Here is a 51,019-nt window from a genome sequence, read left to right as displayed (position 1 = left end):
GCGAGGTCAGCGAATGCTGCCTCCAGGGTCCAACGGCCTCCCCGGTAACTGTTTTTAACTCTATCAGTTCATCTCGCTTCAACATACAAGGGTCCATTTCAATGGACCACCCCGACTACGGCGCCATGATTTGGTCGACTGAAGTCGACCCTACCCTTGGGGGGAGCGCCAACAAAAAGGCCAGTCCGCGGACTGGCCTTTATTGTTTGGCTAAAGCGGGCTCAGAAGCTCAGCGGGCGATCGCCCTGCTCGTCCTTGATCCGGGTCGGCAGACCCATGGCGTCGAGCAGCTTGAGGAAGGGCTTGGGATCCAGCTCTTCCACGTTGGCCATGTGCTTCACGTCCCACTCGCCGGTGGCGATCAGCAGGGCGGCGGCCACCGGCGGCACGCCGGCGGTGTAGGAAATGCCCTGGCTGCCCACTTCGGCGTAGGCCTCGGCGTGGTCGGCCACGTTGTAGATGAACACTTCCTTGTCCTGGCCATCCTTCTTGCCCTTGACCTGGTCACCGATGCAGGTCTTGCCGTTATAGGTGGGCGCCAGGGAGGCGGGATCCGGCAGCACGGCCTTGACCACCTTGAGCGGCACCACTTCCAGGCCTTCGGCGGTCTTCACCGGCTGCTCGGACAGCAGGCCCAGGTTCTTGAGGATGGTGAACACATTGATGTAGTGCTCGCCGAAGCCCATCCAGAAGCGCACGTTGGGCACGCCCAGGGTCTGGGACAGGGAGTGCACCTCGTCGTGGCCGGTCATGTAGCTGGTCTGGCTGCCCACCACCGGCAGCTCGTCGGTGCGCTTCACCTCGAACATCCGGTTTTGCACCCACTCGCTGTTCTGCCAGGACCATACCCGGCCGGTGAACTCGCGGAAGTTGATTTCCGGATCGAAGTTGGTGGCAAAGTAGCGGCCGTGGCTGCCGGCGTTGATGTCGATGATGTCGATGGAGTCGACGCTGTCGAAATACTCCTTCACCGCCAGGGCGGCATAGGCGTTGACCACGCCCGGATCGAAGCCCACGCCCAGGATGGCGGTGATGCCCTTGTCGGCACAGATGGCTTTGCGTTTCCACTCGTAGTTGGCGTACCAGGGCGGATTTTCGCAGATCTTGGCCGGATCTTCATGGATGGCGGTGTCGAGGTAGGCGGCGCCGGTCTCGATACAGGCCTGCAGCACCGACATGTTGACGAAAGCCGATCCGACATTGATCACCAGTTGCGACTGTGTTTTGTCAATCAATGCCTTGGTGGCTTCGATATCGAGCGCATCCAGGGCATGGGCTTGCAATTCACCGGCAACCTTGAGGCTGCCCTTTTCCCGCACGCTGTCGACGATTTTCTGGCATTTCTCGACAGTACGCGAAGCGATATGGATGTTCCCCAGCACGTCATTATGCTGCGCACACTTGTGCGCGACCACCTGGGCGACACCTCCGGCACCAATAATCAGAACGTTTTTCTTCATTTTTTTCCTCTAACCGCCTCCTTGAAAGGCTTTGTTGTGGTTACTCCATGCCTCAGGAGAGGCTGTTTACAAAATCGTCGAAACCGAATTCACGCACCAGCTCCACGCTGCCGTCGAGCTGGCGCACGGCAATGGCGGGCATGTTCACGCCATTGAACCAGTTTTTCTTTACCATTGTGTAACCGGCGGCGTCGATGAACGACAGCCGGTCGCCTACCTTCAACTCATGGTCGAACCTGAACTCGCCGAAGATGTCCCCGGCCAGGCAGGACTTGCCGCACACCATGTATTCATGGGGGCCGTCGCAGGGTTCCATTTTGGCGTTCTGGCGGTAGATCAGCAGGTCGAGCATGTGTGCCTCGATGGAGCTGTCCACTATCGCCAGCTGCTTGCCGTTGTACAGGGTGTCGAGCACCGTCACCTCGAGCGAAGTGCTGAGGGTAATGGCCGCCTCGCCGGGCTCCAGGTAGAGCTGCACTCCGTAACGTTCGGCAAAGGCCTTGAGCCGGGCACAGAACCGGTCGAGCGGATAGCCGTCGCCGGTGAAGTGGATGCCGCCGCCCAGGCTGACCCAGCTGATCTGGGGTTGCGCCAACAGGGTGCCGAACTTCTCCTCGATCTGGCTCAGCATCTGGTCGAACAGGGCGAAGTCGCTGTTCTCGCAGTTGTTGTGGATCATAAAGCCGGAGATGCGGTCGAGCACCCGTTCGACCTTGGCCGCGTCCCATTCGCCCAAGCGGCTGAAGGGGCGGGAGGGGTCGGCGATCAGGAACTCGGAGCTGGACACGCCCGGGTTGAGGCGCAGGCCGCGCACCTGATTGGCGGAAGCCGCCTCGAAGCGCTCGAGCTGGCCGATGGAGTTGAAGATGATCTTGTCGGAGTGGGCCAGCACTTCCTCTATTTCGTCGTCGGCATAGGCCACGCTGTAGGCGTGGGTTTCACCGCCGAACTTGAGCTTGCCGAGCTTGACTTCGTTGAGGGAGGAGGAGGTGGTGCCGTCCATATACTGGCTCATCAGGTCGAATACCGACCAGGTGGCGAAGCATTTCAGGGCCAGCAGCGCCTTGGCGCCGGAGTGTTCGCGCACATAGGCAATCTTTTCCATGTTGCGCAGCAGTTTGCTTTTGTCGATGAGATAGTACGGTGTCTTGATCACCTCAGTCATACCCCCTTAGAGCCTGTCAAGCACCCGGCGGCGGGCCGGGAAATTTCAAAGCGCGTGATTATAGAGGAAAGGGGGGGGCGCTTCGAGCAAAAAGTGTAGCCGCCTCTCCTTTGGCCTGGCCAGATTGTGAGCTGGATCCGGATAAATGGCCGGCTGGCCCTTGCCGGGCGGGGGCTGGGCACGAAAAAGGGCCCTGTGGAGAGGGCCCTTGAAGCGATGCGGTTACCTGCCGGTGGGGCTCAGCCCACCCATTGGGTGACCTGGGCGAAGATCAGGAAGCCCATGGCGATGGCGATCCAGGTGCAGAACAGGGGCAGGAAGAACTTGACCCACTTGTTCCAGGCTACGCCGGCCAGGGCCAGGGTGGCCATAAAGTAGCCGGAGGTGGGGTAGAGGATGTTGCCCAGGCCGTCGCCCAGCTGGTAGGCCAGTACCGCGGTCTGGCGGGTGACACCGACCAGGTCGGACAGGGGCGCCATGATCGGCATGGTCACCAGGGCTTGGCCGCTGCCCGACGGGATCACGAAGTTGAAGCCGAGCTGGGCGAAGAACATGCCGATGGCCGAGAAAATGGCCGGGAAGCCGCCCACCAGGTTGCCCAGGCCGTACACCAGGGTATCCATGATCTGGCCTTCTTCCAGCACCACCGCCACGGCGCGGGCGATGCCGCAGATCATGGCGCCCACCAGCACGTCGCGGAAGCCTTCGTTGAAGCCTTCGCAGATCTCCTCGGTCTTGAGGCCGGCGATCAGGCCGACCACCACGCCCATGATCACGAACAGCCCGGCCATTTCCATCATGAACCAGCCCTGGGTCAGCACACCCCACACCAGGGTGGCGAAGAAGGCGAAGGTGGCGAAGGCGGCCCACTTCTGGCGCGGGGTGGCGGTCAGCACGCCTTCGTCGTTGCCGTGCTGGTAGCGGCGGCGCTTGTCCTCTTCCTTGGCGTCGCCGTCCATCAGGCTCAGGGCCGGGTTGTTGCGCACCTTGAGCGCGTAACGGGTGACGTAGAAGATGCCGGCCAGCAGGATGGCGGCGAAGGCCAGCACCCGCAGCAGCAGGCCGGAGTAGACCGGCAAATCGGCCAGCTGCTGGCCCAGGCCGGTGTTGATGGGGTTGAGCACCCCGGCGGTAAAGCCGGCGGTGGTGGCGCACAGGGCCACGGCGGCGGCGGTGACCGAGTCGAAGCGCAGGGCGATCATCAGCGGCAGTATCACCGGCACATAGACCAGGGCCAGCTCCTGGGTGCCGATCAGGGTGGCGATCACCGCGAAGGTGGTCATCAACACCGGGATGATGACGATGCTGTTGTGGGCGAAGCGGCGGGTCAGCTTGTCGACCCCGATCTCGATGATGCCGGTCCGGCGCAGCACCATGAACATGCCGCCGATGATAAAGGTGAAGAACACCACGGCGCCCGCATCCATCAGCCCTCTGGGGATGGCGAGCATAAAGTCGACCGGGCCGACCGGGTTGGATTCGATCACCTGGTAGGAGTTGGGATCTATGGTGGTGCGGCCGTTGGGGCCGGGCACCCGGTCATACTGGCCGGCGGGCACTATATAGGTGAGTACGGCGGCGATGGCGCTGAACACGAACAAGATGACGTAGATATGCGGCATCTCGAACGATTTCTTTTTCTTTTCCGCGGTGTCGGCGGAAAACTGATTGGCTTTAGACATGGGCTCCATGACCTCTCCCTTCATTACATCAACTGAGTTAAGTCCATTTACGCTGAGCGGCGTAGTTTTTTAACAGGTCGCCGTCCCCGTTTTGCATATAAAACGAGAGCGGTTGTGTATTAACGGTTGACCCTGTCGATATTAATAACCCTTTATTAACACCGGATCAACATATTTTGGAAGTTATTTCCGCTTTATGGAATTGTTGCTTTGGCAATGGATAATCACTGGTACCGGCGATGTTGTCGACGCCGGCAAGACTGAAAGTAGGGCTCTATCTATATGTTTTTAAATAAAAATTTATATAATTTCATGATTTAAATGGTTTTTTATTGTTTGTTTTTAATTTAAATGATTATTGTACTTTTAATTGTATCAAGTCAATCGATCTATATTGCTATAAATTGTTTATTATTATTTTTGTTATTGTATTTAATTAATGGCTTTCCTATTTATTATAAATAATCTCTTCTTTTGGAAGTAAAGTGACCGGCAGCTATATATATTTTTATGTGAAAGTTTAACGGTCTTTTTTTCCGCATAAAAAAACCCGCCGATGGGCGGGTTCAGTCGAGTGCCGGGGGGGCGCCTCAGTCCAGCATCACTTCGAGCAGGCCGGGCTGCAGGTGGTGCAGGTCGCAGTTATCGCCCTGGCCGATACGGTCGACGATAATGAAACGCTGTTTGTCCTGGAGGGAGACGACGGGGTGGTGCCAGGTATCGGTGTGGTAGTTCACGCCCTGGCGGCCGTTGGAGACAAAGGCCCGGATGGCCTCCGGCGCCGGCGCCGGACCCCGCGGCGCCACCAGGATCAGGAAAGGCTGGCCGTCGAGCGGGATAAAGGCCTGGGAGCCCCTGGGGTGCTTCTCCATCAGGGTCACCGCCAGGGGCAGGGCGTAGGGCTCCACGTCCACCAGGCTGATGGCGATCCGGGCGTCGTCGCCCAGGGCCTCGGCCCGGGCGATATCGTGGTAGCGCAGGGCCTTGCCGTCGTTGATATGGAACTGGTGCTGATGCTCCGCCTCAATCACCTCGCCGAAGGGGGCGAAGGCGGCGGCGGTCAGCGGCTGGGCTCGGAGTTGCAGGGTCATGGGCGCCTCCCTGCCGGCAGGGCCCGGGGCGGAATAACGGCAAGGCGAAGCTCGCCGGCCGGGCCTGGGCGCCGGCTGGATATCTGCGTGATGGTCATGTTGTTTTCTCTTTTTGGTCGGTGAGGGTGGCCACCGGCACAGGGGCCGGTGGCGGGTTTGCTTATTGTTGTTATCGGGTGCGGGTTATTCCGGCAGCACCAGAATGGCCCGGAAGTCGTTGACGTTGGTGCGGGTGGGGCCGGTTTCGACCAGGGTATCCAGCTGGGAGAAGAAACCGTAGCTGTCGTTGTTGGCCAGGTAGTCTTCCGCCTTGAGGCCGGCCGCCTCGGCCTGGGCGTACAGCCCGGGGGTGATGTAGGCGCCGGCGTTGTCTTCCACCCCGTCGATACCGTCGGTGTCGGCGGCCAGGGCATAGACGCCCTTCAGACCCTTCAGCTCGTTGAACAGGCTCAGCATAAACTCGCTGTTGCGGCCGCCGCGGCCGTTGCCCTTGATGGTGACCGTGGTTTCGCCGCCGGACAGGATCACGCAGGGCGCCGAGATCGGCTGGCCGCACTTGACTATCTGCTTGGCGATGGCGGCGTGCACCTTGGCCACTTCCCGGGACTCGCCCTCGATGCAGTCACCCAGCACCAGGGGGGTGATGTCGTGGGACATGGCCACGTCGGCGGCCGCGTCCAGCGCATCCTGGGGGGTGGCGATCATATGGAACTCGGCCCGGCTCAGGCGCTCGTCGCCCGGTTTGACGGTCTCGGACTCGGGGCTCTGCAGCCAGGCGCGCACATGGGGCGCCACCTCGATGCCGTAGCTGTCGAGGATGGCCAGGGCCTGGGCCGAGGTGGTAGGGTCCGCCACCGTCGGGCCGGAGGCGATAACGGTGGGCTCGTCGCCGGGCACGTCGGAGATGCCGAGGGCGATCAGCCGGGCCGGGTAGGTGGCGGCGGCCAGGCGGCCACCCTTGATGGCGGACAGGTGCTTGCGCACGCAGTTCATCTCGTCGATGGCCGCGCCGGACTTGAGCAGGGCCTTGTTGACGGCCTGCTTGTCGGACAGGGTCAGGCCCGGGGCCGGCAGGCTCAGCAGCGAGGAGCCGCCGCCGGACAGCAGGCAGATCACCAGGTCGTTTTCGCCCAGGCCGGACACCAGCTCCAGCATGCGGCGACCGACCCGTTCGCCGGCGTCATCCGGCACCGGGTGGGCGGCCTCGATGATTTCGATGCGCTCGCAGGGGGCGCCGTGATCGTAGCGGGTCACCACCAGGCCGGACAGTTCCCCTTCCCAGATGGCGTCCAGCTCGGCGGCCATGGAGGCGGCGGCCTTGCCGGCACCGATCACAACGGCTTTTTGACGAGTATCCTTGGGCAGGTATTCGGCCAGGTTACCCTTGGGCAGGGCGGCGGCCACGGCGCTGTCGAACAACTGCTGTAACAACTCCTTGGGTTGGATATCCATTGCAAATACTCCTCGAAAAACGGCTGTCTTTACATTCTTATAAGTGTCGGGGTGGGGCGAAACGACGGCAACCAGGATCTAACACAAAGCCCCCTGAGTGAAAGTCTGTGCTTGCCGACGCCCGCCCCGGTTTTGACCGGACCGCGACCGAAGCCAAAAGGCCGCGGTCCGGTAAAAGGGTTACTCGCCCCGGATATTATGGTTGGCCAGGTGCTCCAGCGCCTTGACCAGACCGGAGTGATCCCAGCCGGAACCGCCCAGGGCGGCACAGGTGTTGAACAGCTCCTGAGTACCGGCGGTGTTGGGCAGGGACACGCCCAGCTCGCGGGCGCCGTCCAGGGCCAGGTTCAGGTCTTTCTGGTGCAGGGAGATACGGAAGCCCGGGTTGAAGGTGCCCTTGACCATGCGCTCGCCGTGCACTTCCAGGATCTTGGAAGAGGCGAAACCGCCCATCAGCGCCTCGCGCACCTTGGCCGGGTTGGCGCCGGCCTTGGAAGCGAATACCAGGGCCTCGGCCACCGCCTCGATGTTCAGCGCCACTATGATCTGGTTGGCCACCTTACAGGTCTGGCCGTCGCCGTTGCCGCCCACCAGGGTGATGTTTTTGCCCATCACTTCGAACAGCGGCTTGACGCGCTCGAAGGTGGCTTCGTCGCCGCCGACCATGATGCTCAGGGTGGCGTTGATGGCGCCGACTTCACCGCCGGACACCGGGGCATCCAGGTACTGGGCGCCGGTTTCGTTGACGCGCTTGGCGAAGCCCTTGGTGGCCATGGGGGAGATGGAGGACATGTCCACCACTACCTTGCCGGCGGAGAGGCCGTCGGTCACGCCGTTGGCGTCGAACAGCACGGATTCCACCTGGGGGGTATCGGGCACCATGATGATGATGACTTCGGCCGCTTCGGCCACCGCCTTGGGGTTGGCCAGGGCGATGCCGTTGTCACCCAGCAGATCGGCCGGGGCGGGCATGAAGTGCTCGGAGAAGTACAGGGTGTGACCCGCTTTTTGCAGGTTCTGGGCCATGGGCTTGCCCATGATGCCGGTACCGATAAAACCTATTTTCATGTTCGTTTCCTCTTGGCTTGGGGCGCCGGCCTGGCCGGCGTTGGGAGAAATCAGTTCAGGGAGTACTCAGGCAACGCCGTGGGTCTTCAGCCAGCCCAGGCCCGCTTCGGTGGTGGTGGCCGGCTTGTACTCGGCGCCCACCCAACCCTGGTAGCCCACCTTGTCCAGGAAGGCGAAGATGTTGTGATAGTTCAGCTCGCCGGTGCCCGGCTCGTGACGACCCGGATTGTCGGCCAGCTGGATATGGTTGATGATGCTCAGGTTTTTCTCGATGGTCGGGATAATGTCCCCTTCCATGATCTGCATGTGGTAAATGTCGTACTGGAACGCCAGGTTGTCGGAGCCGACCTGCTCGATGATGTCCAGCGCCTGCTTGCTGTTGTTGAGGAAGAAGCCCGGGATGTCGCGGGTGTTGATCGCCTCGGCAATCAGCTTGATACCGGCGCCCTTCAGCTTCTCGGCCGCGTACTTCAGGTTGGCGACGAAGGTGGCCTCGGCCTGCTCGGCGGACACGCCGGCGGGCGGAATGCCGGCCAGGCAGTTGACCTGTTTGTTGCCCAGCACTTTGGCGTAGGCGATGGCCTGGTCCACACCGGCCTTGAACTCCTCAACCCGGCTCGGATCGACGGCGATGCCACGGCTGCCCGCGGCCCAGTCGCCGGCCGGCAGGTTGAACAACACCTGCTCCAGGCCGTTCTGCTCCAGCCTGGCCTTGATGTCCTCGGCCGGGAAGTCGTAGGGGAACAGGTATTCCACGCCCTTGAAGCCGGCCTTGGCGGCGGCGGCGAAGCGGTCCAGGAAGTCCACTTCGGTAAACAGCATCGACAGGTTGGCAGCTAATTTCGGCATTGCGATGTCCTTATGTTCTTGGGGGCAAATTCAGTAAGGGCCCGGCCCCGGGCCGGGCCCTTACCGTCAGTCGAGCAGGGAGATGGCGGTAGGGGCGTCGGCACCCTTTTCGGCCAGCTCTTCGAACTCGTTGATGGCGTCGATTTCCACGCCCATGGCGATGTTGGTCACCCGCTCCAGGATGACTTCCACCACCACCGGTACCTGGTGCTCGGCCATCAGCGCCTTGGCCTGTTCGAGGGCGGGGGCGATTTCTTCCGGCTTGAACACCCGGATGGCCTTACAGCCCAGACCTTCCACCACGGCCTTGTGATCCACACCGTACTCGCCCAGTTCCGGCGCGTTGATGTTTTCGAACGACAGCTGGACGCAGTAGTCCATGTCGAAACCGCGCTGGGACTGGCGGATCAGGCCCAGGTAGGAGTTGTTCACCAGCACGTGGATGTAGGGCAGCTTGAACTGGGCACCCACCGCCAGCTCTTCGATCATGAACTGGAAGTCGTAGTCACCGGACAGGGCAACCACCTGACGGCCCGGCTCGGCGGCGCACACACCCAGGGCGGCGGGGATGGTCCAGCCCAGGGGGCCGGCCTGGCCGCAGTTGATCCAGTTGCGCGCCTTGTACACGTGCAGGAACTGGGCGGCGGCGATCTGCGACAGACCGATGGTGGACACATAGGTGGTGTCGCGGCCGAAGGCCTTGTTCATCTCTTCGTACACGCGCTGCGGCTTGACCGGGGTGTTGTCGAAGTGGGTCTTGCGCTGCAGGGTGCGCTTGCGCTCCTGGCACTCGGAAACCCAGGCGCTGCGATCTTTCAGCTTGCCGGCGGCTTTCCATTCCTTGGCCACTTCCACGAACAGCTTCAGCGCTTCGCCGGCGTCGGAGACGATGCCGAGATCCGGGCCGAACACCCGGCCGATCTGGGTCGGCTCTATGTCCACGTGCACAAACTTGCGGCCCTTGGTGTAGACGTCGACGGAACCGGTGTGGCGGTTGGCCCAGCGGTTGCCGATGCCGATCACGAAGTCGGAGGCCAGCAGGTTGGCGTTGCCGTAGCGGTGCGAGGTCTGCAGGCCGCACATGCCGGCCATCAGCTCGTGGTCGTCCGGAATGGTGCCCCAGCCCATCAGGGTCGGGATCACCGGCACGCCCAGCACTTCGGCGAATTCGGTCAGCAGGGCATCGGCATTGGCGTTGATCACGCCGCCACCGGAGACGATCAGCGGCTTGTCGGCGGCGTTCAGCATGGTCAGGGCTTTTTCAACCTGGATGCGGGTGGCGGCCGGCTTGTACGGGGTCATCGGCTGGTAGGCTTCCGGATCGAACTCGATCTCGGCCATCTGCACGTCGAAGGGCAGATCGATCAGCACCGGGCCGGGACGGCCGGAGCGCATGATGTGGAAGGCCTGCTGGAAGGTACCGGGCACCTGGGCCGGCTCCATCACGGTGACCGCCCACTTGGCGACCGGCTTGGCGATGGACTCGATGTCCACGGCCTGGAAGTCTTCCTTGTGCATGCGGGCACGCGGCGCCTGGCCGGTGATGCACAGGATCGGAATGGAGTCGGCGGAAGCCGAGTACAGGCCGGTGATCATGTCGGTGCCGGCGGGGCCGGAGGTACCGATACAAACCCCGATGTTGCCCGGGTTGGCACGGGTGTAGCCTTCGGCCATGTGGGAGGCACCCTCGACGTGACGGGCCAGCACGTGGCTGATGGAGCCGAGACCCCGCAGCGCGGCGTAGAAGGGGTTGATGGCGGCGCCGGGAACACCAAAGGCTTTGGTCACACCTTCCAGTTCCAGGATTTTAGCGGCTGCTTCGATTGCTTTCATTTTAGCCATAGTCGGTATCCATTCATCTGAGGTGCGCTCGGCACCGTTGTTGGTTATCCATGGGGGCTGTTTCGCAGATTCGCCTAGTGAGGGCGGTTAACATCTGCGCAACCCATAGGCTGATAATACAAAAAAAAATGTGACGATCAACATATTTTTGGAAATCATTTTTGCATTGTGGAAAATGCATCCTGACCCCGAGCCGTTGTATCGCCACGTTTCATGTATTTAATCTTTTGTTTATTATGGTTTTTTATGTTTTTGTTCGATGCGCCGTAAAATGCTCGCCACATATCGGTAAAAATGGAAGTTGTTTCCTTTTATTGGTATGGGCGTTGCCCGTCGCTCCCGAGGAGGCGGTGGCCGGCGCTGGACGATAACAATAGTATTACGAAAGTCGTGTTGGATACAATATTTTGAGCAACATTGTGAACAATTTGGTGGGGTGTGGCGCCCGGTTTCAGCCGCAGCGGGAGTCGCCGCAATTCAGGCAGGTGAGGCAGCCGTCGACCAGCACGGCCGCCCGGGTCAGGCATTTGCGGCACAGCCGGGCGCCGGCGGGAAAACCGGTCGTGTCCCCGGTGTGCTCCGTTGCCGGGGTGATGGCGGCCAGGTGGCGCTCGATGACATCGGCGATCTCGGCCACCAGGGAGGGCATGTAGCGTCCGCCCGGCCTGAAGTAGCCGCCCTGGGGAGCGAACACGGCGCGCAGCTCATCCACGATAAAGCGGATGTCGCCGCCCCGGCGGAACACCGCCGAGATCAGCAGGGTCAGCGCCACCACCCACTGGTAGTGCTCCATGTTGCGGGAGTTGATAAAGATCTCGTAGGGGCGGCGTCGGCCGCCGTTTTCGTCCGGCACCAGATCGTTGATGGTGACGTAGAGGGCGTGCTCGAGCTGGGGCGTCTTGATCTTGTAGGTGGTGCCCCACAGCGCCTCGGGCCGGGCCGCCGGCTCGGGCAGGGGGCCGTCCCGGGAGGGACTGGGCGTTATTACCTCGCAGCCGACGATCTTCCGCTCTATCTTGCGCATGGGTCACCCGTTCACAGCTTGCCGTAGTAGCCTTCCTTGAGGGCGTCGTACAGGTTGGCGGCGCTGTGCACCTCGCCCTCGTACTCCACCGGTTCATCGCCCTGCGCCTCGACCGTGCTGCCGTCGTCCAGCAGGAAGCGATAGCGGGTGGCGGCCAGATCCCGGTCCCGCACCAGCACCCCCTGGAAGGCGGAGGGGTTGAAGCGGAAGCTGGTACAGCCCTTGAGCCCCTGGCGGCAGGCCTGGAGGTAGAGATCCTCGAATCGCTCGAAGGGGTAGTCGGTGGGCACGTTGACGGTCTTGGAAATGGAGGCGTCGACCCAGCGCTGGGCGGCGGCCTGCATCGCCACGTGCTGCTCGGGGCTGACGTCGTCGGCGGTGACGAAATGGTCGGGCAGCGCCCGGGCCGGATCCGGGCTGCCGGGCAGGGCATCCGGATTGACCAGCCGGCGGTAGGCCAGCAGCTCGAAGGAGAACACCTCCACCCGCTCCTTGCTCTTGCGGCCGGGGCGGATGAGGTTGCGGCTGTAGTGGTGGGCGAAGCTCGGCTCTATGCCGCTGCTGGCGTTGTTGGCCAGCGACAGGGAGAGGGTGCCGGTGGGCGCGATGGAGCTATGGTGGGTAAAGCGCGCCCCGGTGCGGGCCAGGGCCGCCACCAGTTCCGGTTCCTGCTCCGCCAGCCGCTGCAGGTAGCGGCTGTAGCGGGCGTGCAGTATCCGCCCCGGCACCTTGTCGCCGGGGTGGTGGCCGTCGTCCAGCAGCTCGGGGCGCAGCCGCAGCAGCGCCGGGGTGAGCTCGAAGTCCCGCAGCAGCAGGGGCGCCGCGCCCTTCTCCCGGGCCAGCTCCAGCCCGGTGTGCCAGCCGGTGAGGGCCAGCTCCCGGGTCACCCGCTCGGTGAAGACGACGGCCTCGGCCGAGCCGTAGCGCAGCCCCAGCAGGGCGAGGGCGGAGCCCAGGCCCAGGTAACCCATGCCGTGGCGGCGCTTGTCGGCCAGTTCCCGGCGCTGCTCGGCCAGAGGCAGGCCGCTGATCTCCACCACGTTGTCCAGCAAGCGGGTAAAGACCGCCACCACCCGGCGGAAGCGATCCCAGCCGAAGCGGGCCGCCGGGGTGAAGGGTGCCTCCACGAAACGGGTGAGGTCGACCGAGCCCAGCAGGCAGCTGCCATAGGGGGGCAGGGGCTGTTCGCCGCAGGGGTTGGTCGCGCGTATGGTTTCGCAGAACCAGTTGTTGTTCAGCTCGTTGACCCTGTCGATCAGGATAAAGCCCGGCTCGGCATGGTCGTAGGTGGCGCGCATGACCTGCTGCCACAGGGCGCGCGCCTCGATGTGCCGGTAGATCCGGTGGGCCACCCGCTGCCGGTCGTCCTCCAGGTAGCCCTGGCCGAGCGGGCCGGCCTTCCAGCGGATCTGCCCCGGGTCGCCGGGGTCCAGCCACTCCCGCGCCACCTCGGCCGGGGTGACCGGGAACAGCAGCGGCCAGTCCTCGCCTTGTTGCACCGCGTTGAGGAAGTCTTCGCCGATCAGCAGGGACAGGTTGAACTGGCGCAGCCGGCCGGGCTCGCGCTTGGCGTGGATAAAGTCGAGCACGTCCGGGTGGGCGATATCGAAGGTGGCCATTTGTGCGCCGCGTCGTCCGCCGGCGGAGGAGATGGTGAAGCACATTTTGTCGTAGATATCCATGAACGACAGCGGCCCCGAGGTGCTGGCCCCGGCGCCGGCCACGGGGGCGTGGCGCGGGCGCAGGGTGGAAAACTCGTAGCCGATGCCGCAGCCGGCCTTGAGGGTGAGCCCGGCCTGGTGCAGCTTGCCCAGGATGTCGTCCATCGTATCGGCGATGGGGCCGGAGGCGGTGCAGTTGATGGTGGCGGTGCCCGGCCGGTAGGCCCCGGCGCCGGCATTGGCCAGGATGCGCCCGGCGGGCAGGGCGCCCTGCTCCATCGCCCACAGGAAGCGCTTGTACCAGGCTTTGCGCAGGGCCGGCGTGGCCTCGCCATCGGCCAGGGCCCGGGCGACCCGGTGGAAGGTGGCGTGCATATCCTGGTCTACCGGTTCGCCCCCGTCGTCCTTCAGCCGGTATTTGCCGTCCCAGATATCGAGGGCGGCGGGCTGGTAGTCGACCAGGGGACCCCGGGGGGCGGCGGTGCTCATGGGTGGCGGCTCCGTCATACGGGGATCACATTTATTCAGTATTGATCCATTTTGCCGCTGCGGCCCCGGTTGATACGGGGAAGCGCCGGAAGAAGCATCCCGGCCGCAGGAAATTGTGCGCCGCACAAAAAAGATCTTGTAAATGTTTTTTGTGCGGTGCAATAATGACCATGCGCGCCGAAAACCTTAGTGTGATGATGATTTCTTTGTTGGCGTGCAGGGCTGATGCCTTCCCATTTTTCAGGAGACGCTAACTATGTCATTGTTCAATTTCGAAAAACTGCAAAGTGCCCAACAAGCCAACCTGGCCCAGGTACAGGGCCTGACCGGCAGCCTGTTCGCCAGCGTGGAAAAGCTGGGCCAACTGCAGTCCAAAGCCGTTGCCGAACTGGGCGCGGCCCAGTTCGACTATGTCAGCAAGCTGCTGGCAGTACGGGATCCCAAGGCCTTCTTCGAGCTGCAAACCGCCTTCTTCAGCCCCACCGCCCTGCTGGACCGCCAACTGGCCTTCAACAAAGAGCTGTTTGCCCTGGTGACCGGTGCCCAGCAGGAAGTGACCAAGTTTGGCGAGCAGCAGATTGCCGCCGGCAGCAAGCAGGTGGACGAGTGGGTCGAGCAGTTCGCCAGCAGCGTGCCTGCGGCCGCCGAGCCGGCTGTGACCGCCCTGAAAACCGCGGTCAGCAGCGCCAACGAGGCCTATGAAAGCGCCCAGAAAGCCGCCAAGGACGCCGCCGACATCGCCGACAAGGCCCTGCAGCAAGCGGCAGAAAGCTCCGAGAAGGCCGCCAAGCAAGTGGCTGAAGCCGCAGAGAAAGGCATCAATGCCGTGGCCGCCGCCGCCGCCAATACCGCGACCGCTGCCGCCAAGACCACCCGCACTGCCAAGGCTAACTAAATAACAATCAACAACTCGTTGTTATCTTGTTTGAGGCGATAAGGATTACTCCTTATCGCCTTTTTTTGGATCGCTGGGGCCGGAACCGCCGCCCGGAAAGCCGCTGAACAGGCCGAACATGTTCTGGGTGTTGAGATAGAGGTTGCGGGACTGTTCCACGTACTGGCGCATCAGCTCCTGCATCATGGGCACCTGGCTGTGCATATACTCGGCCCAGGCCTTGGAAGACTGCATGCCGGCCTGGGCCTGGATGTCGATCACCGACTGGATGCTCTCTTCCAGGTAGCTGCCCAGCACCCCCTGGAAGGGGCCATAGAAGCGGATGATGTTCTTGAGCATGTCGCTGGAGAAGATGGGGTCGCCGTCGCTTTCCGCCTCCTGGATGATCTGCAGCAGTATGCTGCGGGTCAGGTCTTCGCCGGTTTTGGCGTCCACCACCTGGAAGGGCTCCTCTTCCTGCACCAACCGGCGGATGTCCGCCAGGGTGACGTGGCTGCTGGTATGGCTGTCGTATAGGCGGCGATTGGGGTATTTCTTGATAATGCGAACACTATCCTGCGGTTTGGACATGCGGCACTGGCTCTCGGCTGGCTTGGGGTTCAGGGCAGTGTATCCCAATCACCGGCCGTGCTCAATTTGGCGGCGGGGCAGGGATAATACCGGGTCGGCTGGCATGGGGGCTGATGGGGTTGCCCCCTATATCTGCCCGTGGGCTGGTGGTGCGAATCTCCGGTGCCATGGGGAGGCGGAGCAGGCCCGGGCCGTTTCCGGGCGGGCCTGAAGCCATGGCTTATTGGCGCGGATCGTCGGCCGGATTGACGTAGTGCAGTTGCCAGGGGCCGACCGAGGTCAGTTGGACCACCGTCTCACCCTCGGCCAGGGCGTAGTGGCGCATGCCCGGGGGCATGGCGGTGTAGCTGCCGGTTTCCAGGCGATGTGCGTTTTCCTTGGCGAGGCTGTCATCCATGCCCAGGTAGAAGGTACCGCTGACCACAGTGACCCTTTCCACGCCGGGGTGCCAGTGGAGAGGAATCTGGTAGCCGTCGGGCATTTTCAGGCGCAGGGTAAAGATCCCGGCTTCGGCCGGGTTGCCTTCCAGCACCGCGAACTGGGCGCCGGCGGGCACCGAGGCCGGGCCGGGCTGCCATTCGATCTGCTCGGGTGGGTACAGCAGGTGCTGCTCGGGGCCCTTGTCCTGGAGGTTGGCGGCCAGTGCAGGCAGGGCGATGCCAAGCAGCAGGTAGCTCCATCTTGGTTGTTTCTTCATAATGTTATCCTCCCTTTTCGGGCTTGGTCAGACGGCCGCGCCCTGTCTTAAGCCTAAACCACACCTCCCACTTAGTGACCGCCTTCAAGCGCCGCCTTTACCGGCTTCTTTGGCCGCAGCCCCAAGTCGGTGGCCGGGGAGGGGTAAAGACAGGGACACCGGGTTGCCCCCTTGGGCGCTTGTATCTGCTATGATGCCGCTTCGGCCAGAGGCTCAACTTACATTAGGACGACAGATGCAAATTACCGACAACACCGTAGTGCAGCTGTACTGCACCCTGAAAGACGAACACGGCGAGGTGCTGGAAAGCGGCGTCGGGCGTGCGCCCATGGCCTACCTGCACGGCCACCGCAACATGATACCAGGGGTGGAACAGGCCCTGGCGGGCAGGGAAGCCGGCGAGCGGTTGAGCGTGACCCTGCCGGCCGCCGAAACCTACGGCGAGCGCAAGGACGGCCTGACCCAGCGGGTGCCGGTCAAGCACCTCACCGGCGCCACCCGCTGGCGGCCGGGCATGACCGCGGTGGTGCACACCGATCAGGGCCACCGCCAGGTGACGGTGCTCAAGGTGGGCAAGTTCATGGCCGAGGTGGATCTCAACCATCCCCTGGCCGGCCGCACCCTGACCTTTGAACTGGAAGTGGTGGCGGTGCGCCCCGCCAGCGAGGAAGAAATCGCCCACGGCCACGCCCACGGCGAGGGTGGCCACCACCACTGAGCAGTAGGCTTGTTTGGTGTGCGTAAAGAGGCATCAGGGCGGCCTCTTCCATCCGTAGGGAACTGCCGGTGGGAAATCCCAACAAAAAGGCCGAGCACATGCTCGGCCTTTTTGTTGGGTGCGGCACGCCTGGGCTAGCCCCCAATCTCCCGAGGCTGGACCAGTCTAAGGTAGTCTTTCATGGGCAAGCTGAACAGTTCACGGTAACTGCCGGCGCTGAAGACGATCTCTTCCTGGCGTGCGAGTTCGGTGTCTATATACACCGGTATTTCATACAGATTGCCAAAGGGGGGCAGGGCGCCGACTTCGCAGTCGGGAAACTGCTCGCGAAAGTCGGGTTCATGCAGAAAGGTCACCTCCTGCGCCGACAGGGAGCGGGCGAGGCTGTCGGGATGGATCATCCTGGGGGCGGGTACCACTATCATTGCCATCTGGCCATCCAGCGTCATCATCACCACCTTGGCCATCACCCGGCCCGGTACATGGGCGGCTTCGGCCACCTCCTGGGCGGTAAAAGCCGGCGAGTGGGAAATGACCCTGTATTTGACCCCCTGTTGATCCAGGTATTGCTGCAATCGTTGGGCCGGCATGGTAAGTCCTCCTCGACAAATGCTGAACGATGATTGAAGTATAGGCCATGGGGAGGCTGCTGTTCAGGGGCCGATCCAGGGCCGCCCCGGCCTCATACCCAGTTCAGCACCAGGCCGTCCCGTACCGCGAAGCGGTCGAAATGGGACTTCACGGTGTCGGCCACCGCCGCCAGTTCGGCCGGGGTTGCCGCCGTGCAGCGCACCTCCAGGTGCCCGGCACCGGCCTTCAGCTCGCAGCGGCCCATGGCGAACTGTACCCAGCCTTGCCGGTCCCGCCAGTCGGCCTCGACCTTGTGGCGGAAGTGAATGCAGAGTTTCTTGAGGTAGCCTTCTCCGTCCGGAGTGGCGATTAGAGCCTGGCAGTCAGCCATGGGGTTCTCCTTGTCAGGGTTGATAAGCGGGCATGGCGCTGTCGCACAGCACCATGGGCAGGCCAAGGGAGCAGCGCTCTACCCGGGCTTCCACGCCGTAGGCGGTGCGCAGCACGGCCGGGGTCAGCAGGTCCCGGGCCGGGCCCTGGGCGAGCAGGCCGCCCCCGGCCAGTACCCAGAGTTCATCGCAAAAACGCAGCGCCAGGTTGATGTCGTGAATGGCCACCAGCGAAAGGGTGCCCAGCTCGCGGCTGAATTGTTGCACGCATTGCAGCACATTCAGCTGCCAGTGCAAATCCAGGGCGCTGGTGGGCTCGTCCAGCAGCAGCAGTCGCGGCTGGCGCACCAGCACCTGGGCCAGGCCAATCATCTGGCGCTGGCCGCCCGAGAGCTGATCCAGCCGGCGCAGGGCCAGCTCGCGAATGCCCAGCCTGCTGAACACGCTTTCCATGTTTTGCTCCAGCTGCTCCTTGTCCAGGCCGCCATGCGCCGCCCGGCAGGCGCTGTAGACGGTTTCGTAGGCCAGCAGCGAGCTGGGCTGGGGCAGGCTCTGGGGCAGGTAGCCCAGGGTACGCGCCCGCTGGGTTGCATCAAGGGGCCGGTCGCCGAAATGGACCAGTCCTTGCCCCGGCAGCAGGCCGGCGATGGTTTTAAGCAGGGTGGACTTGCCGGCGCCGTTGCGGCCAATCACCCCCACCAGGGTGGCGGGCGCCACCGGCCGCGGGCTCAGGCCCTCGAGCACAGTACGGTGGCGATAGCCGACCTTCAGGTTTTCGATGCGCAGTGTCATTTATTGCTCCCGGCCACGGCCAATGATAAGGGCGATGAACAGGGGAATACCCACCAGGGCGGTGACCATGCCCACCGGCAGCAGGATGCCCGGCACCAGGGTTTTGCTGACGATGGATGCCAGCGACAGCAGCAGGGCGCCGGCCAGGGCGCTGCCGGGCAGCAGCAGGCGGTGATCCTCGCCCAGCAGCAGGCGGGCTATGTGGGGCCCCACCAGGCCGATAAAGCCGATTTCGCCGACAAAGGCCATGGCGGTGGCGGTGAGCAGACTGACCCGCAGCAACACCAGCAGGCGCAGCCGTTCCACGCGGATGCCCAGGCTTCGGGCCTGCTCCTCGCCGCTGCGCAGCGTGGTCAGGGCCCAGGCCTGGGACAGGGAAAAGGGCAGGCAGAGCAGGAAGACCAGGGCGACGATGCCCACCTGCTCCAGGTTGGCCCGGGCCAGGCTGCCCATGGTCCAGAATACGATTTGCTGCAAGGAATCGAAGTCGGCCACAAACTGCAGCAGTCCCACCAGGGCGTTGAAGCCAAACAGCAGGGCGATACCGAACAGCACCACGGTGTGCACACCGGCGCCGAAACGGCGGGACAGCAGCAAAATCAGCAGGGCGGCGCCGGCGGCAAACAGAAAGGCCATCAATGGCAGGGTGAGCGCCGCACCGATGCCCGGCAGGCTGAGCCGGAACACGATGGCGGCAGAGGCCCCCAGAGTGGCGGCGGCGCCCACGCCCAGGGTATAGGGGCTGGCGAGGGGGTTGTTGAGCACCGTTTGCATTTCGGCGCCGGCCAGCCCCAGGCTGGCCCCCACCACCAGCGCCATCAGCGCATAGGGCAGGCGCACCTCGTGGATGATGACCCGGGTGCCCGCATCCAGCCCTTGCGGGTGCAGCAGGCCGTCAAGCACCGCCAGCGGGCCGAGCGGCGCCGGACCGGTGGCGATGTCCCACAAAAAGGAGATAGCCAGTGCCACTGTCAGCAGCAGCAGCAGTGTCAGCCGGCGCCAGATAAAGCGGCGGTAGCTGTCAGCCAGCCCCGGCCGGGTGGCCTGGGCGCCAGATTCCAGGGCGGTGTCGGTCATGTCAGAGTCCGATCCAGTAGGTGCCGTTCAGGGGGATCGGCTGAAAGCGTTGGTACAGGGTAGCCAGGGTTTGCCGTGGATCCAGCTCGGCGAAGGTGTCCGGGTAGAGCCAGCGGGCAAAGGCCTGCACCGCCACCACATTCAGCGGCGAATTGTAAAAGTGATGCCAGATGGCATAGGCCCGCTTTTGCCGCACCGCATCCAGTTGTGTCAGCCCCGAGCCGGCCAGCGCATGGCGCAGGCTGGCTTCGGCCTGAGCCGCTGACACGCCGGCGCCCAGGGCGATGATGCCCGGGTGGCTGTCGAGCGTGTCTGTTGAGCCCACGGCGGTGGCGATGTAGATGTCGGGTTGCTCCAGCAGCAGGTATTCCAGGTTATACATGCCGGACACCCCCGGCACGCGCTCACCGGCAATGTTGTCGCCGTGCAGCAGGGTCAGAAAGCGGCCCAGCATGCCGTTGGTCATGGTTTCGCAGCAGGCGTCCTGCAGCCCCACCCGGCTGTGCAGAAACACGCTGGGCGCCTGGTCACGGCCAAGGCGTGCCAGCCCCGCCTTCACCCGGCCCAGCTCGGTGCGATAGAAGTCGGTGAATTCCCGCGCTTGCTGTTCACGGCCCAGGGCCTGGCCCAGCAGCTCCATGCTGCGCAGGGTGTGATTCAGGGGATCCTGGCGAAAATCGATAAACAGCACGGTGACGCCGGCCCGCTCCAGCCGGCCGATCAGGGTGGCGTCACGGGCGGTGGGGCCGTGCCCCTCCAGCCCGAACAGGGCCAGGTTGGCGCCCAGGCCCAGCGCCTGCTCGATGCTGAAGCTGTCGGCGGTGCCGCGGCCCAGGCGAGGCACCTGCTCCAGCTCGGGGAAGGCCTCGGCATACTGGCGGTAACCGGCCGGATCGGCCAGCTCGAAATCGGGCATGATCCCCGCCAGCCGTGCGGTGAGGCGGTCCCCTTCCAGTATGGCGAGCGCCGGCAGATAGCGACCCTCACCGAGAATGATACCGGTCACTTGGTCGGGCAGCTCGACCTGGCGTCCGGCCAGGTCGGTCAGGGTACCGGCCATGGTCGGCAGGGCCGGCAGCAGCAGCAAGGCGCCGGCCAGGCGGCGCATGCGGGAAAGCGTTTTAATGAGCGGAATAACCATGGTGTTTTCCTGTTCATGGACTCGTAAAAGGGGGTCTTGGCCCCCTTAACCATCAGAACTTGTAACTCGCGCTCAGGCGAATATCCCGGCCCGCTTCGGGCAGGCCCGCCGCCACGGCGCCGTAAACCGCGTAGCTGGCGTGATCCTGATACTGCCTGTCGAACAGGTTTTGTACGGTCACGGCCAGGGTCAGCTGGTCGCCGGCCAGTGGCCGCCAGCGGGCATAGAGATCATGCACGCCGTAGCCGGATTTTTCGGTATATCCGTCGGCCACCCTGGTCAGGCGCTCCCGGAAGGTGCCGGTCCAGCCCAGATCCAGGCTGTCGACGGGATGGAAATCCAGGCCGGCCACCCAGGTGTCGCCCACGCTGGTGCCGAGGCTCCAGTCGTCGTCGCTCAGGGGCTCGCCGTCGAGTTCGGGGCGGCTCTGGCTGTATTTCAGGCTGGCGCTGACAAGGCTCCAGTCGTAGCCGATGCCGGCGCTAAAGCCCTTGGTTTTCAGATCGCCGACGTTGCCGAGTACGGCGCGGGAAACCTGGCCCACCACATCGTCGATCTCGGTCACAAAGGCTTCGGCGCTCATATGCAGGCCGCCGTTGCGGTAGCTCAGGCCCAGCTCGTAGTTGTCAGCGGTTTCTTTCTTGCGGTCGGCGGCGTTGGTGTAGTAGTCGAGTACAAACAGCTCCTTGATCTGGGTGCCGCGCATGGCCCGGGCCCAGCCGCCGTGCAGGTTCAGCTTATCGGTCACGTCCAGGCTGAAGCCCAGGTTGGGGCTGAACCCGGACTCGCTGAAGCTGTTGCCGGTAAACTCTTCGTCCAGCTCATACCAGTCGTAACGGGCACCGGCGCTCAGCATCAGGCGGTCGGTGGCCTGGAAGTGATCCTGCAGGTAGAGGCCGGTGACGCGGCCGGTTTCACGCGCCGTATCGGCGACAATCAACTTGCCTTCGTCATGACGATGGTCCACGCCGTAGGTCAGGCTGTGGGCGCCCAGCTTGCTGGTATTGCGCAGATCGGCGCCGTAGCTTTCCTGGGAACCGAGCACGGTGCCATAGGGGCCTTCGATATGTTCGAGCGAGGCCTCGGTGTGGTGCAGGGTCAGCTCCAGATCCACCAGCTCGTTGCTGGCGGCGTTAAAGCCGTACTTGCCGGTGACGGTTTCCCGGGTCATTTCCTGATCGAACACCGGGTTGCGGACGCTGGGTACCCAGTGCGGGCGGTGCTTGCGGAAGGCTTCGTCCTGGTTGCGCTCATAGCTCAGGGTCAGCTTTTGCTCGTCGGTCAACTGCCCCACCACCTTGGCAAAGCCGGTCAGCACGTCGGATTCGGTGAAGGGCTGGGTGTTGCCGTCGCCGTCCTTGTAGTCACCGAGCTCGGTCTTGGACAGGGTGACCAGCGCGCTCCAGTCATCGGTCAGGTGACCGTAGACGCTGCCGGAAGTCCTGTAACCGTCGCTATTGCTGAAGTAGCCGGCCTGGAGCAGGGCGCCCACGCGCTGGCCAGGCCGCAGCAGATCGACCGGATCCTTGGTGACAAAGCGAATGGCGCCGGCCAGGGCCCCGGGGCCGTTGGTGGCCTCGCCGGCGCCGGCGGAGACTTCCACCTGCTTGAGCAGCTCGGGAGCAATGCTCAGCCGGCCCTGGTGATGGAAGAGGTTGCCGGACTGGGTGGCACCGTCGACACTCACATTGAGCAGGGTATCTTCCAGGCCGCGTATGTAAATCTTCTGGGTCACCGGTGACGACCCGCCCCCCACCGCAATCTCGGGATTGCCGGAGAAAATGTCGGCTACGTCCGTGGCCTGGGTTTTCTCCAGGGTTTCCTGGCCGATCAGAATGTCGGTGTCCGGCGCGGTGCGGCTGTCGGTGACATTGACGGTGTCCAGGGTGATGATGTCGTTGGCGGCCAGGGGGGTGGATACAATGCCCGCTATGGTCAGAGCCAGCAGGCTGGGTTTGTGATTGCTGCAAAACACGTCGTCAACCTCTTTAAACAAGAATTATTATCAAATGATTAGGGTTCGTATTCTTGTTTAATAAGGCGGCCAAGGGAAACGGTTTTACAATCGTTACATAGTGCCGATACCGGCTCAGTCAGCGCCATTCAGGGGAAGCCAGATGCTCATGCGCAGTCCGCCTTCGGCCCTGTTGCCGGCCTTTACCCGGCCGCCGGCGGCTTCCAGTTGCCGGCGGGCCAGGGCCAGCCCCAGGCCGAAGCCGCCGGCCTGGCCCTGGCGGGCGCCATCGAGCCGGAAAAAGGGCTGAAAAATGGTGTCCAGATGGGATTCCGGCACGCCCGGGCCCTGATCGTCTATGTCAAGGCGATATCCCTCGTCATGTGGTTGCAGGAGCACCGCCACCTGCCGGCCCGGCGGCGTGTGATGCAGGGCATTGCGCAGCATGTTCTCGATGGCCTGGCCCAGGGCTCGCTGGCTGCTGTGGCGCAGGGGCGCCTCGGCGGGCAGCTGGGCGCTGATCCCGTGGTGCGGGAATTCGAACCGGGCGTCGTCCAGCAGGCTGTCGAGCAGGTCGGTCAGATCCAGGTCGTCCCCGTTCAGCCGGGGGCGTTCGTTTTCCAGCCAGGCCAGGGTCAGGGTGTCTTCCGCCAGCCGGCGCATCAGCTCGCCATCGCGGCGGATCCGCGCCAGGGCCTCGGTCTTGTCCGCTGCCCGTTCGGCCCAGTCCACCGCCATTTCGATGCGGGTGAGGGGGGGGCGCAGTTCATGGGACAGATCGGCGATCAGGTGGCGTTGGGACTGGATCAGACCCTCGGTGCGCTCGGCCATGTGATCGAAGGTGTCGGCCAGGCCCGCCAGTTCGTCGTTGCGGCTGCCGAGAAAGGCCCGTACCCGAACCTTGTGGTCTCCTTCGCTGAAGCGGCGGGTGGCCCGCTCCAGCTGGCGCAGCGGCGACATCAGGTGGCGGTAGAGCACCAGGCTCAGCAGCACCAGCAGCAGCAGGGGCAGGGCGATTTGCAGCAGCATCCGGGTGTGGGGCTGGTAGCCGCCCGGGCGCATGCGCTGGGGCAACTGGATCAGGAAGTGGACATGGCGATCCGCGAAGGGGACTTCCATGATGGGGTTTTCGGCGAAATAGAGGTGGATTTTCCACTCCACGCTGCGGCCCAGCCCAAAGCCCTCCCAGAACCGCCGGCCGATGGTGCCGGCCACCGGCTCCAGCCGGGAGCGCACCACCGCCGCCCAAGTGTTCTCCCGTTGCTGCAGTTGCTCGAGCCAGGTCGCCAGGGCCTGTTGGTCGCCGGCAAGGTAGAGGCGTTCGGCCTCGGCGCCGTAGTCCAGCAGCGTCTGCCGGTGTTCGGTGGCGATGAAGCTCATGCTGTGCTCGGTGTGGTCCATCAGGTAGCCGAGCAGCCAGAACAGGGCCACGGTGCCGAAGGCGATGGTGGTACAGAGCTTCCACAGCAGGGGGCGGTTCATCGGAACAGGTACCCGGTGCCGTGTACCGTCTGCAGGTGATCGCTCGCCATGCCGGCCTCCGCCAGCTTGCGCCGCACCCGGCTCAGGTGCATGTCCAGGCTGCGGTCGTAGCGGCTGAACTCGCGCTCCAGCACCTGCTGGTAGAGCAGGGGCTTGCTCAACACCTCGCCCCTGTGCCGGAGCAGCAGCCACAGCAGCTTGAACTGGATGGGGGTCAGGGTGATGGGTTGCAGCCGGTAACTGGCCTGCTGCCGCAGCCGGTTCAGGAGCAGCCCCTGATGCTGTATCTCCAGGGGATCCGCCGGGGGCGCCGTCTGGCCCATGGCCCGGCGCAGCAGGGCCTCGATGCGCAGCACCAGCTCGGTAAAGCTGAACGGCTTGGCCAGGTAGTCGTCGGCGCCCTGGCTGAAGCCCTGGATCCGTTCTTCTTCCGCCCCGCAGGCGGTCAGCATGATCACCGGCGTCTGCTGGCGCTGGCGCAGCAGCTTGAGCAGCGACAGGCCGTTGCGCCCGGGCAGCAGCACGTCCAGCAGGATCAGCTCGAAGGGGGAGCCCAGGGCGGTGAGCAGCCCCTGTTCGCCATCGTGGCACTGGCTGATGTCATAGCCCCGGTGGTGCAGCAATTCGGCGAGCTGGTCGCTGAGGGCGGCATCGTCTTCGATGATCAGTATGCGGGCGGCGCTGGGCATGGACAGTAAACCAAGAAAGAAAATGCGAATGGTTATCGATTATATTGTTTTCTTGGGATTGGTAAACCGTGGCGCCGCGGTCGAGCCCTCCATCTTGAAGCTGGCCGCGGGGGAGTAGTGGCAGGGCCTGGCGGGAAAGAGGGCGACTAAAGCACAAGCGGGAAGTCTGATCACAAGGAGGCCGGATAGCACTCCGGCCTCCGGCGAGCATCACTCAGCCATGCGCGGCTTCGACAGAGGGGGGGAGTGGCATGACCGCGAAGCGCTGGCGCACCAACAGCAACAGCGCATCGGCGGCGGGGCTGAGCGAGCGACCCCGGCGGCGGATGATATGGAGATCGCGGTAAATGGCGGGATTCGCCAGCGGCCGGAACAGCAGGCGTTCGAACGAGCGAGTGCCGGCCGCCAGCGCCGGCAGGACCGACACCCCCAGGCCGGCCTCGACCAGGGCGGCGAGGCCGGCCGGGTTCGAGACCTCAATCGTTGAGCGATCCAGCCTAAGCTCGATGCCGTGGTGCGAAGGCTGCTGCGACAGCTGGGCACGGATGCCGGTATCGGTCGACAGCATCAGCAGTTCTTCCCGCTCGAGATCCTTCCAGTCGAGCACGGCCTTGCCCTTGGCCAGCGGATGCCCGGGCGGGAACACGGCGCCGAAACGATCCCGTAGCACCGGTGTGTAGCTGAGCTCCGGCTGGTTGGAATGGTTGCCGCCGATACCGAAGTCGACCTCGTTGGCCAGGACATGCTGCTCTATGCCGGCGGCACTGTTGTCGCGCAGCAGCAGGCCGATGCGCGCATGGCGTTGGTGAAATTCCTTGACCACCGGTGGCAGCAAGCGGGCGAGGGTCGACGGCGAGGCGGCGATGCCGACCTGGCCGTGCTGATGTTCTGCCACCGCCTGCAGGTCGGCCATGGCGGTATCGAAGTCCGACAGCAGCCGCTCGGCCACCGGCAAAAAGCGTTCGCCCTCGGGATTGAGCAGGACGCGGCGGGTAGTGCGGTCGAACAGAATCAGCCCGGTTTGCTGCTCCAGTTGCTTGATGGTGGCGGTGAGCGATGACTGGGTCAGGTGCAGGTATTGAGCCGCCTGGGTGAAGCTGCCGTGGTGCGCGACGGCAACGAAGGCGCGCAAATGCCGGACGGATAGATTATTCGTCATAATCAATTAATCTATAAAATTTTATCGTTTGAATGATAAATAAGGATTCTGCATCATCTCGCTCGTACTGACAATTCCAACTGCGCCGTGTCTCTCGCGACCGGCGGCGTGACGACGAGGTTCCATCCGCCATGATCCCAGGTATCGCCCACACCGACACGACCCAGCCGCTGTATCTCGAGTTTATCGAGCGTCTCACCAACCTGGGATTCGGCGGTGACATCAGCGCCGATTACGCCAACCGGGTGGTGCAGTCCACCGACAACAGCATCTACCAGCTGCTGCCCCAGGGCGTGCTCTACCCGGCCTCGATCGAGGATCTGATGCTGCTCGCCCGGCTGTCGTCGGAGCCGCGCTATCACCGTATCGGCCTGAGCCCGCGCGGTGGCGGCACCGGCACCAACGGCCAGTCGCTGACCGACGGCCTGATCGTCGACTGCTCCAAGCACATGAACAAAATCCTCGAGATCAATGCCGAGGAACGCTGGGTGCGGGTACAGGGCGGGGTGGTCAAGGACCAGCTCAATGCCGCCCTCAAGCCCTACGGCCTGTTTTTCGCGCCGGAGCTGTCGACCAGCAACCGCGCCACCATCGGCGGCATGGTCAACACCGACGCCAGCGGCCAGGGCTCCTGCCTCTACGGCAAGACCCGCGACCATGTGCTGGAGCTGCGCTCGGTGCTGCTCGACGGCAGTTTCTGGGTCTCCAGGCCGCTGGCGGAAGCCGAGCTCGACAAGATCAAGCAGCGGGACGACCGCATCGGCGCAGTGCACCGGCTGGTCGACGACATCCAGCGCACCCGCCGCGACGATATCGAAACGAAGTTCCCCAAGCTCAACCGCTGCCTGACCGGCTACGACCTGGCCCATATCCGCGACGCCGACGGCCGCTTCAACCTTAACTCGGTGCTCTGCGGCGCCGAAGGCACCCTGGCCTTTATCGCCGAGGCCAAGCTCAATGTGCTGCCGATCCCGAAATACTCGGCACTGGTCAACATCAAGTACGACAGCTTCGAAAGCTCGCTGCGCGATGCCAAGGCGCTGATGGCCTGGGGCCCGACCTCGATCGAGACCGTCGACTCCAAGGTGCTGAACCTGGCGATGGGCGACATCGTCTGGGATTCGGTGCGCCACTACTTTCCCCACGCCGACGGCGAACCCGACATCGCCGGCATCAACCTGGTGGAATACACCGGCGACGACGAAGCGCAACTGCAGGCCGACGTCGACCGGCTGGTGGCGCATCTGGAAGCGGTCAGCGGCCAGCCGGGCAGGAGCTTCGGCCACTCCGTGGCCTTTGGCGCCGGCGAGATCAACAAGATCTGGGGCATGCGCAAGAAGGCCGTCGGTCTGCTCGGCAACGCCCAGGGCGAGCGCCGGCCGCTGCCTTTCGTCGAGGATACGGCGGTGCCGCCGGAGCACCTGGCCGACTTTATCATGGAGTTCCGCGCGGTGCTGGACGCGCGCGGCCTGCAGTACGGCATGTTCGGCCATGTGGATGCCGGCGTGCTGCACGTGCGCCCGGCGATCGACATGAAGGATCCGGCAGAGGAAGGCCTGATCCGCGCGGTCACCGACGAGGTGGTGCGGCTGACGCAGAAGTACAAGGGGCTGCTCTGGGGCGAGCACGGCAAGGGCGTGCGCTCGGAGTATGCGCCCGAGTTCTTCGGCGATCTCTACCCCGAGCTGCAGCGCATCAAGGGCGCCTTCGATCCGCACAACCAGCTCAACCCGGGCAAAATCGCCACGCCCCTGGCCGGCGGCGCCGAGCTGCTGAAGATCGACGGGGTGCCGACCCGCGGTCAGCACGACCGGCAGATCCACATCGCGGTGCGCCAGAGCTACGAGTCGGCGATGAACTGCAACGGCAACGGCGCCTGCTTCAACTACGACCCCAACGACGCCATGTGCCCGTCCTGGAAGGGCACCCGCGAGCGCATCCACTCGCCGAAGGGGCGCGCCTCCCTGGTGCGCGAGTGGCTGCGGCTGATGGCCAGCCAGGGCGTCGACCTCAACGACGCCAGCCGCGAGGTCAAGGCGAGCTCGTTCATCGCCGGCCTGCCGCGGCGGCTGCGCAACAGCCTGGGCAAGCGCCGCGGCGAATACGACTTCTCCAACGAGGTGCACGCCTCGATGATGGGCTGCCTGGCGTGCAAGTCCTGCGTCGGTCAGTGCCCGATCAAGGTCAATGTGCCGGACTTCCGCGCCCGTTTCCTCGAGGTTTACTACGGTCGCTACCTGCGCCCGCTGAAGGACTATGTGGTCGGCAGCCTGGAATTCATGATCCCGACCCTGGCACGGTTCCCGGCGCCCTATAACTGGGCGATGCGCAACGGCCTGGTCAAGCGAGTCTTCCGTGGCCGGGTGGGCATGGTCGACAGCCCGGAAATCAGCCGCCACAGCCTGCGGCAGGGCCTGCGCCGGCGCGGCGTCGAGCTGGCGACGCCGGCGAACCTCGCCCGGCTGTCCGCGGCGCAGCGCGCCAGGGCGGTGGTGATAGTGCAGGATGCCTTCACCAGTTATTTCGAAAGCGAACTGGTGCTCGATGTCGTCGACCTGCTGGGCCGGCTCGGTTTCCATGTGCTGGTGGCGCCGTTCAAGCCCAACGGCAAGCCGCTGCACGTGCACGGTTTTATGTCGGTGTTCGAGCAGGCGGCGCGCAACAACGCCCGCATGCTCAAGGCGATCAACGACAGCGGCCTGCCGCTGGTGGGCATAGACCCGTCGATGACCCTGACCTATCGCCAGGAATACGCCTATGCGCTGCCGGAGGCGGAACTGCCGGAGGTGAAGCTGGTGCAGGAATGGCTGGAGGAGCAGCGGGATGCCCTCGCCGCCCAGGCGGACGGCCTGCCGGCGGGCGAATTCCGGATGCTGGCGCACTGCACCGAGAAAACCTCGGCGGCGCCGTCGATCCGTAGCTGGCAGGCGGTCTTCAGCGCGCTCGGGCAGCGGCTGGAGGTGATCCCGGTGGGGTGCTGCGGCATGGCCGGTACCTACGGCCACGAAACGGCGAATTATGACACCTCGCGACGGATTTACGACCTGAGCTGGCGTGAGCAGGTCAACGACGCCGACAACAGAGGCAAACTGGTGGCGACCGGCTATTCCTGCCGCAGCCAGGTCAAGCGCTTCGACGAGCAGCGCATCCCCCATCCGCTGCAGGCGCTGCTGGCTCAGGTGATGGGCACGGTGAAGGCGGCTTGACGCTTGTGCTGCCAGCGGTCACTGGCGTCATAAAAAAAGCCGGATAGCAATCCGGCTTTTTTTTTGCGTCCCGAACCCCTTTACCGCATGGTCACGAACTCTTCCGCCGCGGTGGGGTGGATGGCCACGCAGGCGTCGAAGTCGGCCTTGGTGGCGCCCATCTTCACCGCCACCGCAAAGCCTTGCAGTATCTCGTCCATGCCGAAGCCGATGCCGTGGATGCCCACCACTTTTTCATTGTCGCCCGCGCACACCAGCTTCATCTTGCAGGGCTGGCGGTGCCGGGTCACGGCGGTGTACATGGCGGTGAAGGAAGAGGTATACACCTTGACGTTGTCGTCGCCGTACTGGGCCCGGGCCTGGGGTTCGGTCAGGCCCATGGTGCCGATGGGCGGGTGGCTGAACACCACGGTCGGCACCAGATCGTAATCCATCTTGGCCTCGGGCTTGTTGTTGAACAGCCGCTCGGACAGCTGGCGTCCGGCCTTCACCGCCACCGGGGTCAGCTCCACATAGCCGATGTTGTCGCCCACCGCGTACAGGCCCGGGGCCGTGGTGTTCTGGTACTCGTCCACCTTGATGTAGCCGTGCTGGTCCACCGACACGCCGGCGGCCTCCAGGTTCAGGCCCTGGGTCAGGGGGCGGCGGCCGATGGCCCAGATCAGGCAGTCCACATTGAGCGACGCGCCGTTTTCCAGGTGCAGGGTCAGGCTGCCGTCGGCCAGTTTTTCCACGCTTTTGGGCACCGCCTGGGTGTGCAGTCGCGGGCCCTCGGTGGCCATCACCTCCACCAGGGTGTCGGTGAGCAGGGGATCGAAGTTGCGCAGCGGTGCCTGCTTGCGCACCAGCAGGTGGGTCTCGGAGCCCAGCGCGTTCAGCACCCCGGCCAGCTCCACCGCGATGTAGCCGGCGCCGACCACCGCCACCCGTTTGGGCTGCTCGGTCAGTGCGAAGAAGCCGTTGGAGTCGATGCCGTGCTCGGCACCCGGAATATGGGGGATGATGGGTTCGCCGCCGGTGGCGATCAGGATATGGTCGGCGGTGATTTCCTCGCCGTTCACCTCGAGGGTGTGGGCGTCCTTGAAGCGGGCGAAGCCCTTGATCACCGTTACCTTGTTGTTGCCCAGCACCCGGTCGTAGGACTGGTGGATGCGGCCGATATAGGCCTGGCGGCTTTCCACCAGCCGGGCCCAGTCGTGTCCCTTGAGTTCCACATCGAAGCCGTAGTCGGCGGCGTAGAGCTTGACCGCCTCGGCGACCTGGGCGCCGTGCCACATCACCTTCTTGGGTACGCAGCCGACGTTGACGCAGGTACCGCCCAGATCCTTGGCTTCAATCAGCGCCACTTTCTTGCCGTACATGGCCGCCCGGTTGGCGGAGGCGATGCCGCCGCTGCCGCCGCCGATGGCGATATAGTCGAAATGTTGTGCCATATGTCTGCTCCGTGGTGGAATGGGGGTCAATTAACACTGTTGGCCGATTGTACACCAAGTCTTGCTAAAGCTGGCGGTCACTAAATAACCGAATTCGCGGTCAATTAGAGGGCAACGGCACGAAAAGCTTGAACATTGGCGCCGCTATCACCATGTTAGGGGGTATTCCCTCGATTGCCTGCGAGCAAGGCGACGGCCAAAACAATAAGAGGTACAGGACCATGACGAATCCGCTACTTACCATGGACGGCCTGCCGCCGTTCAGCCAGATCAAGCCGGAACACATCAAGCCGGCGGTGGAGCATGCCATTGCGGATTGCAAGAAGCGGGTGGAAACGGTGCTGGCGCGCCATGAGGAGTTCACCTGGGACAACCTGGTGGCGCCGCTGGAGGAAGTGAACGATCACCTGAGCCGGATCTGGTCGCCCATCGGCCACCTGAACGGGGTGATGAACAGCGAGGCGCTGCGCCAGGCCTATGAGTCCTGCCTGCCGCTGTTGTCCGAGTACCATACCTGGATGGGCCAGCACGAAGGCCTGTTTGCCGCCTACCAGGGGCTGGCCGACCGGGACGATTTCAAGAAGCTGAGCCTGGCCCAGCAGAAGGAGGTGGACAACACCCTGCGCGACTTCCGGCTGTCGGGCATCGCCCTGGAAGCGGAGCAGAAGAAACGCTTCGGGGCCATCCAGGCCCGGCTGTCGGAGCTGGCTTCCACCTTCTCCAACCGGGTGCTGGACGCCACCCAGGCCTGGATCAAGCACATCACCGACCAGGCGCTGCTGGCCGGCCTGCCCGAGTCCGCCCTGGCGGCGGCCGAGGCCCAGGCCAAAGCCCGGGAGCTGGCCGGCTGGGTGTTCACCCTCGACATCCCCTCCTACCTGCCGGTGATGATGTACGCCGACGATGCGGCCCTGCGCGAGGAGCTGTACCGGGCCTACTGCACCCGGGCCTCGGATCAGGGCCCCCACGCCGGCGAGTTCGACAACACCGCCATTATCGAGGAGAGACTGGCACTCAAGCAGGAGCTGGCCGAGCTGCTGGGCTACGACAACTATGCCCAGGTGTCCCTGGCCACCAAGATGGCCCGGAGCGAGCAGCAAGTGCTGGACTTTCTCGAGCAGCTGGCCAGCCGCTCCCATCCCCAGGGCGAGGCCGAACTGGCCGAGCTGACCGAATTCGCCCGTGAACGGCACGGGGTGGAGCGGCTCAACGCCTGGGACATCAGCTACTACGCCGAAAAGCTCAAGCAGTACAAGTACGCCATCTCCGATGAGGAGCTGCGCCCCTACTTCCCCGAGCACAGGGTGGTACAGGGTCTGTTCGAGACCGTGAAGCGGCTGTTCGGCATCCAGGTCAAGGAGCGCTTCGGGGTAGAGGTGTGGCACCCGGACGTGCGTTTCTTCGACATTTACGACGAAACCGGCGAACTGCGCGGCAGCTTCTACCTGGATCTCTATGCCCGCGCCAACAAGCGTGGCGGCGCCTGGATGGACGACTGCATCGGTCGCCGCTACCGGGAGGACGGCAGCCTGCAGAAGCCGGTGGCCTACCTCACCTGCAATTTCAACGGCCCGGTGGGCGATGTGCCCGCTCTGTTCACCCACAACGAGGTGCTGACCCTGTTCCACGAGTTCGGCCACGGCATCCACCATATGCTGACCCGGGTGGACGTGGCCGGGGTGGCCGGCATCAACGGCGTGGCCTGGGATGCGGTGGAACTGCCCAGCCAGTTCCTGGAAAACTGGTGCTGGCAGCCCGAGGCCCTGGCCTTTATCTCCGGCCATTTCGAGACCGGCGAACCGCTGCCGGCGGACATGCTGGAGCGGATGCTGGCGGCGCGCAACTTCCACTCGGCGCTGATGATGCTGCGCCAGCTGGAGTTCGCCCTGTTCGACTTCCGCCTGCATATGGCGCGGGACGGCGCCCAGCCCGGGCGGGTGCAGGCCATCCTGAACCAGGTGCGCAGCACGGTGTCGGTGCTGCCGCCGCCCGAGTTCAACCGCTTCCAGCACAGTTTCTCCCACATCTTCGCCGGCGGTTACGCGGCGGGCTACTACAGCTACAAGTGGGCCGAGGTGCTGTCCAGCGACGCCTTCGCCCGCTTCGAGGAGGAAGGGGTGTTCTCGGTGAAAGTGGGCCGCGACTTCCTGCATGCGGTGCTGGAGCAGGGCGGTGCCAAGGAGCCGATGGAGCTGTTCAAGCAGTTCCGTGGCCGGGAGCCGAAGATAGACGCCCTGCTGCGCCACTCCGGCATCGCCGCCTGAGGGCACTGCGGAATAAAAGGTGGCCGAGGCCACCTTTTTTGTGCCCGCCGCTGGCCAGGCCCCGGCCGGATAAGGTATACACGGGGGCAAGCACGGGCTCTCGGACAATATGGGCAATATGGAAAGCAAGGTCGCGTCATGGTTTAACCTCTGGTGCCTGGATCAACTGGTTGAACAGCAGGTGGCCGACGGTGCCCTGCTGTGCCGGTTGCAGGGGGAGGAGTGGCAGCCGGTGCTGGCCGCCGGCGTGGCCTTGCCCGAGGTGGCCCTGCAGGGGCTGCACCGTGGTCGGCAGCCCCTGCGCCATCGGCAATGCCGTGCCCTGCAGGCGGGGTCGGGCTACTTCCTGTCCCTGTCGCCCTGCTATCCGGGCTATGGCCTGCTGTTCCTGTGGCAACGCAAGGGGCGCCGCCTGCCGGCGGCTGCCTGGCTCCGGTTGTTCCGCGCCATCTTCAGCCAGCACGACCGGGCCCGCATCGCCACCCGTTCACCGGCCCTGCTCGACCATCTGCCCCTGCCGTTGCTCAAGCTGAGCCCGACCGGCGCCATCCTCTGGAGCAACCACCGGCTGCAGCAGGCCCTGGGCTTTACCCCCGCCGAGCTGGAGGGCAAGTCGGCCAGTTACCTGACCCATGCCGCCGACTGGCCCGACAGCCTGCGGCTCTACCAGCGGCTGGGCCAGGAGCCGGGCCAGGGCATGGCCACCCTGGAAAAACGTTACCTGCACAAGAGCGGCCAGGTGTTCCGGGGGCGCATGCACCTGACCCTGGTGCCCGGCGAGCAGGGCCGGCCCGACCATATCATCGGCCTGCTGGAGGGACTGGAGCGGCAACGTCAGGACGAGATCGGGTTTCAAACCAGCCAGGTGCTGGAGCAGTTTCGCCCGGAAGGGCTGATGATCTGCGACGCCAGCACCCGCATCCTGGCGGTGAACCCGGCCTTCGAGCGCATCACCGGCTACACCGCCGGCGAGGTGATCGGCCGTTTCCCCTCGCTGCTGAAGTCGGGCATGCATGCCAAAGGCTTCTACCAGGCCATGAACGCCGCGCTGCGGGAACACGGCTGCTGGCAGGGCGAGGTGTGGAACCGGCGCAAGAACGGCCAGGTGTACCCGGAGTTCCTCAGGATCAGCACCCTGCGGCAGCGGGGGCGGGTCCGCCAGTACCTGGCGGTGTTCAGCGATATCAGCCACGTCAAGCCGGCGGAACAGCGGCAACGGACGGAGGAAGACGGCCTGACCGGCCTGGCCAACCGGGCCAGCTTCCAGCACCGCCTGAGCCAGTACTGCCGGCGGCGGGAGCCCTTCGCGCTGATGATCCTGGATATCAACAACTTCCGGCTGTTCAACAACGCCATGAACCACAGGGTGGGGGATCGGGTGCTGCGCGAGGTGGCGCTCCGGCTGCAGAGCCGGCTGCGTGGCGACGATTTCCTGGCCCGTATCGGCAGCGACGAGTTCGCGGTGCTGGTGCCCGGCATAGTGCAGCACCGCCAGGCGCGCATCTTCGGCAAGCACCTGTTGGGCGCGCTCAAGCGGCCGCTGCACCTGGCCGAGCAGCACCTCTATGTGGATGCCACCCTGGGCGGGGCGCTCTGGCCCGGCGCCGAGGAGGAGGACGCCGAAAGCCTGCTGCAGCAGGCGGAGCAGGCGCTGTTCGGCGCCAAGCAGAAAAAGCAGCCGCTGGCCCTGTACGACCGCCAGCTCAACCGCGTCCAGAGCCGCCGGCTGCGGCTGCAGCACGAGCTGGTGGAAGCCATCAAGCAGGGCGGTCTCAGCCTGCACTACCAGCCCATAGTCGCGGCCGAGACCGGCGGTATCTCCAAGCTGGAGGCCCTGGTGCGCTGGCGGCATCCCACCCTGGGTTATATCTCCCCGGCGGAGTTCGTGCCGGTGGCGGAGGAGTGCGGCATGGTGCAGGCCCTGGGCGACTGGGTGCTGAACCGGGCCTGTACCGACCTGCGCCGGCTGCACCAGGCCGGCTACGCCCTGGACATGGCCATCAACCGCTCCAGCCTGGAATTCCAGAGCCTGGGGCTGGACGGCGGCGAATGGCTGTCGGTGATCCAGCAACAGGGCCTGTCGCCCCGGCACATCATCTTCGAGATTACCGAGTCGCTGTTCATGCAGGGCAACGAGCAGCACCTGGAACGGATCCGCGCCCTGCGCGAGGCGGGCTGCCGCATCGCCATCGACGATTTCGGCACCGGCTATTCGGCGCTCAACTACCTGCGCACCTTTCCCATCGACCTGGTCAAGATCGACAAAAGCTTTATCGACCACCTGCCCGGCAACCGGCGCGACGGCCTGCTGCTGGAGGGCATACTGCGCATCATCGGCGACCTGGGCATGTCGGTGGTGATCGAAGGGATGGAAACCGAGGCCCAGGCGGCGTATCTTGCCGCCCAGCCCTGCCATTACCTGCAGGGCTACCTGATCGCCCGGCCCCTGGCCATTCGTGAATTGCTGCCTTTTTTGGAGTCCTATGCCGGACACTCAGTACCCGATACAGATTGATGTGGAAGACCCCGCCCTGGCGGACGAAGCCGGGCAACTGGCCCGACGCCTGGCCGGGGTGACGGCGCCAGCGCCCTTCGCCCTGGTGTACACCCAGGGCCGGCTGGAGCTTCGCAAGCTGGATGAGCCCAAACTCGGCGCCGTGTTCGTGGACTTTGTGGAAGGGGCCGTGGCGCACCGGCGCAAGTTCGGCGGCGGCCGGGGCCAGAGCATCGCCCGGGCGGTGGGGCTCAAGCACGGCCACAACCCGAGCGTGGTGGACGGCACCGCCGGCCTGGGCCGAGATGCCTTCGTGCTGGCCTCGCTGGGCTGCGCCGTGACCCTGTGCGAGCGCCATCCGGTGGTGCACGCCCTGCTCGCCGATGGCCTGCGCCGGGCGGCCCTGGATCCGGAGATCGGTGGCTGGGTCGCCGAGCGGCTGCGGCTGCTGCCCTTCGGCCAGGGCCTGGCGGAGATCACCGACGCACCGGATGTGGTCTACCTGGACCCCATGTTTCCCCACAAGAAGAAGTCGGCGCTGGTGAAGAAGGAGATGCGGGTATTCCACTCCCTGGTGGGCCCGGACGAAGACGCCGATGCCCTGCTGCCCCGGGCGCTGGGCCTGGCCCGCGCCCGGGTGGTGGTGAAGCGGCCCGATTACGCCGGCTTCCTCGACGGGGTCACGCCCTCGGCGCAGATCGAGAGCAAGAACAACCGCTTCGACCTCTATGTGAAAGCGGCGCTGTAAGTCGGCGCCGGGCGAGGAAACATGAGTTAAATTAGTTTATACTAATTTAACTCGGCTCCCGCCATCGGAGGACAACAGCATGACTCGGCACGACGCCCCGCTCGTCAGGGCCTTCCTGGACCAGGACAGCGAAACCTTCAGCTATGTGGTGTACGACCGGCCCGGCGGCCAGGCGGTGGTGATCGATCCGGTGCTGGACTTCGACTACAAGTCGGGCCGCACCCGCACCCACACGGCGCAGCAACTGGTGGACTTCGTCCGGGAGCAGGGGCTGACCCTGCACTGGGTACTGGAAACCCACGCCCACGCGGACCACCTGTCGGCGGCGCCCTTTCTCCGCGAGCAGCTGGGCGGCAGGATTGGCATCGGCGAGCATATCCGGGAAGTGCAGGCGCTCTTCCGCCAGGTGTTCGACCTGGAGAAGGAATTCCTGCCCGACGGCAGCCAGTTCGATCACCTGTTCGCCGACGGCGACACCTTCGAGGTGGGCGGGCTCCGCTTCCGGGTGATGCACACCCCCGGCCATACTCCGGCGGATCTGGCCTATATCGTCAACGAACAGGCGGCCTTCGTCGGCGATACCCTGTTTATGCCGGATGTGGGCACCGCCCGTTGCGACTTTCCCGGTGGCAGCGCGAGCCGGCTGTACCGCTCCATCCACCGGCTGCTGGCCCTGCCCGAGGAGACCGCCATCTATATCTGCCACGATTATCCCAGGCCCGGGCGGGAGCACCAGTACCTGACCTCGGTCGGCGCGCAGCGCCGGCACAATATCCATGTGCGGGAGGGCGTCGGAGAGGCCGAATTCGTGACGATGCGTGACGAGCGGGACGCCACCCTGGCCATGCCTCGGCTGATACTGCCGGCCATCCAGGTCAATATCCGCGCCGGGCGGATGCCGCCGCCGGACGAGCGGGGCAAGGTCTACCTGAAGATCCCCATCAACCAGTTGTAGCCGCCTGAGCGGCCGGCTAAGCCTGCTGCAGCATGGCGGTGATGGTGCCGGCCTGGCCGCGGATGCGCGCCACCACCTGGCCGGCCCGGGCCGACACCTCGGTGGACTGGCCCTTCAGCTCGTCCATCAGCCCCATGAAACGGCCCAGTTCGGCGGCCTGGCTGTCGGCGTGGCCGGCGCCCCGCTCCGCCACCGTGGTGGTGGCCTGGGAGGTGGCGCGCACCTGCTCGGTCACCTCCATCAGGGTCTGGGCCTGATCGTGCTGGGCGGCGGCGGCCTGCATCATCTTGCTGATGGTCAGGCCCAGTTCGTCGCTGGCCAGGCGCAGCCGCTCCATGATGTTGCCGATTTCGCTGAGCGAGCCCTGGGTGTTGCCCGAGAGCTTGCGCACCTCGTCCGCCACCACCGCAAAGCCTCGCCCGTGCTCCCCGGCCCGGGCCGCCTCGATGGCCGCATTGAGCGCCAGCAGGTTGGTCTGTTCGGCGATCTGCTGGATCACCCCGATGATGGCGGAGGCGTCGCCGACCGAGCGGACCAGGCTGTCCAGGGCCTGGCGGCCGGTTTCGGCGGCCTGCTGGCTCTGCTCGGCGGTGTGTACCAGCTGTTCTACCCTTTCCCGGCTGACGCCCATGGCCTGCAGGTTGTCGCGGGCGGTGAGGGCGATGTCGTCGGTGGCCTGGCGCATCTGCTGGGCCAGGTGGTTGAGCTCGTTGACCATGTCGACGCTGCCGCTCATGGTCTGATCGGTGGTCTGGGTATGGCGCTGGATATCCAGCACCTCTTCGATCATCTGCTCCAGGGCCTGGGACACGTGCTGCAGCTGCCCGGCCCGGCTGTGCTGCTGTTGCTGCAGGCTTTCGATCAGGCCGTTGAAACTGGTGGCGATCTGGCCCAGCTCGCTGTTGGGGTGGGTCACCGGCAGGGTGGCGAGCTGGCCGTCCTGCACCAGCTGGCGGAAGGCGTTGCGCAGCAGGCGCAGGCGGTTGACCACCAGCACCCGCTGGAACAGGTAGCTGAGCAGGGCGAACAGCAGCAGGGTGGCGCACAGGGCCAGCAGCAGCAGGGCCAGCTGCCGGTATTCCTGCACGCGGGCCGCTTCCTGCCGCTCCACCAGCAAATCCAGCTGTTGCTCAATGTCGTTCAGGCTGGCGCCCAGGGCGTCCGAGGCCCGGCTGCGCAGGGCCAGGGTGTCCTGGGTGTTGCCCAGCTCCTTGGGGTAACGGCCGAGCAGGCTCTGCAGCTCCCGGCGGGGGGCCTCGCCCAGCTCCACCGGCTTGGCCCTGCGCAGGGCGAACTCGTCCACCTCCTGCTCCTGGTAGATGCCCAGCAGGGGCAGGGCCAGGAGCTGGGTGGACAGCTGGGTCAGCTCGTTCAGCTGGAAGTCCAGGGCCTGGCGAAGCTGGGGGTTGTTGTCGCCGATATAACCCTGGCGCAGGTGGATAAGGCGGGGCAGGGCGGCCAGCATTTCCCCCACCAGGGCCTGGTAGCGGGGGGCCAGGCTGTGGGGGCTGCCGGCGTAGCGGGCCAGGGCCCGGAGCTGGTCGGCCAGCTCCTGCTCGGCGTGCTGCAGCAGGTGCTGGCTGTTGCCGGAGAGCTTGCCGGCCTCGCGGAAGTCGTGGCTCAGTTGCTGATAGAGCCGCGCCACCGCCTGTTGCGCCGGCTCGCCACCGGCATGGTGGCCGAGGGCGCTTTCCATCGCCTGCAACTGGTGTTCGGCCTCGGTCATCAGGCTGGTGTCGCCGCTCGCCAGGTAGGCGGAGATGGTGCGGTAGAGGGAGATATTGGCGTCGCGGCGCAGCTGCTCCAGCCCGGCGCGGGTTGCTTCCCCCTGCTGCAGGCGGTGGTCCCCCAGGTAGAAGGCGCCGGCCAGCAGCAGCGCCAGGGCGATCAGCAGCAGCGAAGACAACATCGAAAACAGCGAAACTTTCATCGGCCAGGCCCTAACGTATCCTTGTGGCCGGCAGACTAAGACAATCTCATGACAGTTTTATGACGAGGGCAGCGATAGCACCGTCTGCATCAGCCGCTGGTGCAGCGGCTGGGCGGCCAGGGGGGCGGGATCGATCAGCTCCAGCCGGCCTTCCCGCTGGGGGGCGATACGATAGACGCTGAGCCGGCCGTCCACCTTGTTGAAGGCGCGCCAGCCGTCTTCCACCCGCAGCACCGCCTTCAGCCGCGCCACCGCCAGTTCGGCGCAAAACGCCTCGACCGCCGCCTGGTCGAATACCACCTCGTCGAGAAAGCGCCAGCCGATGGAGAAATGATCCTGGCCGTGGTTGCCGTAGCGGCGCCAGGGCTGGCCGCGGCTGAGGCGGGGGCCGGGGTCGGCGAGCAGTGGCCGGGGGGCGTTCTCTTCGTGGGCCAGGGGATGGGCCGCCCGGCGCTCCGGGTGGTGTTCGCCCTGCAGCCAGGCCGGGTCCAACTGGCCCTGGCAGACTTCCACCAGCGCCTGCTTGGGCGGCCGGTAGCCGTCCAGGCCCCGGCGCAGGGCCTCGAGTTCCGCCTCGCTGCACAGGTCCGTCTTGTTGGCCACCAGTATGTCCGCCAGGGCCAGCTGATCCTGGTAGGTGTCGTGCTGCCGGTAGCGTGGATCGGCCCACTGGCGCGGATCCACCAGGCAGAAGGCGGGGCCCAGTTGCAGTATCTCCCGGTAGTGCTCGTTGGTGAGAATGTCGAGGATGCGGCTGGGGTGGCCCAGGCCGCTCGGCTCGATCAGCAGGCGGTCGGGCCTGGCCTTGTGCAGCAGGGCGTTGAGCCCGATCTGGAAGGGCAGCCCGGACACGCAGCACAGGCAGCCGCCGGGCACTTCCTTGATGGTGGCGCCCTGATCGCTGAGCAGGGCGCCGTCTATGCCCACCTCGCCGAACTCGTTGACCAGGATGGCCCAGCGCTCCTGCTCCGGCTTGTGGGCCAGCAGGTGGCGCAGCAGGGTGGTTTTGCCGCTGCCGAGAAAGCCCATGACGAGGTGGGTGGTGACGGGAGTGCTCATGAGTGGGTCCGGGAAAATGATTTTGTTACTTTATAACATATTTTGACAAGGGCGGGTAAGGGCCGAGGCCTTCCTTAAACCAACCGCCCTGGCACAACGGTGGGTAGGCGCGTCGTACAGACGGCGGAAAACTTCAGGCTGAACTAAACAGGCAACGTCTATACCAGAAAGGAAGACAAAGGGTCCACTCCGGCCGACCGTCACATGCCAGGGATGGCATGTGCGAGCTTACAGGGGGCGAGCTTGCTCGCCGCGACGAGCGGTTTCGGCCTGACCGAACATCCAGTGAATGTTCGCAGCAGGCCGAAACAGCGAGTGTCATATTTTATAGCGTGTCGGCGGAGTGGGCCCTTTGGCTGACTTCGTTAAGGTGTTCAGACGACGAAGTCAATAAACTGAACGGCGGGCATGCCCGCCGTGGGAACAAATGCCTCAGGGCTGGATCACCACCCGGCCCCTGAGCTTGCCGGCCAGCAGATCCCGGGCCGCTTCTATGCTCTGCTCCAGGGTCAGCACCTGGGCCTGGTCTTCGAAGTCGAGCGGCAGGCTTTCCTGCAGCCGCTGCCAGGCTTCGATGCGCTTGGCCTTGGGCATATAGACCGAGTTGATGCCGAGCAGCTGCACCCCGCGCAGGATAAAGGGCATGACGGTGGTGTTGAGGGCCACGCCGCCGGCCAGGCCGCAGGCGGCCACGGCGCCGTCCATTTTGGTCTGGCTCAGGATCTTGGCCAGGGTGCGGCCGCCCACGGTGTCCACGGCGCCGGCCCAGCGCTGGGTTTCCAGCGGTGCCGGTTCGGCGTCCAGCTCGGCACGAGGGATGATGGCGGCGGCGCCCAGGGAGGTCAGCCAGTCACCGTGTTCGGGCCGGCCGGTGGAGGCATGCACCTCGAAGCCGGCGCCGGCCAGCAGCCGCACCGCCACCGAACCCACACCGCCGGTGGCGCCGGTGACCAACACCGGGCCCTGGCCGGGGGTGATGCCCGCATGCTCCAGCGCCATCAGGCTGAGCATGGCGGTAAAGCCGGCGGTGCCGATGGCCATGGCCCGCTTGGCGCTCATGCCCGGCGGCAGGGGGATCAGCCAGTCCCCCTTGGCGCTGGCCTTCTCCGCCAGGCCGCCCCAGTATTGTTCGCCCACGCCCCAGCCGGTGAGCAGCACCTCGTCGCCGATGCGGTAGTCCGGGTGATCCGAGGCCAGCACGGTACCGGCGTAGTCGATGCCGGGCACCATGGGCCACTGGCGCACTATCTTGCCCTTGCCGGTGATGGCCAGGGCGTCCTTGTAGTTGAGGGTGGAGTAGTCGACCTTCACCAGCACGTCGCCGGTGGTGAGCTGGTGCTCGTTCAGCCGCTGCAGGCGGGCTTGGGTTTGTTTGCCGGATTCTTCTAATAGTAGGGCGGTAAACATGATGTTCTCCTCGGCACTGTTTCCTATGACCCAGTGTAAGGAGGCCGGTGCGGATTACCATGGCCGGCACCGGCTAAATTGTGATTTTGTGACCCCGGCGCCATCAGGCCCGGGCGGCTTCCGGGGTTTTGAGCCAGGCTTCGTTGAGCCAGAGCGAGGCGATGATGATGAGTCCGCCCAGGCCGAGCCGCAGCAGGTCCGCTTCCCGGTTCCAGATCAGCAGGTTGACCAGCAGGCCGGCGGGCACCAGGGCGTTGTTCATGATCGCCAGGGCACCGGCATTGACCAGGGTGGCGCCCTTGTTCCACAGGAAATAGCCCAGGCCGGAGGCGCCCAGGCCCAGCCACAGCAGTATGCCCCACTGCAGGCCGCTGGCGGGGTAGCGGTCGCTGCCGAGCAGCAGCCAGGCCGGCACCACCACCAGCAGGGCGCCCAGGTAGAAATAGCCGAACAGCCGGTGCTGGGGCGGATGTTGCGGATAACGCTCCATCAGCACCTTGTAGCCGACCTGGCCGAGGGCGAAGCAGAGGTTGGCGCCCTGCACCACCGCAAAGCCGAGCAGGTAGGTGTCGGTGATGCCGTCGAAGCGGATCACCAGGGCGCCCAGCACCGCCAGGGCGGCGGTGAGCAGGTAGCCGGGGTTGAAGCGCCGGTTGAGCAAATCGTAGATCAGGGTGACGTAGAGGGGCGTGAGCACGGTGAAGATCAGCACCTCGGGCACCGTCAGCAACAGGAACGACTGGTAATAGAACAGGTACATGATGCCGAGCTGCACGGCACCGCAGCCCATCAGCCCCAGCGCCAGCCGGGCCGGCAGGCGCCGGGAGAGAAAGGGCAGGAACAGCAGGGCGGCCAGGGCCACGCGGCTCAGCACCGAGAAGTAGCTGTCCACGGCGCCGGCCAGGTAGACGCCGATCAGGCTGAAGGAAAAGGCCCACAACAGGGTGACAAAGACCAGATAGGACATGGGTGAATTTTCATCATTGGTAAAGGTGGGGCGCTATGATGGCGCAAAGCCGGGGGCCGATCCAGCCGCGGGCCCATAAAAAAAGCCGGCGCAATGCACCGGCCCGGGACCAACATCAGGTTTGTCATAAAGGAGAGAATGACGTCCCCAAACAAAGTGGTTTAACACCACACGCAGAACTAGTGGGCATAGCGCCCGAAAAGGTTGTCAGCGTGGCAACCCGTGCCGCCCGACCCCGAACATTCCGTTTTTGTCGCCATACCGGCATTACCTCGAATAACCCCGGTATCACGACAGACAGGCAGTACCCCCCATGATGCCACCATGCCCAGAACCCTGTTCGGCCAGGCCGCCGGATGAAACAACTCCACCACGCCGACGATTAACTTGTCTGTGGCGCACATTCTATGGTCAGATAATCTATGTCAGAAATGAATTATCACCATGGACGTATGGTAAATATCGATGGATAACCTCTATCAACGGCTGGATCTGAACCTGCTGCGGGTGTTCGATGTGCTGATGCAAAGCCGCAACGTGACCCGGGCGGCGGAGCAGCTGAACCTGTCCCAGTCCACCGTCAGCCATGCCCTGGCCCGGCTGCGGCTGGCCCTGGGCGATCCCCTGTTCGTGATGACCCGCAAGGAGATGCGGCCCACGGGCCGGGCCCAGGCGCTGGCGGCGCCGGTGCGCCAGGCCCTGGCCTTGTTGGAGCAGGGGGTACGCCAGTCGGCGGGGTTCGAGCCCGATTCCTCCACCCGCACCTTTCGTCTGGCGGTGCCGTCCTCCATCGAACACGGCGCCGTGCCCCAGCTGGTGGAGCTGCTGCACCGGCGGGCGCCGGCCTGCCGGCTGGCCATCAGCGAGCTGGTCGACTCCGACTACGAAGATAGCCTGGCCCGGGGCGGCCTGGATCTGGTGGTGGGCTTTGCCGGCGCCGGCCACCTGTCCCCGCGGCTGCTGTGCGAGCCCTGGTTCGACAACCCCATGGTGTGCCTGTCGGCACGGGGCAGCGACCTGCCCGGGGTGTTGTCGGCCGCCGAACTGGTGGCCTGGAGCCATGTGTCCACCTCCACCTGGGGCCACAACCAGACACTGGTGGAGCACTGGCTGAAGGACAAGGGGCTGGAGCGCCATATCGCGGTCTGGGTGCCGAGCTTCGAGGCGTTGCCCAAGCTGCTGGCCACCGGCCGTTACCTGGCCATGGTGCCGGAGCTGATCGCCCGGGATTTCTGCCATTACCACCCGTTGCAGAGCCACCGCCTGGATGAGCCGCTGTACAGCACCTATATGCTGGCCCAGCATCCGCTGACCGAGTTCGATCCGGCGCTGGTCTGGTTCCGGCAACTGTTGCGGGAGGTGGGGGAGAGCTTGTGCCGGGTGGAGTGAGGGCCGCTGTGCCGGCCCTCGGGGCTTATTCCTTGGGCAGGGGCACCACCAGCATGTCGCAGGGCACGGTGTTCATCAGTTGGCGGGCGGAGGAGGTGAGCAGGCTCCAGAAGCTTTGCTCGTGGCCGCAGACCAGCAGGTCGATCTGGTTCTGCTCCACCGCCTCGTTCACTTTCAGCGCCAGATCGCCGCAGATCACCAGCTTTTTCTCGATGGGATAGCCCAGATCGCCCAGGTATTCCTCCAGCCGCTGCTTGGCGTCGGCCACCACCTGATCCTGGATATTGTCGATATCGATGTCGATCATCTCGGTGTAGAGATCCTTGAGATCCACATCCACGTGGATGACGGACAACTTGGCCTGGTTGGCGCGGGCGCGATCCACCGCCTTGGCGATCACCTTGCGGTTTTTCTCGGTCATGTCGACCGCCGCCAGTATGTGTTTGTACTGATAGGGTTCTGTCATGGCACTTCTCCTTTTTTCCCAAGTCTATCAATCCATTAGCCGTTAAACCGTGAGCCGGGCGGGAATTTCGCATCGCGCCTGATGCCAGCAGCATAGGCCAGGACCGGCGGCCGGGACAAGACGGCCGGGGCGCTATTTCAGTCCCGGCTGGCCTGGATCAAATAACGGCGGGGGCTGTTGGCCGGTTCGGTAAAGGTGCCCAGGCGCACCCGGTAGCCCTGCTCTTCCAGGAACAGGGCCCGGTCCAGCAGCAGCCACAGCTCCAGCGGGTAGCGGTAGAGGTGGCGCACCAGCTCGATGCGCTGGACCATCAGCCGGCGCGGCTCGGCCCGGGCCAGCCAGTGGGTACCGTCGATGATGGCGGGGGCGGGGAGCCCCTTCTGCCCGCAGGCCCAGCGGGCGAAGTCGGCGAAATCGCCGCTCAGCAGCTGCTTGGGGAAGGAGGGCAGCGGCAGGTATTCATTTTGCCCCCTCAGCGCCCGTTGCAGCTCGTCGAAGGCCAGGCGCCAGCTCAGCTCGATGCGGCGCAGCCGGCGCACCCGTTCGCCGCCGGTCACCTGCTGCTGCAGCGGCAGCCGCAGATCCTGGCGGTCCAGCCCGAGATCCCGGGCCCGGCCGGCGGCGGACAGCGGCCGGTAGCGCTCGCCCTCGATCAGGTGGTAGCAGCAGGGGGAGAGCGCCAGTTCCCGGGTGCCGGCGGCGGCGGCATGGCGCAAAAAGCGCAGGTGCAGCTCGCCGCAGGCGTGCAGGGCCAGGGCCTGCTGCTCGGCAGCGAAGAGGCCGGCGGCGGCCTCGGCCAGGGCATCGGCGCAGACAAAGCGGTGCTCGAGCCCGAGCCGCTCGGCCAGCTGCTCGCCCTGGCGGCACAGGTCCGGGTTCCATTCCAGGCTGGTGACCGGCCGCGCCGACTGCTGGGCCAGCAGCCGGCCGAGGTGGCCCTTGCCGGCGCACCACTCCAGTATGGGATGATTTCCGCTGATATTGGCGGCAAAATCCTTGATCTGCGCCCATTTCCGCCCGGGGATACCGTTGCTCCAGCGCGGGGTGGCGTAGTCGGCGGCCCGTTCCAGCGCCGGGAGCCGCGGCCGGTTGAGGGTGACGGCGTCCGGCCGCCACTCGGCCAGGCAGGCCAGGGCGGCGGCCGGATCGGCCTCCAGCGCCTCCAGCCGGGCCTCGTCCAGCTCTTCGAGCAGGGGGGCGAGTTCCGGCCAGGGCAGGGTATCGCAGGCAAAGGGATAGCGCTGCCAGTCGCCGCGGGTGCGGTGCAGCAGGGTGCTCAGGGTGTCGAAAAGGTCGGCCAGGTCGCTCATGGGAACGGATTATAGCGTCGAGCCCGGCGCCGTGATAGCGGGGGCGGGACCGGGGCGCTAGAATAGCGCCTTTGTGTCGACGAGAGGGGAAGCCCATGCAGGCCTGGGATGTGATTGTGATCGGCGCCGGCGCCGCCGGCCTGATGTGTGCCGCCGAGGCGGGCAAGCGGGGGCGGCGGGTGCTGGTGCTGGATCACGGCAAGCGCATCGGCCGCAAGATACTGATGTCCGGCGGTGGCCGTTGCAACTTCACCAACTACCAGGTGGAGCCCAAGGCGTTTCTCTGCGCCAACCCCCATTTCGTCAAGTCGGCCCTGGCCCGCTATACCCAGTGGGACTTTATCGCCCTGGTGGACAAGCACCGTATCGCCTTCCACGAAAAGACCCTGGGCCAGCTGTTCTGCGACGATTCGGCACAGAACATCGTCGATATGCTGGTGAAAGAGTGCGAACAGGCCGGCGTCAGCATTCGCCTGCGGGCCGAGATCATGGAAGTGGACCGGCTGGGCGAGGGCTTTATGGTAGCTACCCACGGCGAGGCTTACAGCTGCCATTCCCTGGTGGTGGCCACCGGCGGCCTGTCCATGCCCAAGATCGGCGCCTCCCCCTTCGGCTACCGGCTGGCGGAGCAGTTCGGCTTGCGGGTGCTGCCCACCCGGGCCGGCCTGGTGCCCTTTACTCTGCAGCCGGAAGACAAGGCAAGCCTGGAGCCCCTGGCCGGGGTGAGCCTGCCGGTGGTGGCCGAGAGCGAGGATGGCACCCGTTTCGCCGAAAATCTGCTGTTCACCCACAGGGGGCTGTCCGGCCCGGCGGTGCTGCAGATCTCCTCCTACTGGCAACCCGGCGAGCGGGTGTGCTTCGAGCTGCTGCCCGCCGGCCGGCTGGCCGAGGGAGTGGCGGACAGCCCCAACCAGGAACTGAAGACCTGGCTCGGCCGCCAGCTGCCCAAACGGCTGGTGGAGGCGCTGCTGACGCGGGAAGGGCTGGTGAACAAGCCGCTCAAGCAATACACCCCGAGGGAGCTGGCGGCGATAGAGGAGAGGCTGACGGCCTGGTCGCTGAAGCCCGGCGGCACCGAGGGTTACCGCACCGCCGAGGTGACCCTGGGCGGGGTGGACACCCACGAACTCTCCTCCAAGACCATGATGGCCACCAAGGTGCCGAACCTCTATTTCGTGGGCGAGGTGATGGACGTCACCGGCTGGCTGGGCGGTTACAACTTCCAGTGGGCCTGGAGCTCCGGCTGGTGCGCCGGCCAGGTGGTGTGACGGCGCTGGCGGCCAATCGCCTTGACGGCTGGTGTTCAGGCAGGCGGCGACGCTTTTGCCTCGGCGGAGCAGGACAGTATCCACTCCAGTAGTACGCGCTTGGCCTCGCCGGTCACCTCGGGCCGGACGTCGATCAGGCCGTAGCCCCGCCGCGTCCGCAGGCTCAGTGACTCCAGCCCGACCAGCATGCCGCCCTCGAGCAGGTGGTCGGCCAGGCCCTTCCAGCCCATGCCGACCCCTTGCCCGGCGATGGCCGCCTGGATCAGCAGGGTGTAGTTGTTGAACGTCAGTTCGGGGGTGCCGAGGTAGCCGGTGCCGCCCCGCAGCCGGAAATACTCGACCCAGTCCAGCCAGCGTTGCCCCTGGGTATCCAGCGCCAGCAGGGGGGTCTCAGTGAGCCGCGCGAGATCGTCCAGGGGGCCGTGTTGTTGCAGGAAGCCGGGGCTGCAGACCGGAAAGACCTCTTCGGGAAACAATAGCGGGACCGACGCCAGGGCCCGCTCGTCGCAAAACACGATGGCGACATCCACCTCCCTGTCCTGCCAGTCGGGCGGCCCCTGGCTGGTCATGATGCGCACATCGATATGGGGATATTGCCGGCGGAACGACGGCAGCCTGGGCATCAGCCAGTACGCCGCGAACGAGAAGTCGGTCAGGATATTGACCCTGGGATGCTGGTTCTGGTGCAGCAGCGCCGTCAGGGTCCGCTCTATGGTGGCGAACCCGTCCTGAACGCTGAGAAACAGGGCCTGTCCCGCCTCGGTCAGCCGGACGCCGCGATAAATGCGCTCGAACAGTGGCTGGCCCAGCTGTTCTTCCAGGGTGCGGATATGCTGGCTGACGGCCGACTGGGTCGAGCGCAGCTCCCGTGCCGCCAGGGTAAAGCTCAAATGACGGGCCGCCGTCTCGAAGACGCGCAAACTGTTGGGCGAGACCGCCCGGCCCAGCAAGGTCACCATCCTGATCGCTCCATGAATAGGCACGCAGAGGGTCAGCGGCGGACAGGCCCGGCTTAGGCATTAACCCGGCTAATGGCCTTCTGGTGACTTTCGAGTGTATAAGCAGTAATAGCAGCTTGTTACCCAATGAGCGACCCTGTCTTACCCCGGTGCGACATTAGCACTGCTAATGACAGGCATAAAAAATCAACGAGTTTACAGACCCCGGAAGCAGGAGGGAGACTGACGGCAGGACCCGACACCTATCGTCGTAACTATCCCGGGAGGATCCCTGCGTGACCGCCAAGCAACCCAATATCCTGTTTCTGATGGCCGACCAGATGACGGCTTCGGCCCTGCCCATTTACGGCCACCCGCTGGTCAAGACGCCGCACCTGTCGCGTCTGGCGGCCGAGGGGGTGGTCTTCGATTCGGCCTACTGCAACAGCCCGCTGTGTGCGCCGTCGCGCTTTACCCTGATGTCCGGCCAACTGCCGTCGCGTATCGGCGGCTACGACAACGCCGCCGATTTTGCGGCCGATACCCCGACCTTCGCCCACTACCTGCGCGATGCCGGCTACACCACCGCCCTCTCCGGCAAGATGCATTTCTGCGGACCGGATCAGTTGCATGGTTTCGAGGAGCGCCTGACCACCGATATCTACCCGGCGGATTACGGCTGGGTGGTCGATTGGGAAGACTTCGAGACCCGCCCGAGCTACTACCACAACATGTCCTCGGTCACCCAGGCCGGCCCCTGCGTGCGCTCCAACCAGCTCGACTTCGATGACGAGGTCACATTTCGCGCCAGGCGCTTTCTCTACGATTACGTACGCAACGGCGAGCGGCGGCCTTTTTGCCTGACGGTGTCGCTGACCCACCCGCACGATCCCTATACCATCCCGCAGCAGTACTGGGACCGTTACTCCCACGACGACATCGACATGCCCCGGGTGCCTTATTCACGGGCGCTGTCGGATCCCCATTCCGAGCGGCTGCGCCATGTTTACCAGCTCAATGAGGAAACCCTCGGTGACGAGCAGATCCGCAACGCCCGCCATGCCTACTACGGCGCCATCAGCTACGTGGACGATCGCATCGGCGAGGTACTGGCCACGCTGAAGGAATGCGGCCTGGAGGAGGATACCATCATCGTCTTCTCCGGCGACCACGGCGACATGCTCGGCGAGCGCGGCCTCTGGTACAAGATGAGCTGGTTCGAGGACTCGGCCCGGGTGCCGATGCTGGTCCACGCTCCCGGTCGTTTCGCCCCTCGGCGCGTTGCCGAGTCGGTGTCGACCATGGATCTGCTGCCCACCTTTGTCGAACTCGCCCGCGACGGTGTCGCGCCGGAATACGCCGCTCCCATCGACGGTCGCAGCCTGCTGCCGCACCTGACCGGCAACGGCGGCCACGACGAGGTGATCGGGGAATACCTCGGCGAAGGCGCCATCGCTCCCTTGCTGATGATCCGCCGTGGACGCTACAAGTTTGTCCACACCGCGCCGGATCCCGACCAGTTGTTCGACCTCGCGGCCGATCCGCTGGAGCTCAACAACCTGGCCGCGGATCCCGCCCACCAGGGATTGTGCCAGGAGTTCCGCAATGAAATGGCAAGCCGTTGGGACTATGGGCGGCTGTATCATGATGTGATCGCCAGCCAGCGGCGCCGCAAGCTGGTCGCTCGCTCTCTGATGAAGGGCAAGGTTACGGCCTGGGATCACCAGCCGGTGTTCGATGCCAGCATCCAGTACATGCGCAACATCATCGATCTGGACGATCTGGAACGACGTGCGCGCTTCCCTGTTGTGTCTTCCGACCGGCCATGATGACCTCGCCGACCCACACCCGCCGGGCACCGACCAGGCTGCAGCGCTGGTTGCCGTTTCTCGGCTGGCTGCCGCAGCAGACCTCGCGCTCGCTGCGCGGTGATGCCATCGCCGGCCTGACCGGTGCGGTGCTGGTCGTGCCCCAGGGGGTGGCCTATGCCTTGCTGGCCGGGCTGCCGCCCCAGTACGGCCTCTACACCGCCATGGTCCCGGCCGTGTTGGCCGCCCTGTTCGGTTCATCGCGGCAGATGATCAGCGGGCCGACGGCGGCGCTGTCGATCGCCCTGTTCGCCACCTTGCAGCCCTTTGCCGAGGCGGGCAGCGGTGACTTCATCATCCTGGCGCTGACGCTGACCTTTCTCGCCGGGCTCTTCCAGCTGCTGCTGGGCCTGGCGCGGCTGGGGGCGCTGGTCAATCTCGTCTCGCATTCGGTGGTGATGGGCTTCACCGCCGGTGCCGCCCTGATCATCGCCATCAGCCAGCTTCCCCATGCGTTGGGGCTGGTGTTCGAGGAGCGCGTCGGTGTTCTCGAGCTCTGGCCGCGACTGGGCGACGTTCGGTTCGACGCCGTGCTTATCGCCGGCTTCACGATCGCGGCCTGCCTGGCATTCCAGCGCTGGCTGCCGCGCTGGCCGGGCATGCTGCTGGTACTGGTGGCCGCCTCGCTGCTGGCCGTCGGGCTGGATCCACAGCACGCCGTGATCCCGCGTATCGCCGCGGTACCGGCGGGGCTGCCGCCGCTCTCGATGCCGGATTTTTCACCCGATTCGCTACGGTCGCTGGTCCCCGGCGCCATCGCCCTGGGGTTGCTGGGACTGGTCGAGGCCACGGCGATAGCGCGGGCTTTCGCCCTGCGTGCGGGCGAGCGGCTGAACAGTAATCAGGAGTTTATCGGGCAGGGGTTGTCCAACATAGGTGGCGCCTTTTTTTCCGGTTATGTCTCCTCGGGGTCGTTCACCCGTTCTGGGCTCAATGCCAGCGCCGGGGCCGGCTCGCCATTGGCGGCGGTGCTGTCCGCGCTGTTCCTGGTGCCCATCATGCTGCTGGCCGCACCCTTGCTGCATCATGTGCCGATGCCGGCCATGGCCGGCATGTTGCTGCTGGTGGCCGCAAGGCTGGTCGACCGCAAGGGGATCCGCGAAGCGTTGTTCACCAGCCGTTCGGAAACGGCGGTGTTGCATATCACCTTCTTCAGCACCCTGTTGTTGGCGCTGGAGTTTGCCATTTACTTCGGCGTGCTGGCCTCGTTGGTACTCTACCTGCGTCGTACCACCCGGCCGCCGGTGGTGGAATGCATGCTTTCAGCCGCCCCCCTGGAAATTCAGCAGGCCCTGGAGGAGCCAAGCTGTAATGTCGTCCGGATCGACGGTTCGCTGTTTTTCGGCGCCTGTGACTCGGTTGCCCAACGACTCGAGCGTTGCGACCAACCGAATCTGGTGA

The 51,019-nt window shown here is 64.9% G+C and carries 40 protein-coding genes (1 of these 40 only partly in view); 11 read left to right on the top strand and 29 right to left on the bottom strand.

The annotated features are described in order from the left end of the window. Positions 1-221: 221 nt before the first annotated feature. The 10 genes from JKV55_RS17495 to JKV55_RS17450 all read right to left on the bottom strand — a co-directional run bounded on the left by JKV55_RS17495 (position 222) and on the right by JKV55_RS17450 (position 13,801). Positions 222-1,460: a saccharopine dehydrogenase family protein gene (locus tag JKV55_RS17495; protein ID WP_202088154.1), complete on the bottom strand. Its 1,239-nt coding sequence runs from the start codon at positions 1,458-1,460 to the stop codon at positions 222-224. A 52-nt stretch (positions 1,461-1,512) separates the two neighbouring features. Continuing rightward, on the bottom strand, positions 1,513-2,625 hold the full coding sequence (locus JKV55_RS17490) for a carboxynorspermidine decarboxylase (protein ID WP_237332976.1): 1,113 nt from the start codon (positions 2,623-2,625) through the stop codon (positions 1,513-1,515). 239 nt (positions 2,626-2,864) lie between these two features. Further along, complete coding sequence (locus tag JKV55_RS17485) at positions 2,865-4,307, bottom strand: YfcC family protein (protein WP_237332975.1); 1,443 nt, start codon at positions 4,305-4,307, stop codon at positions 2,865-2,867. A gap of 590 nt (positions 4,308-4,897) precedes the next feature. Then, positions 4,898-5,398 (bottom strand): ureidoglycolate lyase, encoded by a 501-nt coding sequence (locus JKV55_RS17480; protein WP_202088153.1) that lies wholly within the window; start codon positions 5,396-5,398, stop codon positions 4,898-4,900. Positions 5,399-5,581: 183 nt separating this feature from the next. Next, a complete protein-coding gene (locus JKV55_RS17475) occupies positions 5,582-6,850 on the bottom strand; it encodes a glycerate kinase type-2 family protein (protein WP_202088152.1) in 1,269 nt (422 codons plus the stop codon). Positions 6,851-7,030: 180 nt separating this feature from the next. Continuing rightward, positions 7,031-7,918: a 2-hydroxy-3-oxopropionate reductase gene (gene glxR, locus JKV55_RS17470; protein WP_202088151.1), complete on the bottom strand. Its 888-nt coding sequence runs from the start codon at positions 7,916-7,918 to the stop codon at positions 7,031-7,033. A 66-nt stretch (positions 7,919-7,984) separates the two neighbouring features. Next, positions 7,985-8,767 carry a hydroxypyruvate isomerase gene (gene hyi / locus JKV55_RS17465; protein WP_202088150.1) on the bottom strand — a complete coding sequence of 261 codons (783 nt, stop codon included), beginning with the start codon at positions 8,765-8,767 and terminating at the stop codon, positions 7,985-7,987. Between the two features lie 66 nt (positions 8,768-8,833). After that, on the bottom strand, positions 8,834-10,609 hold the full coding sequence (gene gcl / locus JKV55_RS17460; RefSeq protein WP_202088149.1) for a glyoxylate carboligase: 1,776 nt from the start codon (positions 10,607-10,609) through the stop codon (positions 8,834-8,836). Between the two features lie 451 nt (positions 10,610-11,060). Beyond that, positions 11,061-11,633, bottom strand: coding sequence for a TSCPD domain-containing protein (locus JKV55_RS17455; protein WP_202088148.1), 573 nt, complete (start codon positions 11,631-11,633; stop codon positions 11,061-11,063). A gap of 11 nt (positions 11,634-11,644) precedes the next feature. Next, entirely contained in the window at positions 11,645-13,801 is a 2,157-nt protein-coding gene (locus tag JKV55_RS17450; protein WP_202088147.1) for an adenosylcobalamin-dependent ribonucleoside-diphosphate reductase, read from the bottom strand. Between the two features lie 238 nt (positions 13,802-14,039). Between JKV55_RS17450 and JKV55_RS17445 the strand changes: the two genes are divergently transcribed. Next, positions 14,040-14,678 (top strand): phasin family protein, encoded by a 639-nt coding sequence (locus JKV55_RS17445; RefSeq protein WP_202088146.1) that lies wholly within the window; start codon positions 14,040-14,042, stop codon positions 14,676-14,678. A gap of 45 nt (positions 14,679-14,723) precedes the next feature. Here JKV55_RS17445 and phaR read toward each other — a convergent pair whose 3' ends face one another. Continuing rightward, positions 14,724-15,248: a polyhydroxyalkanoate synthesis repressor PhaR gene (gene phaR / locus JKV55_RS17440; RefSeq protein ID WP_202088145.1), complete on the bottom strand. Its 525-nt coding sequence runs from the start codon at positions 15,246-15,248 to the stop codon at positions 14,724-14,726. Between the two features lie 220 nt (positions 15,249-15,468). Beyond that, the gene (locus JKV55_RS17435) at positions 15,469-15,945 is read right to left on the bottom strand and encodes a cupin domain-containing protein (RefSeq protein WP_202088144.1); all 477 of its coding nucleotides are present in this window, start codon (positions 15,943-15,945) and stop codon (positions 15,469-15,471) included. A gap of 235 nt (positions 15,946-16,180) precedes the next feature. On the opposite strand from JKV55_RS17435, the gene JKV55_RS17430 reads away from it, so the two are divergent. Next, a complete protein-coding gene (locus tag JKV55_RS17430; protein WP_202088143.1) occupies positions 16,181-16,663 on the top strand; it encodes an FKBP-type peptidyl-prolyl cis-trans isomerase in 483 nt (160 codons plus the stop codon). Positions 16,664-16,797: 134 nt separating this feature from the next. Here the strand turns inward: JKV55_RS17430 and JKV55_RS17425 are convergent, their stop codons facing one another. The 9 genes from JKV55_RS17425 to JKV55_RS17385 all read right to left on the bottom strand — a co-directional run bounded on the left by JKV55_RS17425 (position 16,798) and on the right by JKV55_RS17385 (position 25,916). Next, on the bottom strand, positions 16,798-17,253 hold the full coding sequence (locus tag JKV55_RS17425; protein WP_202088142.1) for an aminoacyl-tRNA deacylase: 456 nt from the start codon (positions 17,251-17,253) through the stop codon (positions 16,798-16,800). A gap of 92 nt (positions 17,254-17,345) precedes the next feature. Continuing rightward, a complete protein-coding gene (locus JKV55_RS17420) occupies positions 17,346-17,624 on the bottom strand; it encodes a DUF2218 domain-containing protein (protein ID WP_202088141.1) in 279 nt (92 codons plus the stop codon). Positions 17,625-17,637: 13 nt separating this feature from the next. Beyond that, the gene (locus tag JKV55_RS17415) at positions 17,638-18,414 is read right to left on the bottom strand and encodes an ABC transporter ATP-binding protein (protein ID WP_202088140.1); all 777 of its coding nucleotides are present in this window, start codon (positions 18,412-18,414) and stop codon (positions 17,638-17,640) included. Beyond that, on the bottom strand, positions 18,415-19,491 hold the full coding sequence (locus JKV55_RS17410; RefSeq protein ID WP_202088139.1) for a FecCD family ABC transporter permease: 1,077 nt from the start codon (positions 19,489-19,491) through the stop codon (positions 18,415-18,417). A gap of 1 nt (position 19,492) precedes the next feature. After that, a complete protein-coding gene (locus JKV55_RS17405; RefSeq protein WP_202088138.1) occupies positions 19,493-20,632 on the bottom strand; it encodes a TroA family protein in 1,140 nt (379 codons plus the stop codon). Between the two features lie 52 nt (positions 20,633-20,684). Then, complete coding sequence (locus tag JKV55_RS17400; protein WP_202088137.1) at positions 20,685-22,607, bottom strand: TonB-dependent receptor domain-containing protein; 1,923 nt, start codon at positions 22,605-22,607, stop codon at positions 20,685-20,687. 114 nt (positions 22,608-22,721) lie between these two features. After that, a complete protein-coding gene (locus JKV55_RS17395; protein ID WP_202088136.1) occupies positions 22,722-24,068 on the bottom strand; it encodes a sensor histidine kinase in 1,347 nt (448 codons plus the stop codon). Continuing rightward, on the bottom strand, positions 24,065-24,757 hold the full coding sequence (locus tag JKV55_RS17390) for a response regulator transcription factor (RefSeq protein ID WP_202088135.1): 693 nt from the start codon (positions 24,755-24,757) through the stop codon (positions 24,065-24,067). Before JKV55_RS17390 ends, JKV55_RS17395 begins: the two co-directional genes overlap by 4 nt. 214 nt (positions 24,758-24,971) lie before the next feature. Continuing rightward, on the bottom strand, positions 24,972-25,916 hold the full coding sequence (locus JKV55_RS17385; RefSeq protein ID WP_202088134.1) for a LysR family transcriptional regulator: 945 nt from the start codon (positions 25,914-25,916) through the stop codon (positions 24,972-24,974). 131 nt (positions 25,917-26,047) lie between these two features. On the opposite strand from JKV55_RS17385, the gene ydiJ reads away from it, so the two are divergent. After that, positions 26,048-29,122, top strand: coding sequence for a D-2-hydroxyglutarate dehydrogenase YdiJ (gene ydiJ / locus JKV55_RS17380; protein WP_202088133.1), 3,075 nt, complete (start codon positions 26,048-26,050; stop codon positions 29,120-29,122). Between the two features lie 80 nt (positions 29,123-29,202). Here the strand turns inward: ydiJ and gorA are convergent, their stop codons facing one another. Then, positions 29,203-30,555 carry a glutathione-disulfide reductase gene (gorA, locus tag JKV55_RS17375; RefSeq protein ID WP_202088132.1) on the bottom strand — a complete coding sequence of 451 codons (1,353 nt, stop codon included), beginning with the start codon at positions 30,553-30,555 and terminating at the stop codon, positions 29,203-29,205. Positions 30,556-30,776: 221 nt separating this feature from the next. Between gorA and prlC the strand changes: the two genes are divergently transcribed. The 4 genes from prlC (at position 30,777) to JKV55_RS17355 (ending at position 37,016) form a co-directional block, all read left to right on the top strand. Continuing rightward, positions 30,777-32,819, top strand: coding sequence for an oligopeptidase A (prlC, locus tag JKV55_RS17370; protein ID WP_202088131.1), 2,043 nt, complete (start codon positions 30,777-30,779; stop codon positions 32,817-32,819). 118 nt (positions 32,820-32,937) lie between these two features. Further along, the gene (locus JKV55_RS17365) at positions 32,938-35,334 is read left to right on the top strand and encodes a putative bifunctional diguanylate cyclase/phosphodiesterase (RefSeq protein WP_202088130.1); all 2,397 of its coding nucleotides are present in this window, start codon (positions 32,938-32,940) and stop codon (positions 35,332-35,334) included. Next, positions 35,303-36,061: a class I SAM-dependent methyltransferase gene (locus JKV55_RS17360; protein ID WP_202088129.1), complete on the top strand. Its 759-nt coding sequence runs from the start codon at positions 35,303-35,305 to the stop codon at positions 36,059-36,061. Before JKV55_RS17365 ends, JKV55_RS17360 begins: the two co-directional genes overlap by 32 nt. 79 nt (positions 36,062-36,140) lie before the next feature. Further along, positions 36,141-37,016: an MBL fold metallo-hydrolase gene (locus JKV55_RS17355; protein ID WP_202088128.1), complete on the top strand. Its 876-nt coding sequence runs from the start codon at positions 36,141-36,143 to the stop codon at positions 37,014-37,016. A gap of 16 nt (positions 37,017-37,032) precedes the next feature. On the opposite strand, the gene JKV55_RS17350 is transcribed toward JKV55_RS17355, so the two are convergent. From JKV55_RS17350 to JKV55_RS17335, 4 genes are all read right to left on the bottom strand, one after another. Further along, the gene (locus JKV55_RS17350) at positions 37,033-38,946 is read right to left on the bottom strand and encodes a methyl-accepting chemotaxis protein (protein WP_202088127.1); all 1,914 of its coding nucleotides are present in this window, start codon (positions 38,944-38,946) and stop codon (positions 37,033-37,035) included. Positions 38,947-39,003: 57 nt separating this feature from the next. Then, complete coding sequence (locus JKV55_RS17345; protein ID WP_202088126.1) at positions 39,004-40,005, bottom strand: CobW family GTP-binding protein; 1,002 nt, start codon at positions 40,003-40,005, stop codon at positions 39,004-39,006. Between the two features lie 432 nt (positions 40,006-40,437). Further along, positions 40,438-41,412, bottom strand: coding sequence for an acrylyl-CoA reductase (NADPH) (gene acuI / locus JKV55_RS17340; RefSeq protein WP_202088125.1), 975 nt, complete (start codon positions 41,410-41,412; stop codon positions 40,438-40,440). A gap of 103 nt (positions 41,413-41,515) precedes the next feature. Beyond that, positions 41,516-42,379: a carboxylate/amino acid/amine transporter gene (locus JKV55_RS17335; protein ID WP_202088124.1), complete on the bottom strand. Its 864-nt coding sequence runs from the start codon at positions 42,377-42,379 to the stop codon at positions 41,516-41,518. A 465-nt stretch (positions 42,380-42,844) separates the two neighbouring features. Here JKV55_RS17335 and JKV55_RS17330 point away from each other — a divergent pair, with 465 nt between their 5' ends. Continuing rightward, positions 42,845-43,768 (top strand): LysR family transcriptional regulator, encoded by a 924-nt coding sequence (locus JKV55_RS17330; RefSeq protein ID WP_202088123.1) that lies wholly within the window; start codon positions 42,845-42,847, stop codon positions 43,766-43,768. A gap of 25 nt (positions 43,769-43,793) precedes the next feature. Here JKV55_RS17330 and JKV55_RS17325 read toward each other — a convergent pair whose 3' ends face one another. Together JKV55_RS17325 and JKV55_RS17320 are read right to left on the bottom strand one after the other, a co-directional pair. After that, entirely contained in the window at positions 43,794-44,234 is a 441-nt protein-coding gene (locus JKV55_RS17325; protein ID WP_094041396.1) for a universal stress protein, read from the bottom strand. Positions 44,235-44,371: 137 nt separating this feature from the next. After that, the gene (locus tag JKV55_RS17320; RefSeq protein ID WP_202088122.1) at positions 44,372-45,544 is read right to left on the bottom strand and encodes a methyltransferase; all 1,173 of its coding nucleotides are present in this window, start codon (positions 45,542-45,544) and stop codon (positions 44,372-44,374) included. 95 nt (positions 45,545-45,639) lie between these two features. On the opposite strand from JKV55_RS17320, the gene JKV55_RS17315 reads away from it, so the two are divergent. Next, positions 45,640-46,812 carry a BaiN/RdsA family NAD(P)/FAD-dependent oxidoreductase gene (locus JKV55_RS17315; protein ID WP_202088121.1) on the top strand — a complete coding sequence of 391 codons (1,173 nt, stop codon included), beginning with the start codon at positions 45,640-45,642 and terminating at the stop codon, positions 46,810-46,812. Positions 46,813-46,847: 35 nt separating this feature from the next. Here the strand turns inward: JKV55_RS17315 and JKV55_RS17310 are convergent, their stop codons facing one another. Further along, positions 46,848-47,771, bottom strand: coding sequence for a LysR substrate-binding domain-containing protein (locus tag JKV55_RS17310; protein ID WP_202088120.1), 924 nt, complete (start codon positions 47,769-47,771; stop codon positions 46,848-46,850). Positions 47,772-48,046: 275 nt separating this feature from the next. Between JKV55_RS17310 and betC the strand changes: the two genes are divergently transcribed. Next, the gene (gene betC / locus JKV55_RS17305) at positions 48,047-49,579 is read left to right on the top strand and encodes a choline-sulfatase (protein ID WP_202088119.1); all 1,533 of its coding nucleotides are present in this window, start codon (positions 48,047-48,049) and stop codon (positions 49,577-49,579) included. After that, on the top strand, positions 49,576-51,019 hold the 5' portion of the coding sequence (locus JKV55_RS17300; RefSeq protein WP_202088118.1) for a SulP family inorganic anion transporter. The gene runs 194 nt beyond the window's last position; the window shows 1,444 of its 1,638 coding nt (coding positions 1-1,444); the start codon lies at positions 49,576-49,578; its stop codon lies off the right edge, out of view. Before betC ends, JKV55_RS17300 begins: the two co-directional genes overlap by 4 nt.

This window comes from Zobellella iuensis, assembly GCF_016746085.1.
In the GTDB taxonomy this organism is placed as follows: domain Bacteria; phylum Pseudomonadota; class Gammaproteobacteria; order Enterobacterales; family Aeromonadaceae; genus Oceanimonas; species Oceanimonas iuensis.
This window is presented reverse-complemented; position numbering and strand designations above follow the sequence as displayed.

Excerpts from the sequence above, each read along its gene's own strand:
- JKV55_RS17430 (WP_202088143.1), top strand. The coding sequence starts at position 16,181 with ATGCAAATTACCGACAACACCGTAGTGCAGCTGTACTGCACCCTGAAA.
- phaR (WP_202088145.1), bottom strand. The coding sequence starts at position 15,248 with ATGTCCAAACCGCAGGATAGTGTTCGCATTATCAAGAAATACCCCAAT.
- JKV55_RS17360 (WP_202088129.1), top strand. The coding sequence starts at position 35,303 with ATGCCGGACACTCAGTACCCGATACAGATTGATGTGGAAGACCCCGCC.
- JKV55_RS17410 (WP_202088139.1), bottom strand. The coding sequence starts at position 19,491 with ATGACCGACACCGCCCTGGAATCTGGCGCCCAGGCCACCCGGCCGGGG.
- gorA (WP_202088132.1), bottom strand. The coding sequence starts at position 30,555 with ATGGCACAACATTTCGACTATATCGCCATCGGCGGCGGCAGCGGCGGC.
- JKV55_RS17405 (WP_202088138.1), bottom strand. The coding sequence starts at position 20,632 with ATGGTTATTCCGCTCATTAAAACGCTTTCCCGCATGCGCCGCCTGGCC.
- JKV55_RS17420 (WP_202088141.1), bottom strand. The coding sequence starts at position 17,624 with ATGGCTGACTGCCAGGCTCTAATCGCCACTCCGGACGGAGAAGGCTAC.
- JKV55_RS17455 (WP_202088148.1), bottom strand. The coding sequence starts at position 11,633 with ATGCGCAAGATAGAGCGGAAGATCGTCGGCTGCGAGGTAATAACGCCC.
- JKV55_RS17310 (WP_202088120.1), bottom strand. The coding sequence starts at position 47,771 with ATGGTGACCTTGCTGGGCCGGGCGGTCTCGCCCAACAGTTTGCGCGTC.
- acuI (WP_202088125.1), bottom strand. The coding sequence starts at position 41,412 with ATGTTTACCGCCCTACTATTAGAAGAATCCGGCAAACAAACCCAAGCC.
- JKV55_RS17425 (WP_202088142.1), bottom strand. The coding sequence starts at position 17,253 with ATGCCGGCCCAACGATTGCAGCAATACCTGGATCAACAGGGGGTCAAA.
- JKV55_RS17315 (WP_202088121.1), top strand. The coding sequence starts at position 45,640 with ATGCAGGCCTGGGATGTGATTGTGATCGGCGCCGGCGCCGCCGGCCTG.
- JKV55_RS17485 (WP_237332975.1), bottom strand. The coding sequence starts at position 4,307 with ATGTCTAAAGCCAATCAGTTTTCCGCCGACACCGCGGAAAAGAAAAAG.
- ydiJ (WP_202088133.1), top strand. The coding sequence starts at position 26,048 with ATGATCCCAGGTATCGCCCACACCGACACGACCCAGCCGCTGTATCTC.
- JKV55_RS17345 (WP_202088126.1), bottom strand. The coding sequence starts at position 40,005 with ATGAGCACTCCCGTCACCACCCACCTCGTCATGGGCTTTCTCGGCAGC.
- JKV55_RS17435 (WP_202088144.1), bottom strand. The coding sequence starts at position 15,945 with ATGAAGAAACAACCAAGATGGAGCTACCTGCTGCTTGGCATCGCCCTG.
- JKV55_RS17365 (WP_202088130.1), top strand. The coding sequence starts at position 32,938 with ATGGAAAGCAAGGTCGCGTCATGGTTTAACCTCTGGTGCCTGGATCAA.
- JKV55_RS17320 (WP_202088122.1), bottom strand. The coding sequence starts at position 45,544 with ATGAGCGACCTGGCCGACCTTTTCGACACCCTGAGCACCCTGCTGCAC.
- JKV55_RS17355 (WP_202088128.1), top strand. The coding sequence starts at position 36,141 with ATGACTCGGCACGACGCCCCGCTCGTCAGGGCCTTCCTGGACCAGGAC.
- JKV55_RS17385 (WP_202088134.1), bottom strand. The coding sequence starts at position 25,916 with ATGACGAATAATCTATCCGTCCGGCATTTGCGCGCCTTCGTTGCCGTC.
- hyi (WP_202088150.1), bottom strand. The coding sequence starts at position 8,767 with ATGCCGAAATTAGCTGCCAACCTGTCGATGCTGTTTACCGAAGTGGAC.
- JKV55_RS17330 (WP_202088123.1), top strand. The coding sequence starts at position 42,845 with ATGGATAACCTCTATCAACGGCTGGATCTGAACCTGCTGCGGGTGTTC.
- JKV55_RS17475 (WP_202088152.1), bottom strand. The coding sequence starts at position 6,850 with ATGGATATCCAACCCAAGGAGTTGTTACAGCAGTTGTTCGACAGCGCC.
- JKV55_RS17335 (WP_202088124.1), bottom strand. The coding sequence starts at position 42,379 with ATGTCCTATCTGGTCTTTGTCACCCTGTTGTGGGCCTTTTCCTTCAGC.
- JKV55_RS17480 (WP_202088153.1), bottom strand. The coding sequence starts at position 5,398 with ATGACCCTGCAACTCCGAGCCCAGCCGCTGACCGCCGCCGCCTTCGCC.
- JKV55_RS17395 (WP_202088136.1), bottom strand. The coding sequence starts at position 24,068 with ATGAACCGCCCCCTGCTGTGGAAGCTCTGTACCACCATCGCCTTCGGC.
- JKV55_RS17445 (WP_202088146.1), top strand. The coding sequence starts at position 14,040 with ATGTCATTGTTCAATTTCGAAAAACTGCAAAGTGCCCAACAAGCCAAC.
- JKV55_RS17325 (WP_094041396.1), bottom strand. The coding sequence starts at position 44,234 with ATGACAGAACCCTATCAGTACAAACACATACTGGCGGCGGTCGACATG.
- JKV55_RS17495 (WP_202088154.1), bottom strand. The coding sequence starts at position 1,460 with ATGAAGAAAAACGTTCTGATTATTGGTGCCGGAGGTGTCGCCCAGGTG.
- JKV55_RS17350 (WP_202088127.1), bottom strand. The coding sequence starts at position 38,946 with ATGAAAGTTTCGCTGTTTTCGATGTTGTCTTCGCTGCTGCTGATCGCC.
- gcl (WP_202088149.1), bottom strand. The coding sequence starts at position 10,609 with ATGGCTAAAATGAAAGCAATCGAAGCAGCCGCTAAAATCCTGGAACTG.
- prlC (WP_202088131.1), top strand. The coding sequence starts at position 30,777 with ATGACGAATCCGCTACTTACCATGGACGGCCTGCCGCCGTTCAGCCAG.
- JKV55_RS17490 (WP_237332976.1), bottom strand. The coding sequence starts at position 2,625 with ATGACTGAGGTGATCAAGACACCGTACTATCTCATCGACAAAAGCAAA.
- JKV55_RS17415 (WP_202088140.1), bottom strand. The coding sequence starts at position 18,414 with ATGACACTGCGCATCGAAAACCTGAAGGTCGGCTATCGCCACCGTACT.
- JKV55_RS17450 (WP_202088147.1), bottom strand. The coding sequence starts at position 13,801 with ATGACGGAGCCGCCACCCATGAGCACCGCCGCCCCCCGGGGTCCCCTG.
- JKV55_RS17390 (WP_202088135.1), bottom strand. The coding sequence starts at position 24,757 with ATGCCCAGCGCCGCCCGCATACTGATCATCGAAGACGATGCCGCCCTC.
- glxR (WP_202088151.1), bottom strand. The coding sequence starts at position 7,918 with ATGAAAATAGGTTTTATCGGTACCGGCATCATGGGCAAGCCCATGGCC.